General features: G+C 69.6%; 52 protein-coding genes and 1 pseudogene (1 of these 53 running past the window's edge). 24 read left to right on the top strand and 29 right to left on the bottom strand.

What is annotated here, in order from left to right; translation table 11 throughout:
* Positions 1-2,289: the 5' portion of a DUF499 domain-containing protein gene (locus M2302_RS26135; RefSeq protein ID WP_280840496.1), read on the bottom strand. It extends 1,479 nt beyond the left edge of the window; the window shows 2,289 of its 3,768 coding nt (coding positions 1-2,289); the start codon lies at positions 2,287-2,289; the stop codon falls past the left edge of the window.
* 96 nt (positions 2,290-2,385) lie between these two features.
* The gene (locus M2302_RS26130) at positions 2,386-3,003 is read right to left on the bottom strand and encodes a hypothetical protein (protein ID WP_280840495.1); all 618 of its coding nucleotides are present in this window, start codon (positions 3,001-3,003) and stop codon (positions 2,386-2,388) included.
* A gap of 388 nt (positions 3,004-3,391) precedes the next feature.
* Between M2302_RS26130 and M2302_RS26125 the strand changes: the two genes are divergently transcribed.
* Positions 3,392-4,273, top strand: coding sequence for a hypothetical protein (locus M2302_RS26125; protein ID WP_280840494.1), 882 nt, complete (start codon positions 3,392-3,394; stop codon positions 4,271-4,273).
* Between the two features lie 82 nt (positions 4,274-4,355).
* Here the strand turns inward: M2302_RS26125 and M2302_RS26120 are convergent, their stop codons facing one another.
* The 13 genes from M2302_RS26120 to M2302_RS26060 all read right to left on the bottom strand — a co-directional run bounded on the left by M2302_RS26120 (position 4,356) and on the right by M2302_RS26060 (position 19,576).
* On the bottom strand, positions 4,356-4,685 hold the full coding sequence (locus tag M2302_RS26120; RefSeq protein WP_280840493.1) for a hypothetical protein: 330 nt from the start codon (positions 4,683-4,685) through the stop codon (positions 4,356-4,358).
* Positions 4,686-4,729: 44 nt separating this feature from the next.
* Complete coding sequence (locus M2302_RS26115) at positions 4,730-5,968, bottom strand: WXG100 family type VII secretion target (RefSeq protein ID WP_280840492.1); 1,239 nt, start codon at positions 5,966-5,968, stop codon at positions 4,730-4,732.
* Positions 5,965-6,282 (bottom strand): type VII secretion target, encoded by a 318-nt coding sequence (locus M2302_RS26110; protein WP_280840491.1) that lies wholly within the window; start codon positions 6,280-6,282, stop codon positions 5,965-5,967. Before M2302_RS26110 ends, M2302_RS26115 begins: the two co-directional genes overlap by 4 nt.
* Positions 6,283-6,285: 3 nt before the next feature.
* Positions 6,286-6,708: a YbaB/EbfC family nucleoid-associated protein gene (locus M2302_RS26105; protein ID WP_280840490.1), complete on the bottom strand. Its 423-nt coding sequence runs from the start codon at positions 6,706-6,708 to the stop codon at positions 6,286-6,288.
* 216 nt (positions 6,709-6,924) lie between these two features.
* Positions 6,925-7,740, bottom strand: coding sequence for a hypothetical protein (locus M2302_RS26100; RefSeq protein WP_280840489.1), 816 nt, complete (start codon positions 7,738-7,740; stop codon positions 6,925-6,927).
* A 112-nt stretch (positions 7,741-7,852) separates the two neighbouring features.
* Positions 7,853-9,625 (bottom strand): DUF262 domain-containing protein, encoded by a 1,773-nt coding sequence (locus M2302_RS26095; RefSeq protein WP_280840488.1) that lies wholly within the window; start codon positions 9,623-9,625, stop codon positions 7,853-7,855.
* 75 nt (positions 9,626-9,700) lie between these two features.
* Entirely contained in the window at positions 9,701-10,240 is a 540-nt protein-coding gene (locus tag M2302_RS26090) for a restriction endonuclease (RefSeq protein ID WP_280840487.1), read from the bottom strand.
* A gap of 256 nt (positions 10,241-10,496) precedes the next feature.
* Positions 10,497-10,718, bottom strand: a complete 222-nt coding sequence (locus M2302_RS26085; protein WP_280840486.1) for a hypothetical protein — start codon at positions 10,716-10,718, stop codon at positions 10,497-10,499.
* A gap of 33 nt (positions 10,719-10,751) precedes the next feature.
* A complete protein-coding gene (locus M2302_RS26080; RefSeq protein WP_280840485.1) occupies positions 10,752-13,706 on the bottom strand; it encodes a hypothetical protein in 2,955 nt (984 codons plus the stop codon).
* Between the two features lie 132 nt (positions 13,707-13,838).
* Positions 13,839-14,186 (bottom strand): hypothetical protein, encoded by a 348-nt coding sequence (locus M2302_RS26075; RefSeq protein ID WP_280840484.1) that lies wholly within the window; start codon positions 14,184-14,186, stop codon positions 13,839-13,841.
* A gap of 210 nt (positions 14,187-14,396) precedes the next feature.
* On the bottom strand, positions 14,397-15,635 hold the full coding sequence (locus tag M2302_RS26070) for a hypothetical protein (RefSeq protein WP_280840483.1): 1,239 nt from the start codon (positions 15,633-15,635) through the stop codon (positions 14,397-14,399).
* A 50-nt stretch (positions 15,636-15,685) separates the two neighbouring features.
* On the bottom strand, positions 15,686-19,264 hold the full coding sequence (gene pglX, locus M2302_RS26065) for a BREX-2 system adenine-specific DNA-methyltransferase PglX (RefSeq protein WP_280840482.1): 3,579 nt from the start codon (positions 19,262-19,264) through the stop codon (positions 15,686-15,688).
* Positions 19,265-19,336: 72 nt separating this feature from the next.
* Positions 19,337-19,576, bottom strand: coding sequence for a winged helix-turn-helix domain-containing protein (locus M2302_RS26060; protein WP_280840481.1), 240 nt, complete (start codon positions 19,574-19,576; stop codon positions 19,337-19,339).
* A 312-nt stretch (positions 19,577-19,888) separates the two neighbouring features.
* Between M2302_RS26060 and M2302_RS26055 the strand changes: the two genes are divergently transcribed.
* The 3 genes and pseudogenes from M2302_RS26055 to M2302_RS26045 all read left to right on the top strand — a co-directional run bounded on the left by M2302_RS26055 (position 19,889) and on the right by M2302_RS26045 (position 21,472).
* Positions 19,889-20,182, top strand: coding sequence for a DivIVA domain-containing protein (locus tag M2302_RS26055; RefSeq protein WP_280840480.1), 294 nt, complete (start codon positions 19,889-19,891; stop codon positions 20,180-20,182).
* A pseudogene (locus tag M2302_RS26050) lies at positions 20,176-20,391 on the top strand (hypothetical protein); the annotation flags it as partial. The gene M2302_RS26055 and the pseudogene M2302_RS26050, both read left to right, overlap by 7 nt.
* Positions 20,392-20,452: 61 nt before the next feature.
* Entirely contained in the window at positions 20,453-21,472 is a 1,020-nt protein-coding gene (locus M2302_RS26045) for an ADP-ribosylglycohydrolase family protein (protein ID WP_280840479.1), read from the top strand.
* On the opposite strand, the gene M2302_RS26040 is transcribed toward M2302_RS26045, so the two are convergent.
* The gene (locus M2302_RS26040) at positions 21,457-22,368 is read right to left on the bottom strand and encodes a hypothetical protein (RefSeq protein ID WP_280840478.1); all 912 of its coding nucleotides are present in this window, start codon (positions 22,366-22,368) and stop codon (positions 21,457-21,459) included. The genes M2302_RS26045 and M2302_RS26040 overlap by 16 nt on opposite strands.
* Positions 22,365-23,249 (bottom strand): hypothetical protein, encoded by an 885-nt coding sequence (locus tag M2302_RS26035; RefSeq protein ID WP_280840477.1) that lies wholly within the window; start codon positions 23,247-23,249, stop codon positions 22,365-22,367. The genes M2302_RS26040 and M2302_RS26035 overlap by 4 nt, the downstream gene beginning before the upstream one ends.
* Before the next feature lie 60 nt (positions 23,250-23,309).
* On the opposite strand from M2302_RS26035, the gene M2302_RS26030 reads away from it, so the two are divergent.
* The 3 genes from M2302_RS26030 to M2302_RS26020 all read left to right on the top strand — a co-directional run bounded on the left by M2302_RS26030 (position 23,310) and on the right by M2302_RS26020 (position 24,588).
* Positions 23,310-23,849, top strand: coding sequence for a hypothetical protein (locus M2302_RS26030; RefSeq protein ID WP_280840476.1), 540 nt, complete (start codon positions 23,310-23,312; stop codon positions 23,847-23,849).
* Positions 23,850-23,962: 113 nt separating this feature from the next.
* A complete protein-coding gene (locus M2302_RS26025) occupies positions 23,963-24,172 on the top strand; it encodes a type II toxin-antitoxin system VapB family antitoxin (protein ID WP_280840475.1) in 210 nt (69 codons plus the stop codon).
* A complete protein-coding gene (locus tag M2302_RS26020) occupies positions 24,169-24,588 on the top strand; it encodes a PIN domain nuclease (RefSeq protein WP_280840474.1) in 420 nt (139 codons plus the stop codon). The genes M2302_RS26025 and M2302_RS26020 overlap by 4 nt, the downstream gene beginning before the upstream one ends.
* 23 nt (positions 24,589-24,611) lie before the next feature.
* Here M2302_RS26020 and M2302_RS26015 read toward each other — a convergent pair whose 3' ends face one another.
* From M2302_RS26015 to M2302_RS25995, 5 genes are all read right to left on the bottom strand, one after another.
* A complete protein-coding gene (locus tag M2302_RS26015) occupies positions 24,612-26,159 on the bottom strand; it encodes a hypothetical protein (protein ID WP_280840473.1) in 1,548 nt (515 codons plus the stop codon).
* Positions 26,160-26,314: 155 nt separating this feature from the next.
* A complete protein-coding gene (locus M2302_RS26010; protein WP_280840472.1) occupies positions 26,315-26,884 on the bottom strand; it encodes a peroxidase in 570 nt (189 codons plus the stop codon).
* A gap of 509 nt (positions 26,885-27,393) precedes the next feature.
* Positions 27,394-31,818, bottom strand: a complete 4,425-nt coding sequence (pglW, locus tag M2302_RS26005) for a BREX system serine/threonine kinase PglW (protein ID WP_280840471.1) — start codon at positions 31,816-31,818, stop codon at positions 27,394-27,396.
* Between the two features lie 400 nt (positions 31,819-32,218).
* Positions 32,219-32,917: a hypothetical protein gene (locus M2302_RS26000; RefSeq protein ID WP_280840470.1), complete on the bottom strand. Its 699-nt coding sequence runs from the start codon at positions 32,915-32,917 to the stop codon at positions 32,219-32,221.
* The gene (locus M2302_RS25995; protein ID WP_280840469.1) at positions 32,914-33,159 is read right to left on the bottom strand and encodes a hypothetical protein; all 246 of its coding nucleotides are present in this window, start codon (positions 33,157-33,159) and stop codon (positions 32,914-32,916) included. The genes M2302_RS26000 and M2302_RS25995 overlap by 4 nt, the downstream gene beginning before the upstream one ends.
* Positions 33,160-33,292: 133 nt before the next feature.
* Here M2302_RS25995 and M2302_RS25990 point away from each other — a divergent pair, with 133 nt between their 5' ends.
* Together M2302_RS25990 and M2302_RS25985 are read left to right on the top strand one after the other, a co-directional pair.
* Positions 33,293-33,454, top strand: coding sequence for a hypothetical protein (locus M2302_RS25990; RefSeq protein ID WP_280840468.1), 162 nt, complete (start codon positions 33,293-33,295; stop codon positions 33,452-33,454).
* A 402-nt stretch (positions 33,455-33,856) separates the two neighbouring features.
* Positions 33,857-34,369, top strand: a complete 513-nt coding sequence (locus M2302_RS25985) for a DinB family protein (RefSeq protein WP_280840467.1) — start codon at positions 33,857-33,859, stop codon at positions 34,367-34,369.
* On the opposite strand, the gene M2302_RS25980 is transcribed toward M2302_RS25985, so the two are convergent.
* The gene (locus tag M2302_RS25980; RefSeq protein ID WP_280840466.1) at positions 34,366-36,030 is read right to left on the bottom strand and encodes a hypothetical protein; all 1,665 of its coding nucleotides are present in this window, start codon (positions 36,028-36,030) and stop codon (positions 34,366-34,368) included. The two genes, M2302_RS25985 and M2302_RS25980, sit on opposite strands and share 4 nt — an antisense overlap.
* A 137-nt stretch (positions 36,031-36,167) precedes the next feature.
* On the opposite strand from M2302_RS25980, the gene M2302_RS25975 reads away from it, so the two are divergent.
* From M2302_RS25975 to M2302_RS25960, 4 genes are all read left to right on the top strand, one after another.
* Entirely contained in the window at positions 36,168-38,345 is a 2,178-nt protein-coding gene (locus M2302_RS25975) for a glycoside hydrolase domain-containing protein (protein WP_280840465.1), read from the top strand.
* Positions 38,346-38,354: 9 nt separating this feature from the next.
* Positions 38,355-39,017, top strand: a complete 663-nt coding sequence (locus tag M2302_RS25970; RefSeq protein ID WP_280840464.1) for a hypothetical protein — start codon at positions 38,355-38,357, stop codon at positions 39,015-39,017.
* A gap of 204 nt (positions 39,018-39,221) precedes the next feature.
* Complete coding sequence (locus M2302_RS25965) at positions 39,222-39,569, top strand: hypothetical protein (RefSeq protein WP_280840463.1); 348 nt, start codon at positions 39,222-39,224, stop codon at positions 39,567-39,569.
* 95 nt (positions 39,570-39,664) lie between these two features.
* On the top strand, positions 39,665-41,119 hold the full coding sequence (locus tag M2302_RS25960; protein WP_348529456.1) for a polysaccharide biosynthesis protein: 1,455 nt from the start codon (positions 39,665-39,667) through the stop codon (positions 41,117-41,119).
* 77 nt (positions 41,120-41,196) lie between these two features.
* Here M2302_RS25960 and M2302_RS25955 read toward each other — a convergent pair whose 3' ends face one another.
* Entirely contained in the window at positions 41,197-42,999 is a 1,803-nt protein-coding gene (locus M2302_RS25955; RefSeq protein ID WP_280840461.1) for an ABC transporter ATP-binding protein, read from the bottom strand.
* A gap of 82 nt (positions 43,000-43,081) precedes the next feature.
* On the opposite strand from M2302_RS25955, the gene M2302_RS25950 reads away from it, so the two are divergent.
* A complete protein-coding gene (locus M2302_RS25950) occupies positions 43,082-43,510 on the top strand; it encodes a MarR family transcriptional regulator (protein ID WP_238448743.1) in 429 nt (142 codons plus the stop codon).
* Between the two features lie 144 nt (positions 43,511-43,654).
* Here M2302_RS25950 and M2302_RS25945 read toward each other — a convergent pair whose 3' ends face one another.
* From M2302_RS25945 to M2302_RS25930, 4 genes are all read right to left on the bottom strand, one after another.
* On the bottom strand, positions 43,655-44,680 hold the full coding sequence (locus M2302_RS25945; protein ID WP_280840460.1) for a DUF559 domain-containing protein: 1,026 nt from the start codon (positions 44,678-44,680) through the stop codon (positions 43,655-43,657).
* 186 nt (positions 44,681-44,866) lie between these two features.
* Positions 44,867-46,060: a sigma-70 family RNA polymerase sigma factor gene (locus tag M2302_RS25940; RefSeq protein WP_280840459.1), complete on the bottom strand. Its 1,194-nt coding sequence runs from the start codon at positions 46,058-46,060 to the stop codon at positions 44,867-44,869.
* Positions 46,057-46,404 carry a YciI family protein gene (locus M2302_RS25935; RefSeq protein ID WP_280840507.1) on the bottom strand — a complete coding sequence of 116 codons (348 nt, stop codon included), beginning with the start codon at positions 46,402-46,404 and terminating at the stop codon, positions 46,057-46,059. Before M2302_RS25935 ends, M2302_RS25940 begins: the two co-directional genes overlap by 4 nt.
* Before the next feature lie 81 nt (positions 46,405-46,485).
* Positions 46,486-47,028, bottom strand: coding sequence for a peroxidase-related enzyme (locus M2302_RS25930; protein ID WP_280840458.1), 543 nt, complete (start codon positions 47,026-47,028; stop codon positions 46,486-46,488).
* A 223-nt stretch (positions 47,029-47,251) separates the two neighbouring features.
* Here M2302_RS25930 and M2302_RS25925 point away from each other — a divergent pair, with 223 nt between their 5' ends.
* From M2302_RS25925 to M2302_RS25900, 6 genes are all read left to right on the top strand, one after another.
* Positions 47,252-47,983 carry a lysozyme gene (locus M2302_RS25925; RefSeq protein WP_280840457.1) on the top strand — a complete coding sequence of 244 codons (732 nt, stop codon included), beginning with the start codon at positions 47,252-47,254 and terminating at the stop codon, positions 47,981-47,983.
* A gap of 60 nt (positions 47,984-48,043) precedes the next feature.
* Positions 48,044-48,715 carry a peptidoglycan recognition family protein gene (locus tag M2302_RS25920; protein ID WP_280840456.1) on the top strand — a complete coding sequence of 224 codons (672 nt, stop codon included), beginning with the start codon at positions 48,044-48,046 and terminating at the stop codon, positions 48,713-48,715.
* Positions 48,716-48,750: 35 nt separating this feature from the next.
* The gene (locus M2302_RS25915) at positions 48,751-49,113 is read left to right on the top strand and encodes a metalloregulator ArsR/SmtB family transcription factor (RefSeq protein WP_280840455.1); all 363 of its coding nucleotides are present in this window, start codon (positions 48,751-48,753) and stop codon (positions 49,111-49,113) included.
* Positions 49,113-49,754: an SRPBCC family protein gene (locus tag M2302_RS25910; protein ID WP_280840454.1), complete on the top strand. Its 642-nt coding sequence runs from the start codon at positions 49,113-49,115 to the stop codon at positions 49,752-49,754. The genes M2302_RS25915 and M2302_RS25910 overlap by 1 nt, the downstream gene beginning before the upstream one ends.
* Positions 49,755-49,925: 171 nt before the next feature.
* Positions 49,926-50,516: an NADAR family protein gene (locus tag M2302_RS25905; RefSeq protein ID WP_280840506.1), complete on the top strand. Its 591-nt coding sequence runs from the start codon at positions 49,926-49,928 to the stop codon at positions 50,514-50,516.
* 11 nt (positions 50,517-50,527) lie between these two features.
* Positions 50,528-51,037 (top strand): NUDIX domain-containing protein, encoded by a 510-nt coding sequence (locus M2302_RS25900; protein ID WP_280840453.1) that lies wholly within the window; start codon positions 50,528-50,530, stop codon positions 51,035-51,037.
* A 407-nt stretch (positions 51,038-51,444) separates the two neighbouring features.
* Here M2302_RS25900 and M2302_RS25895 read toward each other — a convergent pair whose 3' ends face one another.
* Positions 51,445-53,406: an ABC transporter ATP-binding protein gene (locus M2302_RS25895; protein ID WP_280840452.1), complete on the bottom strand. Its 1,962-nt coding sequence runs from the start codon at positions 53,404-53,406 to the stop codon at positions 51,445-51,447.
* Positions 53,407-53,644: 238 nt separating this feature from the next.
* On the opposite strand from M2302_RS25895, the gene pgi reads away from it, so the two are divergent.
* The 4 genes from pgi to M2302_RS25875 all read left to right on the top strand — a co-directional run bounded on the left by pgi (position 53,645) and on the right by M2302_RS25875 (position 57,602).
* On the top strand, positions 53,645-55,282 hold the full coding sequence (pgi, locus tag M2302_RS25890; RefSeq protein WP_280840451.1) for a glucose-6-phosphate isomerase: 1,638 nt from the start codon (positions 53,645-53,647) through the stop codon (positions 55,280-55,282).
* 108 nt (positions 55,283-55,390) lie between these two features.
* Positions 55,391-56,116: a GntR family transcriptional regulator gene (locus tag M2302_RS25885; RefSeq protein ID WP_280840450.1), complete on the top strand. Its 726-nt coding sequence runs from the start codon at positions 55,391-55,393 to the stop codon at positions 56,114-56,116.
* Positions 56,104-56,943, top strand: a complete 840-nt coding sequence (locus tag M2302_RS25880) for a sterol desaturase family protein (RefSeq protein WP_280840449.1) — start codon at positions 56,104-56,106, stop codon at positions 56,941-56,943. Before M2302_RS25885 ends, M2302_RS25880 begins: the two co-directional genes overlap by 13 nt.
* Positions 56,940-57,602, top strand: a complete 663-nt coding sequence (locus M2302_RS25875) for a lysoplasmalogenase (protein ID WP_280840448.1) — start codon at positions 56,940-56,942, stop codon at positions 57,600-57,602. Before M2302_RS25880 ends, M2302_RS25875 begins: the two co-directional genes overlap by 4 nt.
* Positions 57,603-57,671 lie beyond the last annotated feature (69 nt).

The following is a 57,671-nucleotide window of genomic DNA, read 5'->3' as shown; positions in this document are numbered from 1 at the left end:
CCGGTCGTCCGGGTTGAGGTGCTCGGCGTGGCTGTCAAAGCGCTGCCCCTCGAGCAGCTTGTCGATGATGACCAGCTTGCCCAGCTCGGTGAGGCGTTCCACGGTGAGGGCCGCGGGGATCCAGCACACGGTGCGGGAGGTGGTCCGGCTGATCAGGTCCTGCACGCGCTGCCGGTCGTCGGCCGGTCCGTGACTGCCGTCGTCGAACGGGTAGTCGATGATCATCCGCCAGCCCGCGGGGTCATTAGGGTGGAACGCCTCGTCCCGGATGTCGTTCGCGTCGCGCACGTTGCCGTAGACCAGCTCGATGACGCGACGGCTGCCCCGCCAGCTCAGCCCCGCCTCGGCGAAGAACGAGTCGCTCCACGGCACGCCGAGCTGCTGCCAGAGCAGCCGCTGGACGATGTGCTTGCGGGCGCCCTCGTTGTCGTAGTGCTTGGCGGTAGCGAGCACGCTGTCGACGTCGACGCCGACCAACTCCAGCGACACCACCGGGTCATCGCCTTCGCCGATGCGGATCTCCGCGAACTGGCCGGCCCAGTCAGCGAGCTTCCGGTTGACCTGCGCAACTTCACCGCCGGGGATCGGGCTGGTGATGCTGCCGTGGTTGAGTGCGGAGAGACGGCGGGCGGTGAGATTTCGCAGCGCCGGGACACTCGGTGCCAGGGCGGCCAGCAGCAGCGTCTTGACCAGGCGGTCGTCACCCGTGAAGGCGCGGATACGCCCAGCCGCCTCGGCGGGCAGCGCGTCCCCGCGGCGGGCGGCGTCGAGGTCGTCCTCGGTAAGGCCGTACTGGCCGAGGAGATAGGGGCGCAGCTTCAGGTCGTACAGCTTCTGGGCCATCTCGAACTCGGCCTTGAGCTTCTCGGTGAACGGCTGGTCACCGCCGCTGCTGATCACGTCGTAGAGGTCGCCGAGCGGAACGAGCTGGCCGAGGCGCAGCGTGTCGCGGCGGTCGACCAGGAGCTGGCGCATCAGCTTCAGCGCGGTCCGGGAGCGCTGCAGCGCGCTGGAGACGTGCACCAGGGTGGAGAGGAACGCGGGGCTGAACGGGTACGTCGACCGGAAGGCGTCGATGTCGGCACCGCTGCCGGAGTCGGTGCCGAGCAGGGTGTCGAACACCTCCCGCCGTACCTTGGTGGTCGCGTCGAATGCCTTGCGGATCGCCTCGGCGGCCCTGGTGTCGAGGGGTTTGAGCAGCCGGCGGCGGGCGATCTCCGGAAGGTTGCGGTCCTCCAGCTTGATCACGTCGAACCGGCCGCTGGCCAGGTTGAGGGTGTCCTGGTAGCTCAGCTCGTTGGCGCCGGTGACCTCCTCGCCGACGAGTTCGCGCAGGTCACGCTGGCGGGCGATGAAGCTGACCACCGGGATGGGCCGGCGGGTGTCGCCACCCTCGACGAAGTTGGTGATCTTCTGGATCTCCCGGGAGACGAACTGCTGGTCGCCGATCGAGTTGGCCAGCCAGAGAATCAGCTCGTCGAGGAAGAGGATCAGGCCGTGGTAGCCGAGTTCCTTGGCGTGCCGGCTGATCTCGGTCAGGCCGCGGTCGAGCGAGACGAAGGCCTCGGCGTCCTCCCGGGCGTTGCTGAAGAAGCCGACGTTCCAACTCGTCAGCAGGTCGTTGACGAGCTTGCGGCGCAGCTCGTCGGAGTACGCGCCGGCGAACGCCTCGTCCAGCCGCTCGGTCGTCCAGAAGGCCTCGGTCTCGCCCCACTCGTCCTCGACGTCCCCACCGGGCAACTCGGCGATGAACTTCGCGTCCCCGACCTTCTCCCGCGTTGATGCGGCCTGGTCCAGCAGCGAGTCGGTCCGGTGCACCGCGGGGATCGGCGCGTCGGGGTGCAGCGCGCGGACCCGGTCGACGTAGCCGCCGAGGACGCGCTGCTCCAGCGAGCGGGCGTCGAGCAGGTGGTACGGGATGAGCAGGAACTTTCGACCGTCCAGCCAGACGCTGTGCTTGGCGACCAGCGGGGCCAGCTCGTCGCGGCCCCGGGCGGCCGATTCGCCGCGCAGCAGCGCGTGCAGCACCGCCATGAAGTGCGACTTACCGGAGCCGAAGGAGCCGTGCAGGTAGGCAGCCTTGGAGGCGTGCCCCTCGACCGCAGACCGGATCAGCCCGAGCGCCTCGTCGAAGTTAGCCAGCAACCGGTCCGTGACGACGTAGTCGCGGAGGGTGGCGTCGGCGTCGGCGACACTGTCGGCGAGCTTGAGCACGAAGTCGCTCGTGCTCGTGCGCTCCGGGATGTCGATGTAGTCCCGGAGCAGCGGTGCAGGGCTGGGCGAAGACATGCTGCATACCGTACCGATCGCCTGGTCTCCCGCGGTGTCCCCGGCCCTTGCGTCACGGTGACCGATGTGGCGAGGGCCGCCGAGACCGAAGCGCTGTCAGGCTGGCGGTGCCGGTTGGCCGCGGTCTCGATGGGATCTACGCCGCTGTGCCAGCACTCCCGGCTCAGCCGTGATCGGCTCCGACAATGGGCGCCGGACCTGCTCCACTGATCCGCCACGGACGGAGAGGCTGCCGCGAGCGGCGCGGTAGAAGCTGTCTCGCCTCTCGTCGGCGCGGCGAATCAACTCAGGAAGGTCGGTCGGCGGATTCGGCAGCGCTCGTGCTGCCCGTTCGATGTCCCGGACGGCGTCCCGCCATGCGGAGCCAGCGCGAACGGTGACCTGGTCGCCGAGCAGGAGAACGGCCTCCCAGGCCAGGGTATGACGGACATCCGCCTCAGCGAGCCGGGCCAACCCGTCGTCCCTGTCCAGGGACGGCCGGCGCGACTCGGGACGGTGGTTGCGGAGCATTTGAGTCGCCACGGTGTGGATTTCCTTGACCGCCCGGGTGAAATCGACGTATGCATCGAGGCGGCGCTCGTCCCACCGCACGGTCTGGCTGCGCCGCCAGCGGGCACGCTCGTTCACGGTCGTGGCGAACATGGTGCCGGCCACGCCGACTAGGACACCGAGCAGCGCCGGCCCCTGGGTCACCAAACCATCCACAACGCTCATCACCACCTCCACACCTTTGCGTGATCACACCACGCTCGTCATTGATCCTGCTCGGCCGCTCTCCATCATGGATATTTTCGGTGCTCCGGTCCAAGCGAGGCGCTTACCCCGCCGCCCGCATAGAAACGGGGGAACGAAGACCAACCTTTCGGATAGTTGCTTCAGGCGCTGATGGTCGAATCCTTCGGCGACCGCATCGATGCGCCATGAAAGTGGCGTACGACTTGCCCTCGATGGGCGTGTTGTGTGGATAAGAGACGGTCATCGCGTCGATCCTTCAAGAGGGACTTCTCCCATCAGCCACCCCCTGCGCGAACCGCCGCACTGGTGCGCTGACCTACGCCCCACGGACCGGGGTGGAGGGATCTTGCAATGAGGGAGGTGTGACGTGACCGAGGCTTCAGGCCGGAAGCCGACGTCGGCGAAACCCGATCGGCGGTGGGTCGACCGCGGCCGGGATCTCGGCGCTCAGGCCTCCGAGGGGTTCAAAACCCTCTGGAAGTACCTGGCTCCCGCGGTGGGAAAACTAGAAGCCGCTGCAGCGGCGGAACCGCCCTCTCCCCCGCCCGACGAGCTCGTCGAGCGGCAGGAGGTGTCGGGGCCAATCGTGGTCCCTGCCCAAGGGTACGTGTTCGGCTTCACCGTCCTCGCCACCCTCACCTGGTCGTCCAGGGGCGTGGGACCGGAGGCTCTGCGCTGGTACGCGCACCACTTCATGTCAAAGGCGATCCAACGCGTGAGGGATGTCGCCGCCGAGCAGGCCCGCAAGTTGCCCGCACACCGGGCCGGCGAACTGGAAGTGGCACTGCAGCGGGCGCTGGACGAGCAGGACCCGGCCCTGTGGAGGTACAAGCGCGGGACGGTGCACGTCGAGTGCCGCCCGCAGGTGTCGGTACGGCTCGAGGGCCGGGTCAGGCAGCTCCTCCAGCCGCACTGGGAACGCCTGATCGAACTGGAGTGCCAGAACGACCTCTACACGAGACGGGCGGAATACGCCGAGCAGCTCAACCGGCGTTGGGTGGCAATCATGGACGAGTTCGTCGACCATCCCGGTCCCGACGAGGCGGCGCGGGCGATCAAGGAAGAGTTGGACCGCGCCCGCCAACACATGATGGCGGAACAGAAGGCCGCCGCCCAGTGGAGCGAGGACCTGCTACGCGAGCGGCGACGCCACGAAGGCATCTTCGAGCCCTTCACCGCGATCGAGATCATCCAGCAGAGACCGCAGGGCCAGGACCACGAGACATCCGGGCAGTCGGGCGAGGCCTAGCGGCCGGCCGGTCAGACTGGCGCTTGAGCCCTGACGGTCACCCGCGCAGAGCGCCGGTGTCGGGACGCTGTTCCGGCGTCAATCAGACCCGAGGGTGCGCATCCTCGATCCGCTCGGCCTTGACGTAGGCGAGGAAATCCGCCTGGTCCGCGGCGGGCAGAGCCTGGAAAGCGGCGTAGGCGACCCTCCGTGAGTGCGCGGTCTCCGCGGCGAGGAGTCCGATGATCGCGGCCCAGGAGAGCGAGACCAGGTGGAACACGCGGTCGTCGCGCAGCGCCGGAAGTCGGCTCAGGTCGCCCAGCCGCGTTGCCGCGTCGTCGTCGGTGGCGGCGCGGTCGACTAGTTCGAAAACGGCCTTGCCCCGGTACGGCCCGCCCCGCTGGACCAGCTCTGTCAGATCCCCGTTGGACATCTGCCGCACCGGCGGCGCCGGCCTGTGTGGTGGGGGCGGCGCGGTCATGGTTCCTCTCCAAAGATCTTCGAATACTCTTCGCGAATCAACTGGTTCAGGCGGTCCACCGACTCCTGGTCGCCGAGGGACTCCGCGTGCCTGATCTCCTGCTGGTACGCGCGAACCTCGTTCTCGTAACGAACGACCGGATCTTCGAACCAGCCTCTCATCCCGGCCCAGCCCACCGCCTGATCATCCCGCAGGTGTTGCATCTCGTGCAGCAGGGCTCCGTACGAGGCGTCGGGGTCGAGGATCAGGTGGCCGGGATTCCCCGGTGACGGACTTGGTCCGTACGCCAGCGCGCCTTCACGGAAGGTGACCTCTACCCCCAGTTCCTGGGCCTCCCGGATGGCGGCGTCCCATTGTTCGGGGTGGGTCCGTTGGGCCGGGCCCCACTTGCGGAGCGGGTCGGCCTCGGAGTGGAGCAGATGCGTTCCCCGGTGGGGGGCGGGTGCCGTGGTGCCGCCCGGGGTCGCGAGACGGCGTAGCAGGGCCTTGAGATCCTCGATGTGCGCCCCGAGCCGGCGAAGGATGGGTGCCAGTCGACGCAGGCTGTTGATGAGGCCCTGCAGCAGCCGGGTGATCCGGGCGGCCCACTTGCCGGCGAGGGCGGTGACCTGGGTGATGACCCACGGGGTGGCCAGGCCGAGGGTGACGCCGGCTTCCGCGAGCCACTCCCACAGGCGGACGGCGAGCACCGAGACGAACTCGGCGATGAGGTCACGGACGAGGGTACGAACCGTGGCGACGAGCAGGCCGGCACCGGTGGTGATCTCGGCCATCGTGCCGGTGGCCTTCGCGAGGGCCTCCAGCGCGGACCGGTGCTCCGCGCTGTGGCGTCGGTAGGCGTCCGAGGCGCTGCCCGTCCAGTCGGCGATCTGGGTCCTAACCGCATCGTCGAGGGTCGTGCCGACGTCCGTGAGTTTGTTACTGAGGTTGCGCCAGGTCTGGCTGTAGGCGGTGATCTGGTCGGGGTCGCCGGCCAGTTCGTCGAGGGCGTCGGACAACGGCCTCACATGTTCGATCAGCCAACCCACACCCCAGGCGACGAGTTGACCCAGCGGGTCGGTGACGAAGGCAAGGGCGTCCATGGAGACGGCCAGCCCACCGATCGCGGTGTCGATCCAACCACCGCCGGCGTAGCTCGCCGCCAGGCTGTCGATGTCCTCGGCGATGAACACCCCGCTGAACGCGGTGGTGCTGTCCTCGCGGGTGGCGATGAGCGGGTTCGCCGCCTGACTCACTGTTCGGCTCCGCGAGTGAAACGCGCCGCCACCGCCTGGTCACCGCTCTCGTACTCGCGGGCGGTGAATCGTAGGTCGTCGGCGGCACGTTGCAGGGCGTCGGTAGCGCCGTTCAAGGTGTCGATGGTGGCCTGCTGGATCGGGTCGATCAGGCTCGGAATGAGCTGGCACAGCCGGCCGTAGGCGTCGCGCCCCAGCTGCACGGACGCTGCGGCGCGACGGCACTGGTCGACCTCGTCGGCAACGCCGTCAACCGTGCCGGAATGCGCACGCAGCGTCTGGCTGTCGACCTCGAAGCCCTGGTGACCAGCCACGTATCACCGACCGTGGGAATTGCGTCGATCATCGTCGCCGTCGTCGGGCGGTGCGGGGAACCGGGTGGCGTAGCTACCTACCACTGCACGCGCGGTCTCGGAGTCAGCGCCGACCGTCTGGGCGGCAACGTCAGCCACCGCCTCGGCGAGGCGGGCCTGCGCCCGGCGCATGGTACCCATGATCTCCGCGGCGATCCGCTCCCCTGACCACCCGCACACCCGATCGTCGAGCCGCAACTCCGTGACGGTGCCACTGCCGGCCACGGTGACCTCCACGGCACCGTGGCCGCCGGTAGCCGACACTGTCAGGTCAGCGATGCGCTGCGACATGGCCTGCGCCTGGGCGGCCCGCTCCGACACGGATGCCGACCAGGACCGCACCCAATCTTCGGCCGCGTCCGCTCCCGCGCCGAAGGGCGGATCCATCACAGTCGCTCCCCCATGCCGTCACTTTAGCGACCGGGGCGGCTCGATCGCAGTCCCGCGAAGCGGCGACCGGCCGGCGCGCGAACCAGCGGGCCTGAAGAATGCTGCATACCGCACCGATCAAGGGTCGCAATTCGCGACGACCCCCGGGTCCTCGTCAGGCACGACTTTGGTGTAGGCCCGCTTGTCAGCGCGCCACCGCGCCGAACTCCGCACCTAACCCTCGGAGTGACCGCGTCCTTCCAGCGCCCACCTGGCATGTCCCTCCGCGGCTTCGTACGCGGCGTCCTTGGCGATCTCCTTGATGGCATACAACCGTGCCGTCTGCGCCAGCGCTCTCGCCGCCAATTGAAGCCGATTACCGGACGCTTGCCGCACCTGCAGCCAGTCTGGGTCCGCCGCAAACTGCTGCGCCAGCATCAGCATCTTCGGCTGGAAGCCACTATCGCGCTCAAGCGTGTAGCCCGGAGGCATCTCCTCACTGCCCGCTCGCCACTTGTCGATGAGATCAACGACCTCCTGCGAGCTGGTCAGTACCGTCAGCGAGTTCTCGGCCGGAAGGTGTTCCAGCGCCCAGAACACGGCGCGAAGGTCGGCGCCGAGGGCTCGGTCCCCAACGACGCCCTTCGGCTGAGTTGCGGTGCCGAGCGCCCACTCACCGTTGTCTGCCACATACCCCCAACTGATCGGGTGAAAGATTGGCCCCTTGGTGTTGACCTTGTAGAAGCCGCTGCAGCCCACGGTGATGGCTGCGCCAGGTGCCGTCGCCGCGTCCGCCAACGGGCTGCGCAGCGAGTACTTGTCCTTCTTTACCTGGTTTCCCCTGCCGAACGTGAGTTCACGTGGCTTTGGGGGCCGGCCGGAACAAGGCTGGGCGCAGACGTCGCGGCTGAACCTTTCCCGAAGGGCGGCGGGATGTTCCCAAACCTGCGAATCCCTCCGCACGGCGATCACGCCGCACTCGCCGCACACCGTCGCGTCCGTTGCATCGTCACTTGCCCAAGTCACCGTGAGAGCGTAGCCATCGTTCATGATCGCCGGCTGCCCTTGGTCGCTGCCGCGCCCAGAGTGCCGCAAGTCGTCCTAACCCTGGGCGAACCAAGTAACAACCCATGTGATCTACGTGGCGACGCGGCGACGCGGCTCAGGGCGCCTGTCCCAAGGGTGCCTCCCAAGTCGTGCCGAGCAGCTTCGCAAGACGCTGTCCGAGCAGGTGGTAGCGGCGCTCACACCAGCCCAGATACTCGTCAATCGATCCCGGCAAGTCGGGAAGTGCGTTCAGCTCCAGGTAGTTCTTGTAGCCAGCGGGAGTGAACGTCTCTTGGGCCCACTCTCGGGGGACACGGTCCTTCTTCGCAATGTTTTCCGGGCCTTCGAGGAGCTGAAGGTTAGCGAGGCTGTCGCGGTACCAGATGGCCTCGCTGAGTTCGTCTTCTGTGTACTTCCTGTGCTTCTTCAACTTCGCGTTGGTAAGCAGCGACCGCGGGAAGACGTGATCAACGTGGTGGACATTGCGAGTGTTGACGTGCGGGAAGAGCAGGGCAAGGATCGGGAAGATGCCCGCGGTCCCGTACGCCCAGGACTCCATTAGATCCTCAACCTCCCCAGGCGTGAAGGTCAGTGTCTTACCGCGGGCGGTCATCCTCTCCTCAAGCTGCACCACCGGGAAGTGGTTGGCCCCGTGCTTGTCGATGACCTCACGCAACTCTCGGAGCAGCGTGTCGAGGCCGGAACCCCACACGCCATGCTTCAGCAAGCTCCGAATGACCCAGGAGCGGACAGCAGCCCGGTCGTCCCGTTCTGCCGGTCGGTCACGGTAATGCTCGTCGAGCCCCCGTCGGTGGATGTAGTAGGCAATAGGGATGAGAACACTGTTGGCGGTGAGGTTCGCGGCCGAAAGTCCGAAGTCCCCCAGAAGGCCAGCGGCCACGGTCAACGCGTCGCTTACCTCGTCCCACCGCTCTTCCAGGCGCAGCATGTTGCCACGGTTGAAGTTGCGGACTTTGAAGCCGACATCGGTCACGCCGGTAAGCATGAGTCCACTCTTGAGGACCACGTCCTTGCTGAACCAGAAGCGCTGGTCTGTGCCGTTGAGCGTGTCGACGAGAGACTGGATCTCCTTGCGGGCATCCCGCTTGTTCCACTGGGCGGTCGCAATGCTGAGCAGCAGGTCGCTTTGCGAAAGCACCGTGCCCGCCGAGTTGACCCGGATGAAGATGTCCAGCACCTTGTCAATGTCCTGGTCGGATTCCTCGTAGAAATGCAACATGGGCTTACTGTGGATTGCGCTGAAGAGGGTACCGACCAGCTTCGAGGCGTAGCCGTTGTTGCCCAGACCGTGCGAGGCGAGCATGCCCATCAACTCGCCGAGGTCGGTCGCGTCAAAGAGTTGGTAGACCGGGAACCAGTAAGCGGAGCCGTCAGCCGGTTGGGCGACGGGCTCGGCCATCATCCGGAAGTCGTGCTTCACACCCCTCTCGTTCTCGGCAGCCTCTCGGAGCACGTTCAGGTGCAGCCGTCGAGCCGGGTACGACTTGGCCTGGTTTTTCTTTCCATAGCGGACCCTGCTGGCGTAGTAGCCGCGTAGCGCCAAGTTGAGCGAGGTCAGCCGCTGCTGGCCATCGAGCACCGCGACGACGGCCTGTCCCTTGGGGACGTCCAACTCCTTGCTGTAGCGGTTGTCCTTCTCGTGGTACTCCCGCATGAACTCGTAGAACTTGAACTGTGCCGAGGTCTCGGACCGGACATGCCACGAAAGGAAGGATCCGATCGGATAGCCCCGCAGGATGCTGTCGAAGAGCCGGGTGATCTGGTCGTCGTTCCACACGAAGGCACGCTGGATCGCCGGCAGCACCAGTTCCCGTCGCTGGATCTTCTTGACTGCGTCGACGATGGTGATCGCTGTCTGAAAACCCACGGGTGGTCCTCCATGTCACGGAAGGCTGAGGCAGGACCAAGCCTTGTATGACAACGCCCCCAGGTCAACCCGGGATCAGCCCACTACGATCCCCGTCGTGGGCTTCCCCGTCCATGCCCACATCTCCAGGGCGTGCCGGTCGACCAGCGTGATCTTGAGCCGCCGGGCCAACTGGGTGCCGTCGCCCGCGGTGAAGAAACTGTTCGTCACGAGCATGCAGATCTCGCCACCGTGGATGTCCCGGCAGGTGCCGGCGAACCGCTGGATCGCGGCACTGCCCACCCGGTTGCTGATGCTCTGCCGCTTGCACTGCACCACCACGCGGCGACCGTCGGGGGCGACCGCCATGACGTCCGCGCCACGATCACCGGAACCGCCGCACACCTTCACCTGCCGAAACCCGGACGCGACCAGGATCCGCGCGAACCACTGCTCGAACTCGGCCCCGCTCATCGCATCGGTCACCGCGATCAGCCTGTCCCGCTGGGCCTGGTCAGCCCGCTCGCGGGCACGCTGCTTCGACACGGCAAAGCCCACCGCGACCGCCCCCGCGACGACGAGGCTCGCCAGGAAGATCGACCAGTACGGATGCCGCTCCACGAAATCTACGACCATCCCGAGCACCACGAGGACGGCGACGGCACATAGCACCAGACCCCAGCCGTTAGCCGACCTACCGCCCCCGGACACGCGGCGGACCGTCGATCGCCGCCGAACCCTGCCGGGGCGCCGCCTACGGTAGTGCGCCCGAACCCGGGCTCCATTCTTCCTGGTGTGTGACCTGACGTACGGCACGAGGCACCTCCCGAGTCGAGGGAGCCTCAGTCTCGGCGCCGGGTCCGACAATCGGCGTGCACGAGCGTCGATATTGTCAGGTACCCGCCACTTCAGTGCCGCTACGCTCGTCGGCGCCAGCCGGCGACGGGTGCAACGGCGCCGGCTCGGGGTCGGCGAACACCCAGGCCGCCAAGTCGTCGGGAGCGGTGCTCTGCCACAGCCGCGACTTGCGGGACGCCAGCATCTCGGCGACCTCGGCCACATCGTCGGAGTTCCACCAGCTCGCGCCGGTCCGCTCCTCCGTCAGGTCGGACACTCCAACCCTCCGTACTGATCGATCTGCCATTTGTCAGCGCTTGCGGTAGTGGGACTTCACGTACGTGACGCCCTTGGGGAGGCCTCGGCCCACGATCCGCGCGTCTCGGACTTCTTCGAGGTATTCCTCTTCCGATTCCGGCGATGCCTCTGCGCCGGGCGGCAGACGACGAAGGTGCCCGGCCACCTGGTGTCCCCGCCGGTGCGGATGCCACTCGCCGGATGTCTCCCTTGGCGCCGTCACCTTTTCCACCCGGGGCACGTATCGCAGCAGGGGAACTCGCCTGTCTTCCGGACGGGGCGGGTGCCAGGGACGATCGTCAGGGTCGACGCTGCCCTCGACCCGCTGCAGCGCCCGATCGGCGACGAGCCGTTGAACAGCCTGGTGGATGCCCTTTGCCCGCTTGGGTGGCAATCCCAGCCGCAGGCAGTTCTGCACCAGGGCGTCCTCGGCGAGGATCGCGCCGCCGTCCTCGGTGAGGTAACCGAGTTTCCGCAGCGTGTGCAGGACCCAGCTCATGTCGGTGAGGTCCGGCACGCGACCGCGGGCGTCCGCCCCGGGCCCGTTCTGCCGCGTCACCACGCGCGGATCGTACTGGTGGGCGAACTGGACACCGTCGATGCGCTCCGGCCTCGGCAACAGCGTAGTCCGGACGGTGGCGACGTCCGGGTCGGATTTCACGGTGACGGTGACCAGGGTTCCCGGACTCAGTTCCGCCGGCCACTGGATGCCGGCGATCTCCCACCGGCCGTCGCGGCGCCGCAGTGCCACCCGCTGCACCCGCGCGAAGGACGACCCGCTGCGTGCTTCGTGGTCGAGGTGCAGGCGGAGCTGTCGTCCGGGCAAGTCGTCGCTCAACCCGTCGGGCAACGGGCACCACTTAGCGTCGAGGTGCGCCCGGTGCAGGGCGACCATCCAAGACATCTTTGCCCGCTTCCGCCCGTTGACGTCCAGCCAGCGGGCGGGGCCGTCCTCGTCGTCGGGACCGGTGAGCCGGTCCTCGACCACGGCTGTCTGCGACGGAAGGACGAGGGCGGGTACTGGTTTCTGCTCCCCGGTGGCGTATCCCGGCTGCCCGGCGCGCTGCGCCAGGTCTTCCGCCCGCACCGAACCGCCGTGGCGCCCCGAGCACGGTTCTACCGAGACGGTGACAGACCGTCGGCCCGCGACAAGTTCATGGAGCCGGCGCCGCGTGCCAGCCGACAGGGTGGTGTCGAGCGGAGTGACCGCTCGACCAGCGCTGAGGCTGAGCTGGATGACGTTGGCCGCCCTCGCGTGCCGGGTGACGAGATGTACGTTGGACCCGGTGCCGAGGTCGAGAGCTACCCGGCACAGCGCCTGCACCACCTCGTCCAACTTGTTGACGGCCCGGCCGTTTCCCTGGCCGGTCCGGCCGCTCCGGTCGACCCAGCCGTAACCGAACCAGCCGTCGCCCCGTGAGAACGTCTCGGCGACCACGACCAGCTTCTTCGGGGGCTGCTTGAGGACAGTCGGACAGACAAGGTTGTCGTCGGGTAAATGCTTGACCGGTGGCTTCGGCGGGGGCAACTCTTTCTCGACGGTGGCCGGCTGAGGGTCGCGAACGCGGGGGGCCGGCTCCGGCTCCGTCAGCGCGCGCGTCCTCCGCTGCCGTACCACCTCCGCCACCGTCGGCGCACAGGACGGGCACGGGTCGGGTGCATCCGCATCGGCGCAGCCCGCGCGATGTTCCCGGCACGCCTCCAGCGCGACGCGGGTGAGCCGGGGGTGGGTTTCGGCCAGCGACATCAACGCCTCGGCGAGGCAGTCGGTGCGGAGCTGCCGCACAGAGTCACCGCACACCAGGCGCGCGATCCGGAGGTGGAAGCTATCGACGACAAGTCTGGCTTCCAGGCACAGGGCGCTTCCCCGGGCGTACGCCTCCCCCGCCTGCCGCAGCCGGGTCGCCAGGTCAGTCTTGACGCGCGCTTCCGCCCGCCGGAGTTCGGTCTCTGCCGAGTCACGTGCCTCGCCCAGAGCGGACATGATCTCGTCGGCGCAGGTCATCCACTGCTCCGCCACCGCCAAATGGGCCAGGCCCGCATGTGCCTGCCGGCCATTGACGTCGTCCAGGGCAGTGCGAACGAACTTGGCAGCGTTCATCTGCCGAACCCGCTCCACGGGGGCGGTCAACGGCTCCTGAACGGTTGTCTCGTGAGCGTCGAGCCAACCCCACAGGTCTTCGGTCGGTCGTTCGAGGGCGTGCGGGGGGAGGCCGCGCCGCCTCAGCACCCGGGCCAGCGCCTCGTTGAACGGGTCCGCAGCGACCGTCCGCATGACCGTGATCTCCAGCCCTTCCGGTGCGGCGGGCGGCCGTTCCAGCGCCGTCAGTTCCGCCTGGTAGGAGTACCTGAAGGCCAGGGCCGCTGTGTGACAGGCGTTGCTGAGCTGGTCGCGCGTTCGGTGCAACCGCCCTGCGGTCTCGCTGTCGCCAGCCAGCCGGGCGAGACGCGCCTCCGTGTCGACGAGATGCTCGGCGTAGCGCGCGGCGGCGATCGCTGCCGGTTGACCGGCCCTGCGCCGCAGCAGATCCTCCTCGGCCGGTGACAGCTCCGTACCCTCGGCTTTCGTCCGGTGCAGCGAGGCGAGCCACATCATGTCCCGAGGCAGCGGACTGGCGACCGGCGGCGGTTCGGAGTAGGTCGGCGGGGCCGGCGCGGGCTTGTTCTTGGCGGTTGGCGGCTTCTTCGCGGTGGACGGCTTCTTCTTGGTGGTCGACGGAGCCTTCGTCTTCGCAGATTGCGCCGTGCCGGCCGCCGCTCGGCGCACCGCGTCCGGCTGGCCGTAGCACCGGCTGCACAGCAGCCGGGACCAGTTGCCGGCCACCGTCACGACTGAATCGGACATGCTGGTCTGCTGGCACAGGATGCAGCGCAGTGTCATCGGTCGGTCGAGGGTGAACCGCTGCAGTGCTCCCTGCGGAGGAAACGCCCGCACGATCCGGTGTGCGGAGGATTTCCGTGACGCCATCCTGCCTCCCCGTAGTACCAACCTGTCCGGTCACGAGCTGCGCCACCCTGGCAGTCACCCCGCCTGCGGCGCGGCTCCCAGTGTTCAGGATCTGGCCGGTCGGTCAGTCGACCGGCACGTCGTCTTCAGTGCTTACTGGCGGGCCTTACGGCCGCGGGTGGCCTTCGGCGGGCGCCACGACGTCAACGCCTCGTCGGTGAGGTGGAGGCGGTTGGTGGTCTCGGCGAGGAAGCCGGCGTAGATGTCCGCCGGCGAGGCGCCCCACTCCGGGTCGAACTCGCCGTGCCACTGGCGTACCCAGGGCAGGATCTCGCGCAACCCCGCGACCAGCGGCAACAGCCGGTCGGCGGCCCAGCCGTCCTCCTGCTCGCAGGCAACGATCAGGGTGGCCAGGGCCTGGGCCTGCTCGCGGTGGTCCCAGCCCGCCCAACCGACCAGCAGCGACGGGTCACCATCGCGGCTGGCACCCGGGTACGACACGAACCGCTCCTTGGGCACGTCGAGCTGAAGTCCGCCGAGGTGTACTTCGGCGGCACAGGGATCTGCTTGCGGAACTACCGCTTCGCAGCCTCGTCGGGCAGCGCGTCCTCCTGCCGTTGCAGGTCCCACGTCGCCCTTACCGCAATCGAGGGTGCGGGCGGAGCCTGCAGTCCCATCGGAGAGCCCGCGTGGCTGACGGTCGGCGCCCACTCACTCTTCCTTGTCGTCCCCGCGCTGGCGGAGCGCTCGCTCGGCGATCCGGCTGGAGAGCTTGCCCGTCGCCCATCTGGCCCGGCCGAGGGTCTCGTTGCCGAGACGCTTCGCGACACCAACGCCGTCTGCTCCTGTCTCGAGCGCCTTGTCCCTCGCCTCGATGGCCGCGTCCGTCCATCGTCTCGCCTCCGATGACTGTCGATCGCCCTCGATCCCCAGCCGCTCGTGGAACTCGACGATGGCGATCGAGACATGATTGCTCGACTTCACCACAGCCGGGGAGTCCATCGGATTCAGCAGTACCTTGGCGTTGGCTCTGCCCGCGGCCGCGTCCATGCGGGCCACCAGGCGCTCGGTGCACCGGGAGATGAGTTCCAGCCGGTTCTGCCGGGCAGTCCTCAGCCCGAGACGATGCCCGTCCAACTCCTCCGGCGACGCGTCCAGCACCCGGTCGAGTTCGAGCACGGCGATCGCGTCCTGCAGTTGGAAGCAGCGAGCCAGGACGACGAGCCACTCCTGTCCCTTCGACTCTGCTTCCTTGGCCGCCTTGGCGAGATCACCGATCGTGGTCTTGCGCTCCAACTTTTCCGCGAGCGCGTCGAGTTGACGCAACGCGTACGCCTGGGTTTCCGCGATCGTCGCCGGCGCGCCCTGCACCTTCGACCACGTGACTTCGTCGACCCGGCCCCTCTTCTCTCGGATGGTCATGGACTCCTCGATGACGAAGCCGACTCCGATCATGCGGGCCAACACTGCGTCCTTTTGGGCGCGGAGCACATCGTCGACCTTCTCGTCGATCGTGGCGAGATAGTCGGTGATCTCCTTCATGCTCTGTTGCATCGCAAGCTGCGCCATGATCCCCGCAGCACCGGCCAGCAGCGCCGGGTTGCCCGCGATCGCCCCGGGCCCCTTCGAGATCTGGAGCCATTTCTGGATCGAGCCCGGATCCCCCACCATCGCGTGGCTGACGCCTGGAGTCTTGGTCGGCATCAGACCGAACTTGTGGACAGTCTGCGCGGACTCCTTGGTCAGCTGCACCCACCGACCCGAGTGGGCGGCGATCTCGGAACCCGTCTGTGCCGCTGCCGCCCCGGCACTGAGGACAGACCCGAGCCGAGGCAGTCCGAGGTCCGTCGACGGCAGTCCCTCGGAGACGAGGAAACGTTCGACCGCCGTCGGATCTCCGATGACCGCCAGTCCATCGCCGTCACTGATCAGCTGAATCTCGTTACCCATTGTCGGCTCCTGAGGTGCGGAAGGGGTGGACAGCGACGACCTGTGCTCTGTCACTGCTTAGCTCTGCGGCCACGGACGGCCTTCAGCGGGCGCCAGGAGGTGAGGGCGTCGTCGGTGAGGTGGAGGCGGTTGGTGGTCTCGGCGAGGAAGCCGGCGTAGATGTCCGCCGGCGACGCGCCCCACTCCGGGTCGAACTCGCCGTGCCACTGGCGTACCCAGGGCAGGATCTCGCGCAACCCCGCGACCAGCGGCAACAGCCGGTCGGTGGCCCAGCCATCCTCCTGCTCGCGGGCGACGATCAGGGTGGCCAGGGCCTGGGCCTGCTCGCGGTGGTCCCAGCCCGCCCAGCCGACCAGCAGCGACGGGTCACCGTCGCGGCTGGCACCCGGGTACGACACGAACCGCTCCTTGGGTACGTCGAGCTTGCCCCGGTGCTTCCAGTAGCTGGTCTTGAGGAAGTCCGCCGAGGTGTACTTCGGCGGCACCGGGATCTGCTTGCGGAACTCCCGCTTCGCCGCCTCGTCGGGCAACGCGTCCTCCTGCCGCTGCAGATCCCACACCTGCTCCCAGTCGGCGCGCTTGGACAGGCCGGAGTCCTTGTAGCGCAGCGCGGCCAGGTGCGGCACGTGCTCGTCGGCGACCAGGCCGGCGATCACCTTGCCGAGATCCTGACCGGGCGCGTACAGGTTGGCGACGGTGAGCACGTCGTCGTCGCGGCGCAGCTCGTCGGCGAGCTGGGCGGTGGTCAGCGGTCGCGGCTGCTCCAGCCCGTCGACGTGCTGGTACCACAGCTCCCGCGCCTCGCACCGGTCGAGCAGCCAGTCCCGCAGCGCCTTGGCCTGCATCGCGTCCCAGCCCTCGCTGGCCCAGCGCCGCTTGCACTCCGGCCGCTCGATCAGCCCGATGTTGCGGTTGCCCTCGATGACCGCGATCCGCCGCTCCACCACCGCCCGGTACTCGTCCGACCAGTGCGCCGGCAGCTCCGTGATCGGCGTCGACCTGTGCCGGACGAACCACTGCGTCTCCGCCTCACCGGCGGCCATCTTGCGGGCGAGCACGATCTCGAACGCCCGCTCCCCCAGCTTCAGCTCCGGCACCGAGTCGGCCGGGGCGGTCAACTCCTCGTCGAGCAGCCCGTACAGCGAGTAGACCTGCCAGTCCAACTCCTCCTGCAGGGCGATCATCCGCGCCCGGACCGAGTGCCAGTCGTCCCGAGCGGCAGCCAGCCGCTCGCGCGTGGGAACCCCAGAAGCCGCGACCGCCGCCGGGCTCACCGTGGCGAGCCGCTGCGCCAGCCCGTCGATCTCCCGACTCAGTTCGAGGGGGTACGCCGACGGCAGCGGAAACTCCTGCAGCTTAGTCCCGGTGAACTCGTAAAACCGTTCCCACTCCTGGCTCTTGAAGCCTTCGTTGACGCCCTGGCTGCCCTTATCGTGGCTTACCTGCTTGAGCCAGAAGCAGGCAGTCGAACTGTTGAGCAATCCGAGTAGCCGCAGATGATCGTTTTCTGATGCACCCTCTGCCAGTTTGATCACTGGCGCCGACCTGTTGAAGACTTTCCTGCCACGATCCAGCACGAAATGGCTGTGCGTCGCGACAAAGGACATCGCAATGCCGAGGGGCACAGCGAACCGTTCGGGATGCCAGCGACTCCACTCGAACCACGTCAATCCTATCTGTTCGTGCGTGCCGCCGGGCTCACGCCTCAAAACCAAAAGTCCCCGCGTCAACCAAAGCAGGCGGCGAACGGCTTGGTCATGCAGAGATGGCTTCAAGGAAGAGTTGTAAGGAAAAGCAGATTCCGTGACTGGCGATATGCGCCAATCACGAACCGTGTCGCCCTCAACCAGACTAACGACAGATTGGGGATCGACTCCGAATCGAGTCCACGTTCCGACCGGAGCGAAGTAGCTCTCGTCCGAGCCGGTGTGGGTCACCCGACCAACGGCTCGGATCAGGTCACCGACTCGGGTCACCTCAGCCGCCGCCAAGGCCTCCATCACTTGAGCGGCGCCGCCCCCAGAAAGGCTGACGGGAAACTTCTGGAGCATGGATCGGGGCAGGTCGACGCAGCTGACCCAGGAAGATTCCGATCCGGGCTGCGACAACTGTCGAACGATCGCCGTCCAGACGAGACCCTTGCTGGGGTCGGCAGGGGCGCCGGGCTCACCGCGGATCCCCAGGACGGCACGTACCGACTCGGACCGGTTCCGCTTGCGGTCCCGGCCGACCAGGATGACAGTTGGCGTGCCGTGGCCTGGAATGTAGGCGCCAGAAGTATCGATAACGTGGGTGAGGTCGACCTCGCGCGCAAAGTAATCTTCGATGAGCTTCTTGCCGAACTCCCGCTTCATGAACGAGTTCGCCGTGATCTGGCCGACGTACCCAGCTCCTCGGCCATCGGTGCCTGCCGGTTTTGCCAACTCGAAGAAGCGCCGCGCAAACGGCACCGACAACGCGTACTGACGGTGGCAGACATCGCGATAGGCGCGCCGATAGCGACGGTTGGCCGCCTCATCGCTGGGCGTGATGTACGGCGGGTTTCCCACAACGACATGCCACCGCCCCACTTCAAGGAGGCGGGGATGTTCCTGCACATCTTCAGTCGCGTAGTGCTGGTCGATGACCTCACCCGTCTCACTCACCATCGCCAGTTGCTCCTCCCGGTCGAGGGAGTCACCCACTGCGAGGTGCAGTGATAACGCGTAGCCCTTCGTGTCAGTGAGGGTCTTGATACCGCAAGCGCGGACGGCCGCGACCAAGAGGCGGAAGCGGGCGATCGCGACCGCGAACGGGTTGATGTCGACGCCGTGGACGGCGTCGAGGGCGAGGCGTACCCGCTCGTGGGGGTCGCGGTTGGGGGCATGCTGCTCCCACTCCTTGAGGAGTCGGTGGAAGGCGCCGAGGACGAAGTGGCCTGAGCCGCACGTCGGGTCGATCATCTTGACCACGTCGTGGCCGAACTCAGCGATCGCCGGGGTCAGCGTGAGGTCGAGGATGAACTCCTCGACGAACTCGGGCGTCTGGAGCAGGGCGTAGGTCTTGCGGGCCGCCTCCGACAGATCCTGATAGAGGTCGCCGAGGAAGCGGGTGTCCCACTCCGGGTCGGTGAAGTCGTGGACCAGGCCGCCGGTCTCACCGCGCCGGCGCCAGAAGCCGATCAGATCCTTGGCCGCGTCGTGCGACAGCGGGATCTGGTAGAGCGGGTTGTGCCGCTGGTCGAAGAGCGACTTGCCGGCCTGGGTGCTGGCGATGGCGTCGAAGCCCTGCTCCAGCCAGCCACGCAGCGTTTCCTCGGGCCGGTCGCGGAAGAACTGCGCCTCGGCTTCCTCAGCCAGCACCAGCCGGTCCCCCGACCCGGCGAGATACGGCTCGGCCAGCAGCCCGTTGTCCTCGCAGAAGCGCACGAACACGGTGCCCAGCACCCACGCGACCGCGACCTGGGTGACCCGCTCGTCCCGCCAGGCCGCCCAGGTGGCGGCGGTACGCCCGACCTTGAAGGCGTGGTCGTACTCGCCACGCAGTCGGAGGCGCACCTCCTCGACCGATTCGGCCTGCTCCCGCAGGTCCTTTTCCAGATTCTTGACCTGCTTCTGCAGGTCGGACAAGAGCAGCTTCCGGTCGATCACGCGACGACTCTAGTCGTCCCGCCCACGGGACGGAGGTACCCGTAGGGCCTGTTCTGGCCGACGGGTCGCTACCTACGGCTCCCGCATCCAGGTCTTCGGGTCGGTGACGAAGACGCCCTTGCCCTGCTGCCGCCGGATCACCCGCAGCGCCTCCAGCCGGGCATATGACATCTGCACGGTTCCGTGGCTGACCCCGTACTTTTCGCGCAGCTCGCTGATCGAGGGCAGCCTGTCCCCCGGCTTGAGCTTCTTGGACCTGACGTCGGCGATCACATCGTCGGCGATTCGCCAGTAATCCGGCACTTCTCGCATGGCACTCCTCGCGTGGCAATCCGATTCGATCACACCGCGACGCGCCCAACAAGCAGCGTTGACTCTTCTGACTGTTCTAGATATGTTGCCTCTGAGCCGCTCCTCGCGTGGCAACGAGATCGGCTCATCCCCCTGGTCGGGGCGGGTGCGCGTGCCCGTCCCGACCCACCGGACTGCTCCGCTGTCGTACCGCTGATCAGAGCTGCGGCAGCGGAGCGGGCGGGCCGCCCGCGGCCGGCGTGCGGACGGCCCGCCCTTCCAGACCCACCGCAAGGACCTTCCCCGCTCCCGCCTGTACAGGAGAGGACCGACGTGGCCCAGGTGTATCGAGGTGGCCAGCTCTACGGGACCGGCCGCCCGGCCCGGTTGACCCCACACGAGGTGCGGACCCGCACCTTCGACCCGCGCCGCCGTGGCGTCGACCCCGATCAGGTACGCGAGTTCCAGGCCCTGGTCGCCGACGAGCTGACCGACCTGCACCAGCAGGTACGCCTGCTCGGCCAGGAGAACGACCGGATCAAGCGGGCGCTGCGCGACTGGCAGACAATGCACGCCCGGGAGTGCCGGCCGCCGCAGGAGTACCACACCAACGAGGGCCGCTGGTAGCCGTGCGCCCCTCCCCCGGCGACCTACTGATCATCGACGGCCGGGCCTCGGTGCAGTTCGCCGGTGACCGTGCCCTGACGATCCGCGTCGTGTCAGTCTGCGACCGGCCGACGTATGCCGGCTGGGTCTGGCTAACCGGCTACGTCATCAACCGGCGCGGCCAGGCGACCGCCAAGCGAGAGGTCTACGTCCAGCTCGCCGGCCTCCGCCCCGCCACCAGCACCTCGGCCCCGAAACGCTCCAGTGCTACCCGCCCCTATGATTCGCGAAATGACCAAGGTGACGGCAGCGCAGCTCGCAACCGCTCGGGGCTGCGTGCTCGGGCTGATGCTCGGTGACGCGATCGGCGCGACCGGCGGCAACGTGCCGGCCAGCGGGACGCTGCGGGCCACCAGCGCCGGCCAGCTCGCCTGCTTCACCATCGAGGGCATCATCCGCGCTGATGTGCGCGGCTCCCACAAAGGGATCTGCTATCCACCCAGCGTCGTCTGGCGCTCGTACCATCGCTGGGCCACGATCCAGGGCATCTCCGGGCTGGAGGCGATGCCGGACAAGAATTGGCCGACCGGTTGGTTGTCCACGGTGCCGGCGCTGGCGGAGCGACGCGGTTCAGCGCCGGCGGCGGTGGCGGCGTTGCAGCGGAAGACGATGGGCACCATCGCCAAGCCCGGCGGCACGAGCACCGGGGCGCACGCCCTCACGCGGACTCTGCCGGTCGGCCTGTACCCCTCCTGCAACCCGGTGGAGGTCGCCGCGCTCACGCACTCGGGTGAGGCGCTGGGCGCGGCTTGGCTGGGTGCCACGGTGGTTCGCCTCCTCGCGGCAGGAGATCGCCTCCACGACGCCCTGGAGAGCGCGCGGCTGCACGCTGCCAACTGGCGCGAGGTGGCGGAGCGGTCACTGGCGCCGGCCGTGGCCGCGGCCAGGTCTCGCCCGGGCACGCTCCCGGAACTCACCCGCCTCGCACCCGACGCGAGGGCGGTTTCCGCGCTGGCCGGTGGGGTCTACACGGCCACATCGTTTCCTGGGCGGGAGACGGTCCGCGAGGCACTTTTGTTCGCCGCCTCGGCCGGCGACGGCGGCCACACCGCAACGGTTGCCGGCGCTTTACTGGGAACGGCACACGGAGCCGACGCGCTACCAGTCGACTGGCTTTCCCGGCTGGAACTGGCGTGGCCGACCGACACCCTGGCCCGGGACCTCGTGACCCAGATGGCGGACAGCCCGTCCGGTGGCGAGTACGTCGAAGCGACCGACCCGCACTGGTGGAGCCGCTACCCCGGCGGCTGACGATTCGGGACCGCCGGCCTCCGTTGCTGCTGCACATTGGCGTTGCCGGCTGGGGCGGGTCGGCCCGCCATCAGCCGGTGTGCGGCCCAGAGCGCCGGGACGACCGTCTCGTAGAGGTACGGAACGCCGGTCAACCGTCCCCAGCGGTGAATCCCTCGGGCGGAGGGGTGGGTGAACGCCGCGACGAGCGTGTCGACGCCCGCCAGTCGCGCGTGTTCCAGGTGCGGGGCAAGCTGGCGGCGATTGGTCATCAGCGCGGTAAGTGTCTTGTAGACCTCGACCCCCTGCACGATGCACAGGGTCGGTTGGAGAATCTTGATCGTCGCGGCCATGTGCGGGAGACAGTTGCGGCTCATCGTCGGATTGCTCAGCGACTTCATCGTCTCCCCGACTGTGGCGGAGCAGAGTCGCATGTTCGCCATGGCGTAGGCGTCAAAGAGGTGCACCGGCGCTACGCCGTCCAGGTGAAGCAGTTCGCCCGCTCGATCGGACCCCGGCTCACGGCCCACCGCCAGCCTGAGGGCGCTGGCGACACCCTGCATATGCGGATTGCGGCTGTTGAACGGCAGCCTGGCGGATTCCATCACCTCGGCATGCCGCTGTTCGAGGGTCACGCTCTCCCGCAGTCGCGCCGTGTCCATGGCGATGACCAGAATCCGGATCGGTACCCCGTCGAGCGTCAAGTCATAGTGGCGGCCGACGTGCGAAAGCTGCCCGGCAGCGAACTCCACCTCCGGGCGGCGCGCCCCACGTCCGTCGAACAGTACGGCCCGTTGACAACTGCCCAACCTTTGGCAGACGCAGTCGCCGGATGGTCCGAGAACCTGCTCGGCCATGTACCGGCGCAGCTTGTCGACCCGCCCGGCTGTGGCGAACGCGTCGCTGGCGACGCTCATGCCGACGGCTCCTCGGCCGAGCTGACGAGGAGTCCGGGTTCGACAGAATCGCCGGCCCTGGGTCGAGGCGCCGGTGACTCGCTGCCATCAGCTCCCACTCCGGTGAGCGCTTCTCGTAGGAGCGCAGTCTCCTTCGCGCTCGGCGGTCCGGCCGCGCCGGCGTGCCACTCGACGACGAGCCGCTGGCCCGAGGGCAGCGAGTACGCCCGCACCGCCCGGCTTGGCACCGCTGATCCATAGTCCGTACCGCCAGATCCCAGGCTGCCCTTCTGCGGCAGCCCGAGCGCTTGGGCAAGGTCGTTCCAGGGCCGGCCGAAGGCGAACACGTCCTGCACCGGCAGCTCGGCGATCGGCTGCCAGATGAACTCGTCGATGACCTCGGGTGGCGGCCTCAGCGGAGCGGTGATGGCCTTCGAGTGCCATGGGTAGCACTCGAAGATCAGCAGGTCAGGGTGATCGGCGCTTGGGTCCTGCAGCCACCGACGGGTGAACTGGAGGCGCGCCTGGTAGTACCGGTTGCGCCCCATCTGGTGGGGCAGGGTCCACGGCGGCCGGTTGTACGGGCAGGTGGTGCTCCACCTGCTGTACGACCCAGCCTCCCGAATCTCGTCGGCAAAGATGCCCTCCCGCGATTGGAAGCGCTGCCGGTACTCGCCCGGGTTCAGCCCGAGCACCACCATCCGGGGCGTCTGTTCCAGCCCGAGCAGGTCGCCATGGTAGGGCTCGGGGAATCCGTCCCGGGTGACCTGTCCGGGGCCGACGCCTGCAAGCGAGCCGAACCACTCCGGCAGTGGTGGCGGTAGTGGATCTTCGCCCTTGAGCCAGGACTCGATGTGGGCGTCCCAGAAGGCCGCAACCCGATGCCGTGCAGAGGTCGTCATGACGAAAAGTTATCGATGCCTCACTGGTCAAGCCAGTGCGCAACGCAGAGAATCAACCCCGTGACCGAGAAGTTGCACCGGTTGGCGGCATTGCTGCAGGCTCGCGACGACCTGGACGCCAGGATCGCGGCGCTCACCGGGCGATCAGCCCGGCCGGGCGACATCGGCGAGTTCATCGCCGCGCAGGTGTTCGACATCGAGCTGGCGAGTACGGCGATCCAGGCCGGCTACGACGGCACCTTCCGATCCGATCCGCTCGCCGGCCGGACTGTCAACGTCAAGACCTACGGCGACGCGTTCACCGGCATCGACATCAGCCCGCATCCCTGCGACTTCTACCTGGTGTTCAGCGGTCCGCCCCGCCCACTCGGCACCGTACGGCACCACCAGTGGCAGATATCCGCGGCGTATCTCTTCGACTCTCGCCGCCTACTTGAAACGTTGACCACTCGGGGCGTCAAGATCGGCATCGCGACGAGCATCCGCCGAGCGGACCTTGATGCAGCTCGGATCTTTCCCGGCACCAACGGAACACCTCCGCTGCGTCTGACGCCCGAGCAGACGGCCCTGCTGTCTCTGTTCGGCGCACCCGTCATGTGATCCCTGGCGGTCGGGCCACTCACAGCTCGGCACGCCCACGAGAGGTGATATCAAGTGAGGCTGTTCTTGAGATCATCGGAGCCGACTCGCTGCCGCCAGAGAGGTCCCTGACCATGTCACGAACGATCCTGGACGTCGACGACGACCTGCTCGCGGCAGCGTCGAAGATTCTCGGTACCACGACGAAGAAGGCGACGGTCAACGCTGCCCTTGAGGCCGTGGTCAACCGAGAGAAGCGCCGCGAGTTCGCCGACTGGCTCAAGACCGGCGGGCTTCCCGACCTGACCGGCGGAACGGGCGCGGCCAAGCCGGACGCGGCGTGAGCCGGGCGCTTTACCTTCTCGACAAGTCGGCGCTCGCCCGGTGGCCCAAGCCCACGGTGGCCCCTGTGCTCGACGAGTTGTCCGAGAGAGGGCTGCTGGCGGTGTGCGGAGCGGTGGAGATCGAAGTGATCCACAGTGCCCGCACCGCGAAGGACGCGCAGCGCGCGCGTTGGCTGCTCGGCGGCTTCCACTGGCTGGCCATGCCCGACGAGATCTGGGACCGGGCGATCGACATCCAGGTCCAGGCGCTCCACAAGGGCAACCACCACACCCTGTCGATGGCGGACCTGCTGATCGCCGCCACTGCCGAACGCCACGGCGCCACCGTGCTGCACTACGACGGTGACTTCGACATGATCACGGCGATCACCGGGCAGCCGACGGCTTGGTTGGTGCCTTCCGGCACGGCTGGCTGATCGCACGCAGGTGGGTCCCCGGACTACCGGACCTGCTGCAGGGCCGCGGTCACCGCCTTCGCGTCGAAACGGGCCGGGTCGAAGCCGGTCGGATCGTCCAGGTCCAGCCAGTCCAGCCGGTCCTGGTGCTCGGGATGGGTGGGGTCGCCGAGGATCTCCACCAGGTCGGCGTACCCCCATACGCCGCCGCAGTCCTCCGGCGGCGCCGCACGCCGTCCGCCGACACAGCGCGGGTACGCCCCGGACTCCTCCCGGTCGAGGGCCTTCTCCACGAGGATGTCGTGCTCCCAGTTGTCGCCGAAGTCGTACGTGTAACGCAGCTTGTCCCCGACGGCGGGGGCGACCTGCTCCAGGGTCACCCGCGATGCGGCGCGGTGGCCGAGTTCTGGGTCGGGTCGGCCGAAGCTGCCGAACCGGGTCTCGAAGACGTGCAGGTGGCTGTCGTTCCAGTCGAAGGCGACCTGGATCAGCTCGTGCAGCCGGGTGAGGCTGACGTCGCCGGGCACCTCGAGACGCCGCCAGATCGGCGGGCGGGCGGCCCGCAGGCTCACCTTGATCTGGTAGATCGGCGCCGGGCCGTCGGACTTCTTGCGCTTCGCCGGCAGGCTGGCGGGGCGACGCTGGGCCGGTACGGCACCACCGCGCCCCGTCGGGTTCAAGAGGTCGAGCAGCGTGGAGATCGAAGCGACATCCAGTTCGCCATCGTGGCCGTGATTCCGGGAGCGGCGGCGGGTCGCGGGGAGCGTCCGTATCCAACTACGAAGCACCAGGGCCAGAGCGGCATAGTCGGGGCCGTCCTCCTCGAGGACTTCGTCCAGCAGCTCAGGGTCGAACCGGTCGTGCTCGGCACGGGCGTCCAGCGCGTCCTCCACGGCTCGGCGCAAGTCCGCCGGCCGCAGCTTCTCCTCGGTGACGTCGACGCCCCCGGCGTGCAGGTCGGCCAGGAGCGCATCGCGGGCCTCATCCCACCGGTCCGCCTCGATCAACAGGATCTGACCGGCGGCACCACAGTCGCAGTCGTCCAGGCTGACGACGACGACGTTCGACCGGCCGGCCCGCTGGAACCTCCCAGCCAGCAGGAACGCCGACCCCGACGGATCGACGAAGCGGAAGCAGTCCTCGACCGTGATCGGGGCGTCCAGTTCGGCGAGCCAGGGTGGTGCGGTGACGCCGGCACTGGTGAGCCGGCGGGCGGCCTCCGTGGCAGCCCGACTGACCTCACCGTCGGTGACCGAAGCGATCCCCGCCAACATCGCCCGCGCCGCCGGGGTGGACTGCGCCTCGAACGTCGGCACGAACAGGCCCAGCAACGCCCGGTCGAAGTCGTCGCCGATAACCGCCCCGACCGCCAGCAACATCGAGGCGGCGATCTCCACCTCCAGCGGGTCCTGCATGGCGTCGATGTCGACCGACTGCGAAAGCAGGTCATCGATCTGCCCCGGCGCTGGCTGCGCCCCGGCACAGTACGGGCAGTCGCACTCCTCCGGTGCGCCCACCACGACGAGCGGCGCACCGCCGCGTACTGATCGCTTCTTCGCGTTGCGGCGTCGGCCACGGCTCACTGGACTCACGGGCACAGTCTGCCGCACCCGACCGGGCTGATCGCAAACCGCGACACGCCGGAAACGAGAACGCACCGCGTCGAAGCCACTCGGGCGGCGACGAGGGCAAGGGTGCCAGGCGTCCTTTGCGCTGGGACAGCAGCGTCGCTGAGCTTCTCCTGGGTCTAGCCGCCGAAGCTCAGCGCCTGCCGCAGGTTCACGTCGAGGCTTTCGTTGTACTGCGGATCGGGCTCAGCCCCGGCAGCACTGAGGACGGTGCTGAAAAAGCATCTGGCACCAACGGCGAGGATCACGCGGAAGATTTCGGTGTCATCGAGACCGTGACTGCGCAGGCCCGCGATGTCGGCCTCGATGACCGAGTTCGCATCGACCGCGACCTTTCCGGCGAAGTTGACGACTGCGACCTCCTGCGCGGAGAGGCCGGCGCTGCCGTGGTCTGACGCGATGGCGGCGACGGTCGGCGCGTCGAAGAACTTGTCTCGCAGGACCTTCCCGTGTGCCAGTCCGCAGTAGGAGGACTTCAGGGCCCGGGCTGCGGCGAGGGTCGCCAACTCGTAGCGGCGCAGCTCCATCTCGGCCTTCACCGCACCGTTGAGTTGCTGCCAGGCCAGGTACACGGCCGGGCTGTGGGCGAACAACCTGGTGTAGTTGGGCAGGTAGCCCATCGCCTTCGTGTCCGCATCGAACATCCGCTCAGTGTCCGGCGACTGCTCGGCCTGCTGCAGATGACTCATCCGGCTCCTCCCTACGCTGGACCGCGAACGGTACGCCGCTGGGACCGCGGACGCTGTCGGGAAAGTGGCGCGCACCCGGGGCCCGACGAGATCTGGGGACCGGGTGGCGGTGATCGGAACGGTCAACCCCAGAAGATCGCCGTGGGGTCCCGATCGAGCTCGGCGAGAAGGTTCGCCATGTTGCTTGTTGGCGGGGTCAGGTCGTACCGATGGAACCGGAGGTTGCGGTCCCGGTAGTACAGCGTCCAGGTCCCGGTGTTCTTGGTGTACCGGAGGCGCGCGACGGGAAGCCGCGTCCACTCGGACCCCATATCGGCTCGCCACGGGGCCCGACACTCGACGATCGTCAGGTGGCGGGCCGCCTCCTCACACTCAATCCGCACCTGGTCACGAACCCGCTCCGGGACACGCTGGTGGCACCACCGACGCGCCTGAGCCACATCCGCTTCCGGTAGCCCTTGAGCTGCCGCCATTTCGACCTCCCGCCACATCCAGTCGAGCAGCGCGCGTCAGGAGGCGGCCACTGCGCCGCGGTGGGCGTTGACGACCCAGGCGTCCGGCAGACCGATCCACTCGTTGTCACCGACTCGCACCACCGCACCGTCCAGCTTCGGCAGCAGCGCCGGATCCTCCATCGGGCAGAGCAGCCACACGCCGCCCGCCCCGCTCCGCGCCGCATCCGCCAGCTCGTAGAGCCGCTCCATCGCCCGGTACCGGGCCAGCACCGCCGCGTCGTGCAGCAGCACCGGCCCCGCCTCGGCCGACAGCTCGGCGCGCAGCTCCGGCGCGGCCAACTGCCACGCCCGCTCGACGTACTCCCCCAGCTTGATCGCGCCCCGGGAGCCGGGCGGCGCGATGTCCGCCCCGACCACCGTCTCCCAGGTCGGCTTGGGGTGGGCGTCGACCAGGGCGTGCAGGTGGTCGAGGAAGCGGGCCGCGACGTTGACCGGCCGGGCGTCGAAGCGCCGGGCCAGCTCCTCCCGCGCCAGGCCGTACCGGGACAGCCGTACCGTCAGCGCCCGGAAACCGCCCGCGGATCTCGCGCCGGTCAGCCGCTCCTCGGCCCGCATCGCCGCCGCCAGCTCCGGCGACTCGGCCGTCCACCGGCTGGGCGCGACGGTCACCGAGGGGCGCCGCTGCATGATCGACATGGAGGACGAGGCGTTGCGCGGCGGCAACGGGACGTACCGGTCGCGGTCCCAGCGCAGCTCGAAGCCGGCCTCGGCGAGCAGCCGGTCCAGCTTCGGGTGCGGAGGCAGCGGGTCCAGCTCCGGGAAGCGCGTCCGGACCCGCTGGGTCACCTGCTCCGGCGTCAGCCCGCGGCCCCCCTCCGAGTTGGCCGGAGGCACCACGCCGGCCTGGGCCAGCCGCAGTGCGCGCACCGGATCGAGGTCGCGCGGGTAGAGCTCCAGCCGCGCGGTCGCGGCGGCGCGCTCCGAGGCCGCCGCGGCGAGCAGCACGCGTCGCCGCTCGTCGATGACGTCGGCCGCGCCGCCGGGCGCGGTGACCGCCGCGAGGGTACGCAGCACCGTCGCCGGACTGGGCAGCACTTCGCTGGCGGCGAGCTTGTCGGCGGCCTTGCCCAGCGCGTCGGCGTAGTCGAGCAGCGCCGGCGCGGCCGGGGTGTCCGGCGCGTCGTCCTCGCCCGCTTCCAGGGCCACCAGCAGCCGGTCACCGCGCGGGTGTGGCTTGCCGTTGATGTCGGCGCGGGCATGCCGGCGCAGCAGCAGGCGCGGCTCGTCGGCGAGCGCGTCGACCTCCACGGCGGCCCGCACCGCGGCGACCGCCACCGCGAGCCGCAGCGCATCCCCGGTACGCACCGAGCCGCGGCTGCTCAGCAGGGCCGCGGCCAGCTCGGCGACGCCCATCACCCGGCCGCCGTCGCGCAGCAGCTCGATGATCTGGGTACGCACGCTGCCAACCACCGGGATGTCGTTCCAGCGTTTGCGCTGCTTGCCGAGGATCTGCGCGATCCGGGCGGGAGTGACACCGAGCGGCTTGGCCACCTGCGGGTGCTGCGGCCACAGTGGCAGGTCCGGCAGGACTCCGGTGGCGTCGGGCAGGTGCAGCGCCAGCCGGGTGGCCTCGACGTCGTTGGGGTTACGGCTGGCCGGGACGAGCAGCGTGGCGATCGCGTCCAGTCCGACGCGTACCAGATCGGGGTCGCCGTCCCCGGCGGCGGCCTCGGATGCCACCTCCTCCGTCGCGGCCTTGCGGGCGGCGGGCGTGGTGGGGATGGTCTCCCGCTCCCCCAGCCGGCCGCGCCACTCCTTCACCCGACGCTGCAGCTCCTGGCGGGTCTTGGCGCCCAGGCCGGGCAGGTGGGCGAGCTTGTTGGCGACGGTGAGCAGCTCGCCGACGGTGGTGGCGTCGAGGCGGTGGGCGGCGGAGACCGCGCGCGGGGTGAGCCCGGCCGCCTCCAGGGCCGTGGCCCGGGTCACCTTGCTGGCGGCCTCGTCGCGGGCCGCCTCGGCGGCCTTCTCGTCCGGCTCGTCGGCCTCGATCTCGGGGTGGTCGGTGCCGACCGGGGCGCTCGCATCGGAGCGGCGGAACACCTGCTGCCAGGCGTCACGCATGTCCTTGAGTGAGGCGAACCGCTGGCGGTGGTCGCGGTGCAGCGCGCGCTGGAGGAAATCCACCAGGCCGTCGCGGATCGCCGGGTCGAACGCCTCGACGGCCAGCACCGGCGGTCCCTCGGTCAGCTGCGGCTCGGTGCCACCGTCACCCCAGACGGGTAGCTCCCCGGAGGCCATCTCGTGCAGGGTGACCCCGAGGGCGTACCACTCGGCGTGCTTGTCGTAGCCGGGCCGGTTGGCGGTACCGAGGAACGGGTCGAGGTAGCGGGGGGTGCCGGCGGTGATCTCCTTGACCGAGACGCCGGCCAGAGAGAAGTCGAAGAGCACCAGTTGCTTGGTGCGGTTGGGGCGCACCCGGATGGCGATGTTGTCCGGCTTGATGTCCCGGTGGTAGACGCCCTCGCCCTCCAGGTAGTCGAGGGCGCCGAACAGGTAGTCGCTGTAGGTCTCCAGCTCGTCGACGGTGAGCCGGCCGTCGTCGCGCAGCTTGCGGGCCAGGGTGCGGTCCCCGGCATGCTCGAGCACGACGACCGTGCGGGTGCCGATCTGCAGCGGCTCCGGCCGGGCCAGCCGGATCACCCGCGAGTCGGTGAGCGGCCCGAGCACCCTCGCCTCGTGCGCCAGGCGGGCGCCCTTCTCGTCGGAGAGCCCGACCTTGAGCACCTCCTCCCGCCGGGTGCGCTCGTTGAAGCCGAGGAACGCCCGGCAGGTCGAGCCGGTGCCGAGGCTCCGAACGATCTTCCACTCGCCGACCCGGTCGCCGCCGCGCGCCTCGAGGGGGTCGACCTGCTCGGGCTCCGGCTCCTCCGGGTGCACCGACTGCACCGGCGGCGCGGTCAGCTCCTCCTCGACCACCTGGAGCATCTCGACGAACTCGGCCACGGTGGTGAGGCGCTGGGTCGGCACCGGCGCGGTGGCCGCCTGGATCAGCTCGTCGGCGAACTCGGTGATGCCATCGGCGATCGCGGAGGCCCGCAGCCCGTTGTCCCGAGCCAGCCGGGTGAGCAGTTCCGCACGCTTCGCCGCCGGCGGCTGGCCGGTCAGGATCAGGTAGCTCAACGCGCCGAGGCCGAAGACGTCCATCGCGACCGCGTCCGGCTTCGGCGCGGTCAGCTCCGGCGCGAGGTACGCCTCGGCCGAACGTTCGATGTGCGAGGCCGCGTGCGTGGACAGCGTGACCGGGTCGCCGCTGCTGCCCCCGCCGCTCCCGTCGACACCGCGGGTCGCCGCCTGCCAGTCGCTGATCTGCAGCTGCGGAGTCAGCCACGCCTCGTCCTCGCTGCCACCCCGCCGCTGGCGTCCCGGGTTGACCAAAACGCTGCGCGCCGACAGGGCGCGATGGTGCAACCGCCGGCGGTGCGCGTACGCGACCGTCTCAGCGAGCTGGCGGATCATCGCCAGTCGGCTCAACGCGTCGAGGCGGTCGCCGTACTGGGCCATGTAGTGGTCGAGGCGGATCGAGCGGGGGTCGTACCGGAAGATCAGCGCCGGCCCGGCCTCGTGCGACTCCATCGAGTCGACCTGGACGATGCCGGGGTGGTTGATGCCGTGCAGCACCTGCATCTCGCGCTTGGCGGCGCGTTCGATGCTGGCCCGCTCGGCCTGCACCGCGTTGCGCTCGACCAGGTAGATCCGGACCCGGCGGCGCTCCCGCTCGAGGTCGCGGTGCCGGGCCTGGTGGTCCTGCCAGGTCGGGCCGACATCGAACGGACGGGGCTCCAGCTCCCACGCGCCGATCTGGTAGTGCCGCCGGCTGCGGGCGATGCCGACCTCTTCCAGCAGGTCCGGCAGCGCCGCCGACATCTCCTTGGTGACCCGCTGCTGCTCGTCCTGCGGCGGGCGCTGCAGGAACGAGCTGATGGTCGGCAACTGGCCCGGCTGGTGGCCGGGCGCCGGCTCGGGTCCGTAGATGCCGTGCAGGTGGTGATCGGAGAGCCCGATGTGCAGCCCCGGCTTCGACAGGAAGACCGCCGCCTGCACGAACGGGATCTTGACCTTCGCCCCCTTCCGGCGTCCGGCGGCGACCTGGAGCAGCGACTTGAGCTTCTTCGCCTTCGCGTCGGCCAGGTGCAGGGGGTTTTCGAAGACCCGGGTCTTGTTCGGCCCGTTCAGGATCCAGTTGGAGCCGCTGGAGATCAGCCGGCCGGTCAAGCTCTTGATCTCGATCAGGTAGAGCCCGCCCGGGCCGGCGACCAGCAGGTCAACCTCGTAGGGATGACCGGTCTGCGCGGTGAAGGTGAAGTTCGACCAGGCTCGGTAGGGCTCGGTGTCCGGCAGCAGCGCCTGGACGTGCGCCAGCGCCTCCCGCTCGTGCGCAAACTGCGACGGCGTGATCGTGGTCCACCGGCCCTCCTGCATGGCAGAGATCCTAGAGCCAGCTCACGACGTCACTGGACCCCGTGTCAGGTGATCTAGAGTCTCGCCTGCCAGTACGGAGATGCGGTGGGGGTGGTTCGGTGGGAGCTCAGGTCGCTCGTTTCCACGTACAGACCGGACCCGAGCCGCTCTTCGTCCGCGTCCGTCAGGTGTTCACCGACCCGCGTCAGCTGCGGCTGCACGGATCGCACCTGCGGGAGCGGACCGCCGGCCGGGACGCCCCAATCGACGACCTGAAGAGATTCGAATCCGATGCGTGGGAGCTCATGCTCGTCGAGGCCCGCACCGACACGGGCAGGTTCGTGTCGACCACGTGGCGACGGAGTTATCCCGACGCGGACTGGTGGGTGGTAGTCGGCTTCGGGGACACCGTACGGACCCTCTACCGGGCCTCTCCCGGCAAGAGCGGTCGAGGTGACGGCATCGTCATCGGCGGTCCGCTCTGGGATCTCGCGAACGAAGTGAACGCGAAGTTGATCACCGACGGCTGAGACGCTGTCGGGGACAGCGTTGTGCGGCGGCTGGTTTGATTGCGAACCATGTCGCTCCTCGTGAAGTCCGGATGCGGGCGGAATGGCAGCCCCGATTCATCGACGAAACGGAGGAATCTCGGGTTGTGGTCGTAGCACTGAGGGGTGCAGCGACCGGGCAAGGAGTTCTGCGTGTTGTAGTGCGGAAGTTTCTGCTCGCAGGGCAGGTCGCCGTAACTCGCGACCTCAGCCCTGGGCGGCCCGGTCCGGCTGCGCCTGCCGAGCCGCAGGAACGGCCCCAACCCCAACCCCCTCAGTGGCCAGGAAAGCCCCCCCGCGTTGAGCAGCGCCTCCTCGGCGTGCGCCATGCAGCCCCACACCGCGTCGCCCCAGGAGTCGGCCAGCTTGACCTCGGCCGGCTCACCGCACGTCTCGCCCTGCGCCCCGCCGACCTGGCACCGCGCCGGCGCCCCGCCCCGACGGCCGACCGCCTCGGCCGCCTCCCGGACCAGCGAGAACCGGGCCTCGGCGCCCGGCTGCGCGACCCGGGCCTGCGCCGGCACCGCCCGCCGCTGCCCGAACAGCACCGCGTTGCCGTCCGGGTCGATCACCCGGCACTCACCGCCGGGGGCGTGCTCGGGGTAGCCGGCGCGCTGCACGCGTACCCGGCGGCGGTCAGGCGGTCGACCACCGGCTCCAGCTCGTCGATGTACAGGTAGATCAGCAGCGGCAGCTCGACGGTGACCAGGCGCGGCGTCACCGCGGCCAGCAGCAGGGTCAGCTCGCCGCACTGCAGGTACGACCAGCGTGATTCCCCGTCGCCGCCGGTGCGGACCTGGGTGTAGCCGAACACCTCGTAGAAGCGTCGCGTCGGCGTCCGCGACGTACAGCACCGGCACCTGCGGCTGCACTCCACTCTGCACCGCGCCACCCTAACCACAGCGAGCCGGGAATCACGTGTTCGAGATCGGCTTTCTCGTACCCCCATGGCGGCGCCCGCCTACATGCGCCATGCCCCCTCACCCGCGCGTAGCTTTCGGACCACCGACTGGACGCCGCCGCGCGGGCTGGACTGCTCCTGCCCTGAGCACCACGAGAACCTGGCCGAGCTGGTGCTGCCACCACCGAACCCGGCGATCCGGCGATGACCGTGCCGGGACCTCGTCGCCGCGAACGCCCTGGGCGTCCTGCCCGGCGAGCCGCAGGACCGCTGGCTGGAGGTCCACGACGAGTCCGGACAGCGGCCCGTCGCGGCTCGGCCCCTTCCACTGATGGCTCTGGCTCGGTAACGAGATCCGGTCGTGCTACGACGACGACTCCGAGCGGTCGCTGGATCAGGCGCTGCTCGACCGTCCGCGCGTCGAGCGGTCGAGTGGATGGAACGCGAGGAGTTCCTGGTCGGGACTCCCACGCTCTGTGCGAGCGGGCTGCTGGCTGCCATGGCCCTGCCCTGGCCGACCTCACGGTCAGGGCCGCCGGCCGGCCGCCTAGGAGGCGTCCTGCCGATCTTGGTGGGGCGACACGAGACCTCAGAGGTCTAGCGTCTGGATGTGACGACTGCCCGGCCGCTCGACAGCGAGGAGCTCGCAAGCACGGCTTCGGAGCGCGAGGTTCTGGAAGCCTTCATCGACGCGTACCAGGATGTGATCATCGCTAGGCTCCGAGGACTGTCGGCGGATGACGCTCGTCGGCGCCTGGTGCCATCGCTCACCACGCTTATCGGCCTCATCAAACACGCCGCCGCTGTTGAGCGGAACTGGTTCCAGCAATGTCTGGCCCAGCAGCTGCGTGAACAGGTCGCGGGCAACTCGTTCGGTGACGACGCCAGTTGGCAGGCCGGCTCGGACGAGACGGTCGCGAACGTCATCGCGGAGTACGTCACGGCCTGTGATCGGTCGAGGCAGAGCGCAGCCGGCTTCGCCCTCGACGACACTGTGCCTCATTCCCGCCTGGGAAGGGTGTGGCTGCGCTACATCTACGTTCACATAATCCGCGAGTTGGCACGGCACTGCCGCCACGCCGACATCCTCCGGGAGCAGGTCGACGGCGTGACCGGGCACTAGTGGTTGGCGCTTGCGTACACCGTCTCCGGCAGGTTGAGCCACCAGGCGGCCGCGGCTCGTACCGGCTCGGGCATCTGGTCGTCGGCGCGTAACCGTTGCAGCATGGTGAGATTGCGGGTCATACCAAGACCGTAGGTCAGGCCGTTGAGCGCTGCCGCGTTTGTCGATTGGCGCGTTCGCCTCCACAGCCCGGCGTGATAGGCGATCGCGCGCCCCCAGAACTGGTCGTCGCTACGCCCTCCTACGTGCCCGATCGCCTGTGCTGCCGCGACGGTGATCGAGGCTGGCACCCCGCTCGCGGTGACCAGCCGCTCGATCACCGCCCGTTGCTCTCCTCCCCCAAGCAGCCGCAGGGCTTCGATCATGGCGGGCGCCACCGGGCTGGCGAGTACCGCCGAACCGGCCAGTTCCGCGGACAGCGCGGCGGCCAGGCGTTGGCGGTACGGCGTACCGCTCACCGTGATAGCTGCGTACATTCGGACGTCGAACACCGGGCTGAAGAGCAGTTCGTCTACCAGGGTCGGCAGCACGTCGTCGTGGAACGGGGGCGCATCGCCGGGCATCAGGGCCACGACGGTGTTGATGATGCGGTCGACTAACTGCCGGCTCGCCTCCCTTTCCGTTAGCCGGCCGGCGCGAAGGACGTGGCGCAGCGTCGGATCGGTGGCCAGCCGGCGTAGCCGGTTCCGGCTGGCCGTCGAGGCGGTGTCCGGCAGGCGACGGAGCAACTCGACCGCGAGTGGCTGGACATCGTCGCGCCTGGTCGAGTCCGAAGCCAACTCGTTGATGATCGCCATCAGGAGCGGCATCTCCGCGTCGGTGAAGTGTCCGAAGCGGAGCTTCCGCACGCTCGCCAACAGGGCACCGAACTGGGCTCGGTCGTTTGTCGGGTGGACCAGCTGATGTAGCACGTGCCGGTTGGCATCGGGGTGGCGGCTCGCATCAAGAACGCTCACCGTCTCGACGAAGACCTGGTTGGTTCGGTCGGCCGCGAGGCTGGCACAGGCAGCGACGGCTGCCTGTTGGCCGACGGGGTGAGCCAGTAGGCGGCTGAGCGCTTCGTACCGCTGCATCCAGGCAATCCCGTCGGCGACGATGGTTTCGCTGAGCAGTCGCTCGGCGATGTCCGTCCAGGCCCGCTGCGGACTGATCACCACCTGCGGCGCGGCCGCCAACCGCCGGGTGAGCTCGTCCCACTCCACTCCGGTGAGCAGCGCGGTCGAGGAACTGGCCATGTCGACGAGTTCACTGAGTCGGTGCGGATCCGCCGGTCGTTCCGGACCTCGGGTCAGCATCGGCGAGGCGTCGCCGGTGGATGCCGCGTACCGGTAGATGGTGTCGATCAACGCCACGAGCCGGTGGGAGGGCAGGTCGAGTAGCTCCTCGTACCGGCAGATCGTCGGGTACGACACGCGTACCACTGCGGTTTCCCAGCGCGAGATCTGGTAGATGCTGGTGCGCTTGGGCCAGGACCCGCCCTGGAACGCCTGGGCGAAGTCGGCCGATCGCAGCCACCGTTCGCTCGGCCCGTACAGCCGGTTGACCCGAAGCAGCCATCCGACGCGCTGCTGCTGCGCTGGCAGACGCGGAAGCGCCGCCGGTCCGGTGCCCGACCGGTACGGACGCCCGCGACGGCCGGAGGCGCTCCGCCCGGCTCCCACGGGCCATTTATTGCACAGGTGATGACGCTGTGCAACGCCTCCGCCACGAGCCGACACCCGGGCTGATCCTGGAGGCACCCGCACACGGACCGATGCACTCCCCGCCCACCCGAGAAGCGCCGCCGGAACGAGGAGCCATGCCGCTCACCATCCATAAACGGGCAACCTGGGCCCCGTACGTGAACCCAGCCCAGCGACCACACGCCGCCGCACCTCCCGAGCGCAGCAGCAACCCCGACTGGAACGCCGTCGGGGGTGTGTTCATCCACCACCGCGGCCCGGCGGATCCGTTCGGCAACGACTACGAGTCGGAGGCCGCGTGCCAGAAGGACGTCGCCGAAATCTACGAGGCCCACACACGGGACCCCAAGAAGTACAACGGGGACATCGCCTACAACTTCCTCATATGCCGCCACGGCAACATCTACGAGGGCCGTGGGTACCAGCGCGGCGAGGCCAACTCTCCAGGCCACATTTGTGACGATGACGAGAGGATCGGCAGAAACGCGGGCTTCTACTCCATCTGCGCGCTCATGAGGTCGAACCATACGGCCGCCGAGGCCATGCTGGGCGCCTACCGACAGCTCATCGAGCACCTGCGGACTGAGGCTCCCAGGAAGGCCGGGCTCAGAATCATTCCGCATTCCTTCGAGTCCGACATCCCCACCGAGTGCCCCGGAAACCTGACGATGTACGCCCAGCGCGGCTCGACGATCGACCCGAGCGCGCCTTGGACCGGCCTCGCCGACATCCACGTCTTCGGGGCCCAGCGGTGGGTGAACGCCGCCTACCGCAGCGCCCCGGGATACCTGGCTTGTCCGGAGGACGGGCGTACCGGCTGGCCGACCGTTCTGTCGCTCACCCAAGGCCTGCAACACGAACTCGGCATAACTCCGACCGTGCAGAATTTCGGTCCCGGCACCTTCGAGGCGGTCCGCAGGCGGGACACCCTGCCCGAGGAGGAGTTCAACCTGAACCTGGTCCGGATCTACAACGCCGCCCTGTGGTGCAAGGGCTATTGGACCTCAGACGAGTTGATCGACTGGAACAGCGACTCCCAGGACGCCCTCGAGAGGCTCTACGGTGACGCGGGGCTGTCGTACGCGGACGAGTCGATGCGGCGCAGGATGTGGCCGCACGTCGTCAAGGCACTGATGCGCATGGACCAGTTCAAGCTCGTGCCCGGCGGCGATGCCGACATCCAGCACATTCAGCAGCGGCTCAACGCCCGCTACGTCGCCGGCGTGGGGATCCCCGCGATGCGGCTGGTGCCCTGCGACGGCTTCTACTCGCGTGAGGTCCAGCAGGGGCTGATGATGGCCATCCAATACGAGATCGGCATCGACTTGTACTCCATCAACGGCTACTTCGGACCCGGCACGCAGGCTGGTCTGAAGGGGCGGGGTTCCGGCCAGCTCACCGGCGACTTGCGCTACCTGTTCCGTTCGGCATGCTACTTCAACTCTCCGACAATACTGCCGGGCACGCCCCCGACGCCGCTAAGCTACCGCGCGGAGGACATCGGTACCGATGGCGCGACCAGCACCCACGTGGAATGGGTACGTGCCTTCCAGCGCTTTTCGCAGATTCCGGTCACCGGCATCAACGACTACACCACGTGGGCGCAACTGCTGGTGTCCTGCGGTGACAGCGCCCGACCTGCCACCGGATGTGACTGCATCACCCAGATCACCGCCACCCGAGCTTCACAACTGAGGGCTTACGGCTACCAGATTGTCGGCCGCTACCTCGACGAACACCTGCCGCCGACCGACGAGCACTTCCTCGACAAGGCCCTCAAGCCCGGCGAGCCGCAGACCATCCTGGACGCCGGACTGAGGCTCTTTCCGATCTTTCAATGGAACGGCACGCAGTTGTTCAACTTCACCTATCAGAAGGGATATGAACAGGGTCAAGTCGCCCACCACAGGGCCGTCGAACATCGTATCCCCGGGGGCGCCTGCATCTATTTCGCCGTCGACTACGACGCGTTGGACACTGACATCGACACCCACATCAAGCCCTACTTTCGGGGCGTGCGGGACGGCCTCGACGAGCTGGGCAACCGCTACGCCTTCGGCGTCTACGGCTCGCGCCACGTGTGCAGTCGCGTCTCCCGCGAGGTCGGCGCCCGCTGGTCACTGGTTTCCGGGATGTCCTGGGGCTACTCCGGCAACCTCGGATTCCCCCTGCCGGACAACTGGTCGTTCAACCAGATCAGCGAGTACGAGTTCCAGCCGGGCTGGGGGCTGGACCACGACGTCTGGCGCCAAGGGGCCGACCCCGGTGTCTCCGCCCTCGACAGCGCCGAGTGAGGAACAAAAATGATCACGAGACGTAGCCTGCTCGGCGTCGCCGCCGCCGCCGGCGTCCTGACCGTCGCCCCCGGGGTAGCCGCCCGCGCAAGCGACACGAACGCGGGTCGGTGGACGGAGCCCCGGTCCGCCAACGGCTGGCGCATCGGCCCGGCCGCCATCACTACATACCGGGTCGAGGGGTCGAGCGCCACAGTTGCCCTGCGGCAGGGTCCCGCCGCCACGGTCCTGCTGCACGTCGCCCGCCGCTGGCACTACGAGATCGCCGCCTTGGACAACGGCGAAGGCGGCGGGATCGCCGGCCACACGGGTCACCGAGAGATCCGGGCGCGCTACGAGTCCAACCACCTGTCCGGCACCGCCATCGCGCTGCATCCCACCGCGTACCCCGCAGGTGGCAGCGAGCGGTTGTGGCCACATCACGAAGCGATCGTGCGGGACATCCTGATCGACTGCGAAGGCACGGTCGTCTGGGGCGGTGATCTCACGCCGGCGAAAGCGTCGCACTTCCACATTGTCGGCGCACCCGGCGACACCGCCCTGGCACGCACCGCCGCCCGGCTGGACACAAGCGTGCAGACGGAGTATCGGACCCAGACCGCCGGCAGGGTCGCCGACCCGGCGACACCGGCGCGCCGCGCCGAGACCCGGCGCCTTCCCCGCCCGCGCTGACTGTCAGCCCACACGAGGCCGGCGCTTGTCGCCCACCTCACTGCCCCACCAACCGGTACCAACACGGTCACTGGCATCGACCGTTGTCCGCTCACGTGAGGAGAAGTAATGAAAAGGTCGGCAACACGAGTCGTCGCAGCCGTGGCTCTCGGCGTCCTTCTGGCTGGCGCAGGCGCCACGCCCGCATCGGCTGGGCCCACCGGCGTGAATCCCGCCAACTGCGGCACCGGCAACACTTGGAAGTACAAGGACTTCGACGTGGACGGCGCCGTCATGCGCGAGGAACTGCGGCACTCATACGGCTGCAGCGGAGTCGGCTGGGGCCGCCTGTCGCGCGTCAGGGGTTCGAGCGCCCGGCCACTTGCCTTGGTCCAGTCGGCCTGGAATCCCGGCGGGCCCAGTCAGGGCGGAGTGCCCGGGACAAACTGGACGTACACCGTCGATGCCAGCCCGGGCAAGGAGGTGTGCGCCGGCTTCCAGGCCTACTGGGTGGACGCCCTCGGCGCCTGGCACCACATCGACTGGTTTTTCGCCGGCTGCTACACCGCATAGCGCTCGCCAATCAATGCTGACCCTTCCCGCGAACTGGTCCGGATAACCCTCGGGCCCCAGATCCCGGCACCGCCGATCGGTTGACCCTGGGACAAATGCAGGGGTGGCACACCCGAACGGCGGTGCCGGGCGAACGTAGCCCTGCTTCGAATCTGAGAGCGAATATGATGCACCAGGCGGCAACGGACGAAGTCTTGCAACGCATGCTAACGGCTGTTCCACCCCACCGGAAAGAAGTCTCCGCCGCCGACCGACGGCGACTTTCGGAGCTGACCTCCGAGCTGCTGCGAACCCGATCCGGATGCGTCGATGAACTACGTCGCTACTCGGCCATCAGGCAGAGGGCAATACCTTTGCCGCTAGATGCGGTCATGGCGGCGGTCCGTGGCCGACGCATTCTGGTGACCGGAGGTAGTGGTTGTCTCGGTACTGCTCTGCTGAGCCAGCTCAGCCTCCTTGGGCCGGGCGTCTTGATGAGTGCGGCCATAACACACCCGAGGCGGCCCGTTTCCGGCGTACGGTACCTGCGGCTGGATATCCGCGACTACGGATCCGTTCGCGCATTTATGCAGAAGCACCGCCCTGACATAGTCTTTCACCTTGCCGCCCAGCGGAACCCTGGCTTGGCCGAATACCAAGTTGCCCGAACTGTTCACACCAACGTACTAGGCACCCTCAACGTCGCCAAAGCGGCCGAACGGGCCGGCGCTGAAAGCCTCGTGTATGCGTCGACCGGAAAAGCTTTGCGTCCGTACACCAGTGATGTTTATGCCGAGTCGAAACGGATGGGTGAATGGCTGGTGAGCCAGGTGGCTGCACGCGGCAATATCGCCTGCGCCGGCGTCCGATTTACTCACGTGGTAGACAACTCGATCGTCCTGCAACGGTTCCGCAACTGGTGTCGCACCGGCAAGGTAATACGTCTTCACTCGCCGGATACGCTATTCTACGCCCAGTCTGCGGCAGAATCGGCACAGCTAATGCTAACGGCTATGTTGCTGTCGGATAAGCCGCTTATGCGACTATGCATGATCCGGGACCTGGGCTGGCCGGTAAACCTGCTCGACCTGGCGCTCGGCGTCGTCGCCGAGTCCGGCGGCGACGTGCCACTCTACATTGCCGGCTACGAACCCGGTTACGAGGAGATGCCGTACCCCGGTCTGTACGACCCGATGCTAGCTGGGGACGTCAGCCCACTGATGAATGCAATGGAGGCGCACAACTTGCAGGAGTCGGCTAGCCGAGCCGTTGACATGGTATCGGTGCATCCCGTTTCGGCGCCGGCCCTTACTCGACGAATGCCAAAGCTCCAGGATCTCTGCACTGCTGGCGACGATGCCGCTGTCCGTATCATCTTCGATGACATGGCGTGGAAGCTGCTCGAGCAGATTGCCATGGCGGCCTCACCCACGGCCGTGAGACGCATGGTGCAAGTCAGCAGGCCTTACCGCGATCAGCTAAGCCCTGAACATCGGAAGTTGGACGAAGTCCTTCGCCGTGCTGCGTGTGTGTCCTCCGTTGCAGCTCTCGACGAAGCCAACAGCCGGTGACCGCAATGGTCAGCGGCCGTTCGACAGGACGGCCCGAGGCCCGCTGACCCGGCCGTACTCCCGTCGGCGCGGCCGGGTCAGCGGGCGAGCGCCGCGTAGCGCCCGTCGCGGTCGATCAGCATGTCGTGGGTGCCAGACTCGACGATGCGCCCGTGGTCGACCACGGCGATCTGGTCGGCGTCGCGCACGGTGGAGAGCCGGTGCGCGATGGTGATCACGGTACGACCCCGGGCGAGCTGGTCGAAGGCCCGTTGCACCGCCCGTTCGGTCTCGGTGTCCAGGGCGCTGGTGGCCTCGTCCAGCACCAGGACGCGCGGGTCGCGCAGCAGGGTGCGGGCGATCGCCAGGCGCTGCTTTTCCCCGCCGGAGAAGCGGTGCCCTCGGGAGCCGACCACGGTGTCGTACCCGTCGGGAAGGCCGGCGATGAGGTCGTGGATCTGCGCGGCGCGGGCCGCGTCCTCGATCTCGGCGTCGGTGGCGTCGGGCCGGGCGTACCGGAGGTTCTCCCGCACCGTGGTGTGCAGCAGGTAGGTCTCCTGGCTGACCACGCCCACCACGGCCGCGAGGTCGGTCAGCCGCAGGTCGCGCAGGTCGACGCCGTCGATGGTGATCCGGCCGCTGCCGGGGTCGTGCAGGCGGCTGACCAGGGCCGCGAGGGTGCTCTTGCCGGAGCCGGTCTCACCGACGAGCGCCAGGCTGGTGCCGGCCGGCACGTCCAGGGTGATCCCGGCGACGGCGGCGGTGTCGTTGCCCGGGTAGCTGAAGGTGACGTCCTCGAGGCGCAGGTGGCCGCGGACCCGCGCCGGGTCGATCTCGATCGGGTGCGCCGGGTCGTCCACCTCCACCGGGAGGTCCAGGTACTCGAAGATCCGGGCGAAGAGCGCCAGCGACGCGGTCAGCGAGACGCCGACGTTGAGCAGCCCCATCAGGGGGCGGAACAGGCCGCCCTGCAGGGCGGTGAAGGCGACCAGGGTGCCGATGCTGAGGGTGCCGGCGGTGCCGGGCAGGCCGGCGCTGAGGTAGATGACCGCCGGGATGGCGGCGAAGATGACCGTCATCGTGGCCATCCGCCAGCGCCCGGCCAGCTCGGAGCGGAGTTCGAGGTCGACCAGGCGGGCCGACGAGGTGGCGAACCGGTCGATCAGCGCGGCGCCGGCGCCGAGGGTCTTGCTGAGCTGCACGCCGCTGATCGACAGCCCCTCCTCGATGGTGACGTTGAGGTCGGCCAGTTCGCGCTGACGCTGGGCGGTGATCTCGCGGCGCATCCGGGCCACCTTGCGGGTCAGCCAGATGGCCGGGGGCAGCACCAGGAGCGAGACCAGGGAGAGCCGCCAGGAGAGCGCCACCATGGCGACCGCGGTGGCCACCACCGTGGTCAGGTTGGCCGCGATCGAGGTAGCGGTGGAGGTGACGACGGTCTGCATGCCGCCGATGTCGTTGGTGATGCGGGACTGCACCTCGCCGGTGCGGGTCCGGGTGAAGAACGCGATCGACTGGCGGTGCAGGTGGGTGAAGACGTCGGTGCGCAGCCGGTGCATCACCAGCTGGCCGACGCGGGTGGAGATCCAGGTCTGCACGACGCCGAGCACGGCGGTCACGGCCGCGACCGCGACCATGCCGACGACCAGCCAGACCAGCAGGGTCAGGTCGCGCTCGGGCAGCGCGCGGTCGATCACGGCACGCAGCAGGAACGGTGTGGCCATCGCCAGCACCGACGAGACCACGATGATCATGGTGATGGTGGCCAACTGCCAGCGGTACGCGGTGAAGAGCCGGCCGATGCGGCGCAGCGACACGTCGCGGGCCTGGTCCTTCTCGGCGGCGGAGACGGTACGGGGGGCGCCGCCGCGGCCCTCCCGATGGGTGGGGGTCGGATCCAAGGAGTGCCTCTTCCTGTCGGGGTCTATTGCTGAGGTTGCCTCATCATGAGGGAACAACAGGAGTTTCTGCTACCGTATTCCCGTGGACGCCGACGAGCGCGAGGCGCACGAGGAGAGCCTGGCCGAGCTGTTCTGGGCGGTGGCCCGCCGGCTGCGCCACCAGTCCCGGCAGACCCTCGAACCGTGGGAGATCAACCCCGGCCACGCCCGCGCCCTCGCCGTACTCGGTCGGCACGGGCCCATGCGGCTCAGTGCGCTCGCCGACCACCTGCACATCGCGCCCCGCTCCACCACCGAGGTCGTCGACGGTCTGGAGGAACGCGGGCTCGTCGCGCGCCACCCCGACCCGGCCGACCGGCGCGCGACCCTGGTCACGCTGACCGACGAGGGTACGCGGATCGGCGCGGCCATCCGCGCGGCCCGTACCGCCGAGGCGGACCGCTTCTTCGGTCACCTCTCCCCCGCCGACCACGCGCACCTGGCCCGCATCCTCCGCACCCTCCGCGACTGACCTCATCCCCGTCTTGCCTGGGGCGGGCGCGGTGGGGCTGCCGGCTTGCAAGGCCCTCGGCGCGCACCCCGCTGTTTGCTTCGCCTCGTGCGGCCTGATCGTGTTCGACGGCGAGGCGTGCCCGCCTCGCGCCCGCCGACACCGTCACGCGCTCAGGCGGCGGCTGGCCAGGATCGCCAGCACCTCGCGGCGTACCGCGTCGGTCTCGTGCACCAGGCGGCGGTGGGCGAAGCGCACCACGAGGATGCCGACGGTGGCGAGCAGTGCGTCCCGCCGCAGGTCGACCTCGCGTTGTCGCGGGTCGGCGTGCGTGCTCGCGCCGTCGAGTTCGAAGTCGACCCGCTCCCGCTCGGCCCAGACGTCCAGGTACATCGTCCGGTGACCAATGACGATCCGGGTCTGCCGTTGGAACGCCGGCATCCCCGCGCCAGTGAAGACGTGGTCGTGACCCCAGATCTCCAAGGGGCTGCGGCAGCCGGCCTGGAGCCGATCCACCAGCGTCCGCAGTTCGGCGCGACCGGCGAGGCGCGGGACGCGGTCGAGGGCGGCGGCGATGCGCTGCGGTGTCGTGAGCCGGTCGTTGACGGCGCGGATCACCGGCGCGGGGCGGTCCACGGCGGGCAGCAGCGGCCAGGCGTCGACCAACGCCTGCTCCAACCGCATCACGGGAACGCCCGAGCGGCTCACCACCTGCGGCGGCCCCATCACCAGCCCATGGCGGTGATGCACCGCGAGATGGGGTCGAGGGCGGACGCCTGACCCGCGCGGCGCGTCCAGGTGCACGGGCTCGTCCGCGGGCTGGCGGCGCAGGCCCCAGACGTCGAGGGCGGTGAGGCAGCTCAGGACCGCCCGCCCGTCGGCGTAGGCGAGGGCCGCGCGCCTCCTCGCTCCCGGTCCGAGGCGCAGGAAGGCCGGAGCGTCGAGCGGACGACCGACGGGGACGGCTTCGTGGTTCGGGCCGGCCTGGGCCGGTGGGAGCCTCGGGCCCTCTTCTTCCCCCAAGGCGCTGGGCTCGCCACGAGCCAGGTCTGCGTCGACGTAGACGCCGGGTAGCACGCGCAGCAGTCGACCGACGTGGCAGGCGTGCCACAGCACCCACTCGGGGACCACCTCGGTCACCACCCGCCGGGTCACCACTCCCTCGCCCCGCTCCAACAGAGCCAGCAACATCGGATGCACCCCGGCAGGCTGCCGCCCGCCCCACCCCGCCCGCTCGCCCACTTCGCCTTCCTGTGGACGCCACCCCCGCTTGTGGAGAACCCCCACCCCGACGGCTCATCTGCTACGGCGCGCCCATGATCGGGTCGCAGAATTCGAGAGGTTCGTCGGCGTGTCGTCTCGGAACGACGTACTGGATCAAGGGAGTCCGGCGAGTTGGGCGCGGAGGTACGCGCGCTCGGGGGCGTTGGCGGTGTGGGCGATGGCGGCCTCGTAGGCCGCGGCCGCCTCCGCAGTCCGGTCGAGGCGGCGGAGGAGGTTGGCTCGGACGGCGTGGAAGACGTGGTACGTGTCGAGGTGCAGGTCGTCAACGAGGGCGAGCGCTACGGCGGGGCCGTGCACCTCGGCGACGGCCACGGCCCGGTTCAGCGCCACCACCGGGCCGGGGGCGAGCGCCTGGAGCTGGTCGTACAGCTGGAGGACCTGGCTCCAGTCGGTGGGGGCGTCGCTGTGCACGGCGTTGATCGCGGCCTGGAGCTGGTACGGGCCGGGCCGGTTGCGGCGCAGGCAGCGGCGGACCAGGGCCTGCCCCTCGGCGATCAGCGCCTGGTCCCAGCGGGTGCGGTCCTGCTCGGCGAGCGGGACCAGCGCGCCCTGGGCGGTGACCCGGGCGGGGCGGCGGGCCTCGGTCAGCAGCATCAGCGCGAGCAGGCCCAGCGCCTCCGGCTCGTCGGGCATCAGATCGACCAGCAGCCGGCCCAGCCGCAGCGCCTCGGCGCACAGCTCCGTGCGGACCAGCCGATCCCCGGCACTCGCCGTGTAGCCCTCGTTGAAGATCAGGTAGACCACGGCGAGCACCGCCCGCAGCCGGTCGGGCAGGTCGGCGTCGCGCGGGACGCGGTACGGGATCCCGGCGTCGCGGATCTTGGCCTTGGCGCGGACCAGCCGCTGGGCCATGGTGGCCTCGGGGACCAGAAAGGCCCGGGCGATCTCGGCGGTGCTCAACCCGCCGAGCAGGCGCAGCGTGAGCGCGACCCGGGCGGCCGGGCCGAGCGCCGGGTGGCAGCAGGTGAAGATCAGCCGGAGCCGGTCGTCGCGCACGGGTCCCTCCTCGGCCGGTGGCTCCTGGGCGTACAGCAGCGCGGCCTGGGCGTGCCGGTCCGCCCGGGAGGCCTCCCGTCGCAGCCGGTCGATGGCGCGGCGGCGGGCGGTGGTGATGATCCAGCCAGCCGGGCTGGGCGGCGCTCCGGTCTCCGGCCAGCGCCGCACCGCCTCGGTGAAGGCGTCCTGGACCGCCTCCTCGGCGAGGTCGATGTCGCCGAGGACGCGGACCAGCACGGCGACCGCCCGGCCGTACTCGGCGCGGAAGGCCGCCTCGACGTCGAGGGTCACCCCTCGCCCTGGAAGGGGCGCACCTCGATCGGCAGCGTGGTGGCGAGGGCGTACCGGCGGCCCCACTCGAGGGCGGCGTCGAGGTCGGCGGCGCGGATGATGGTGAACCCGCCCAGGTACTCCTTGCCCTCGACGAAGGGGCCGTCGGTGACCAGCACCTCGCCGTCCTTCGGGCGCAGCACGGTGGCGGTCTCCGGGGCGTGCAGCCCCTGCCCGAAGACCCACGAGCCGGTCGCCTCGAGCTCCTCGCGGATGGCGCCCAGCTCCCGCATCACCCCGGCCAGGAACTCCGGGTCCGGCGTCCCGCCCTCGGGCTGGTACATGCTCAACAGGTACTGCTTCATGTCGTCCTCCTGGTGTGGATCGGCTTCCACCCTCCATACGATCGACGGGCGGGCGGATCGACACTGCGGCGAGGGGAATTTTCAGGCGCGGTAGCCCGCGGTCAGGATCCGCTGCGCGGACATCGCGTACGCCCGGGGGTCGTCCGGGGTGGCGGCGCCGAGCCCGTCGACGTACCGGTTGTACATGCTGAAGGCGGCGGCGATCAGGACCACGTCGTGGATCTCCCGATCGGTGGCGCCGTGGGCGCGGGCGGCGTCGACCAGCTCGCCGGTGACGGCGCGCCCGTCCTCGCGGACGGTGTCGGCGAGCCGCAGCAGGGCGCGCAGCTTCTCCGGCACCGGGGCGGTCGACAGGTCGGCGAGGACCCGGTCGACCAGGTCGGGGCCGTCGTCGAGCTGGGCCCCGGCGGTGGCGGAGTGCGACGCGCGGCAGAAGTCGCACCCGGTGCGGCCCGAGACGTACGCGGCGATGAGTTCGCGTTCACCGCGGGTCAGGCTGCTCGGCCCGCGTAGCAGCACCTCGGCCAGGTCCATCAGCGGTCCCGCGGTCTCCGGCCGGTACCGCAGCAGGCCGACGATGCCGGGCTCGCGCCGTTCGTCCACGCCGAGGTCGATGTGCGCCATCCGGTCGCCCTTCCGTTGGCCGCGCCCACCGGGCTCGGCAGCTGGCCCCGCCATTCTGGCGGGTACGTCGACGCGGATCCATGGCCGGACGGTCAGGCATGTCGAGGGACTCCATAGATAATCTTGACTTTGTCTATTGAAATTTATCTACGCCTCATGACCTAATACTGACAGTTCCTTTCGTCACTCCCGCCGCCCCCGCGGCGCCCCCCAGGGAGGAAAGATGAACCGTCTCCGCGCGTGCGCGGCCGCACTGCTGGCGACCGTCACGGCGGTCGCCGCCGTCAGCCTCGTCGCCGGCTCCGCCGGCGCCGCCCCCGCCGGCCTGCCCGGCATGGACGTCTCCAGCCACCAGGGCAACGTGAACTGGTCGGCCGCCTGGAACAACGGCGCCCGGTTCGCGTACGTCAAGGCCACCGAGGGCACCTACTACACCAACCCGTACTTCGCCCAGCAGTACAACGGCTCCTACAACGTCGGGATGATCCGGGGCTCGTACCACTTCGCCCGCCCGGACACCACCAGCGGCGCCACCCAGGCCAACTACTTCGTCGACCACGGCGGGGGCTGGTCCAAGGACGGCCGAACGCTGCCCGGCGCGCTCGACATCGAGTACAACCCGTACGGCGCGACCTGCTACGGCCTGAGCCAGAGCGCGATGCGCAGCTGGATCGCGTCCTTCGTCAACCAGTACCACGCGCGCACCGGCCGGTGGGCCACCATCTACACCACCACCGACTGGTGGACCACCTGCACCGGCAACACCTCGCAGTTCGCCGCCAACAATCCGCTGTGGATCGCCCGCTACGCCAGCACCGTGGGCACCCTGCCGGCGGGCTGGCCGACGTACTCCTTCTGGCAGTGGTCGTCCTCGGGCGTCTTCCCCGGTGACCAGAACGTCTGGAACGGCACCCTCGACCGGCTCCGGGTGCTGGCCTGCAACGGACCCTGCTGACCCCCACCGGCGGCGGTCCGCCGGCCCGCCGTCGGCACCACCGACGAAGGAGGCACCCCAATGTCCGTACCCGTGTCCCGCCGGGCCGCGCTGCGCGGCGCGGTCCTGCTCGGCGCCGCCGCCGGCGCCTCCGCCCTGACCCAGCTCGGCGGGGGCCGCGACGCGCGCGCCGTCGCCACCCGCGTCGACCAGCCCGTCATCGCCAACTGCGCGACCTGGGGCGCCCGACCCCCGTCGTCACCGGTCAGCGTGGTGCAGAGCCGACCCAACAAGATCATCGTGCACCACACCGCGTTCCCGAACACCACCGACTACAGCCTGGCCAAGGCGTACGCGAACTCCCGGGACATCCAGAACCTGCACATGGACAGCAACGGCTGGCTCGACTCCGGGCAGCACTTCACCAACAGCCGGGGCGGGTACCTCACCGAGGGCCGGCACGGCAGCCTCTACGGGCTGCTGCACGGGCAGACCATGGTGCAGGGCGCGCACTGCGTCGGGCAGAACAGCCAGGCGATCGGCATCGAGAACGACGGCATCTACCTGAACGTGCAGCCGCCGGTGGCGCTCTGGAACAGCCTGATCGTCTTCTGCGCCTTCACCTGCCAGCAGTACGGCATCGCGCCCAGTGAGATCTACGGGCACAAGGACTTCAACAACACCCAGTGCCCTGGCCTGCTGCACGGCCGGCTTCCCGAGCTGCGCGCCGCCGTCGCCGCACGACTGGGGTGATTGCTTATATAAGCCGGGGCTGATAGAAAGGGTCCGTGCACGCCTTCGACGTCCTCGGCGACCCGGTGCGCCGCCGCATCCTGGAGCTGCTCGCCGATGGCGAACTCAGCGCCGGGGAGGTCTGCACGGTGATCCAGCGGGAGTACGGCATCTCGCAGCCCGCCGTCTCGCAGCACCTCCGGGTGCTGCGGGACAACGGCTTCGCCACCGTCCGACCGCAGGGCGCCCGCCGTCTCTACGCCGTCGACCCGCGACCGCTGCGCGAGGTCGACGAGTGGCTGGCCGGCTTCCGCCGGTTCTGGGCCCCGGCCCTGGACGCCCTCGCCACCGAGCTGGCGCGCGGCCGACGCGAACGGCGCCTGCACCCACCGCAGGACCCGACCGAGGAGAAACCCTGATGACCGACGTCACGCACCAGATCAGCGCCGTGCGGCGCACCGTGGGCAGCCGGAGCCTGGAAGCCGGCGAGGCCCGGGTGATGACGATCAGCCAGACGTACGACGCGCCCCTGGAGGACCTCTGGGACGCCTGCACCAACGCCGAACGCATCCCCCGCTGGTTCCTGCCGGTCTCCGGCGAGCTGCGGCTGCACGGCCGCTACCAGCTCGAGGGCAACGCCGGCGGCACCATCCAGCGCTGCGACCCGCCGAAGAGCTTCGCCGCCACCTGGGAGTACGGCGACGAGGTCAGCTGGATCGAGGTGCGGCTGACGCCGGAGGGCGACGGGCGTACCCGGTTCGAGCTGGAGCACGTCGCGCACGTCGACGACGAGCGCTGGACCGAGTTCGGCCCGGGCGCGGTCGGCGTCGGCTGGGACCTGGGTCTGCTCGGCCTCGCCTCGCACCTGGCCGCCGACGGCAGCGGGATCTCGCCCGAGCAGGCCGAAGCCTGGATGGGCTCCGAGGAGGGTCGGCGGTTCGTCACCCTGAGCAGCGAGAGCTGGGGCAAGGCCAGCGTCGCCGCCGGCACCGACCCGGAGGCCGCGCGGGCCGCGACGGCACGCACCACCGCCTTCTACACCGGCGCACCCGCCGCCTGACCACCAGACCTTCCGGGTACGCGGGCCAACTCGGGAAGCGCGCCGGCCCGTGTGGGTACGCACGGCCCGGCGCGCTCCCAGGTCCCCGCCGACGCGCCGGACGAGCCGGTTTCGGCGGGCCGGGGGAAACCGGGAGGCGGAGTGTCGGTGCCCGGGGCGACACTGTGGAGCATGCCGCCGCCCCGCAGTCCCGCCGACCTCGCCGCCCTCGTCCAGAGCGGACAGCCGGTGAAGTACCTCTGTTTCTGGGGGCACCGACCCCGGCGCGACGGCACCGTCGGCGCGGGCTGCCTGAGCCAGTGGTGGCCGGCGGCGTTCACGGTGGACGGCCGCCGCTTCACCACCGCCGAGCACTGGATGATGTGGCAGAAGGCGGCGCTCTTCGGCGACGAGGAGGCCGGCGAGCGGATCCTCGCCGCCGGCCACCCGCACCGCGCCAAGGCGCTCGGCCGCCAGGTGCGCGGCTTCGACCAAGCGGTGTGGGAGGCCCGGCGGTACGACATCGTGGTCGCCGGCAGCGTCGCCAAGTTCGGCCAGCACGACGACCTGCGGGCGTACCTGCTGGGCACCGGCGACCGGGTGCTGGTCGAGGCGAGCCCGGTGGACCGGGTGTGGGGCATCGGGCTGGCCGCCGACGACCCGCGCGCCGAGGACCCGGCCCGGTGGCGGGGGCTGAACCTGCTCGGCTTCGCGCTGATGCAGGCCCGGGAGACGCTCCGGGAGCAGGTTGATCGGTCGCCGGAGCCGCCACCGGGCCGGTAACGTGCGGCGACATGACCGGCTCTCCCTACGCGCACTGCTCCTTCTGCGGCGCCGCCTACCCGGCGGACGCCGACTGGCCGCGAATCTGCGCGGCCTGCGGCGAGACGGTCTGGCGCAACCCGCTGCCGGTCGCGGTGGCGCTGCTGCCGGTCCGCACCGACGCCGGCCTGGGCCTGGTGGTGGTCCGCCGGGACATCGAGCCGGCGCGCGGCCTGCTCGCGCTGCCGGGTGGCTTCATCGAGTACGGCGAGGAGTGGGCCGACGCGCTGGTCCGGGAGCTGCGCGAGGAGACCGGCCTGATCGGCGAGGCCGACCAGGCCCGGCTGTTCGCGGTGCACGGGGCACCGGCCGGCGGCACCATCATGATCTTCGGGGAGCTGCCCGAGCGGCCGGCCGACGGGCTGCCGCCGTCGGCGCCGACCGAGGAGGCGACCGAGTGGCTGGTGCTCACCGAGCCCGTCGAGCTGGCCTTCTCCACGCACACGCAGGCGATGGCGGAGTTCTTCGCCCGGCAGGGTTGAGCGCCCGCCGGGCGACCGGGACACCGGCCGGACGGGCGGCCCGACGCCGAGTGGTGCCGCCGGCGGAGGATTCTTCTCGCCAACCGGGACGCGTCCTCGGCGCCGCCCGACCGGGCGATCCGGCGCGGAGGGTCGACCCTCCGCGCCGGATCACCGCTCAGCTCGCCGAACAGGTGGGCGTGGCGGACGGTCCCACGCCGGTGCCCTGGAAGCCGAAGGTGGTGCTGGCGCCGGCGCCCAGCTGACCGTTCTTCAACGAAAATCAATGTCTCGCATGGCGGGTGGTCGTACCCGGCGTGTCAGCGAAGCTGCCGACGAACCGGAGGCTTCGGGACGCCGAAACTTTCGGGGTGGACGGGCGATGCCGACGGAAGCAGCGCGAGGAGGTGGCCATCCCACCCGACCGGTCACCCGGTCGACAAGCCCCCGGACTCCGTGCCGGCCGCCGCGAGGTAGCCGCTCGCCTGGAGTTCGAACAGCTCCCGGTAGAGCCCGTCGGCGGCCATCAGCTCCTGGTGGGTGCCGTGCTGCACCAGCCGGCCGTGGTCCAGCACGAAGATCCGGTCGGCGTGCCGGACGTTGGCCAGCCGGTGGGTGATCAGGACGACCGCCCGGTCGGGGCGGCGGCGCAGGTGCTGGAAGAGGGCGTGCTCGGCCCGGGCGTCGAGGGCGGCGGAGGGCTCGTCGCAGATCAGCAGCCGGGCCTCCCGGTAGAGGCCCCGGGCGGCGACGAGGCGCTGCCACTGGCCGCCGGAGAGGTCCTGGCCGTTCTTGAACTCCCGGTCGAGCAGGGTGTCGTACCCGAACGGGAGGTCGGCGATCATGTCGTGCGCGGTGGCGGCGCGGGCGGAGTCCTCCACGGTCGGGCCGGCCTGGTCGGCGCGGCGGTCGTGCCGGCCGATGCGGATGTTCTGCCCGGCGGTGAAGGGGAACTTCCAGTACTCCTGGGTCATCACCGCCACCTGGGCCGCGGTCTGCGCCGGGTCCAGCTCGGCAACGTCGACGCCGTCCCAGCGGATCGTCCCACCGGTGGGGCGGTAGAGCCCGGCGATGAGCTTGGCCAGGGTGGTCTTGCCGGAACCGTTCTCGCCGACCAGGGCGACCACCTCGCCCCGGCGGACGGTCAGGCTGACCTCGTCCACCGCCGGGGTGTCCGTGTCCGGGTAGCGGAGGCTGACCCCGTCGAGTGCGATGGTGTCGAACCCGGGTGCCGGGCGGCCCTCCCCCACCCCGATCCGCCCCCGCGCCCGCTCGAGGAAGTCCCGGTAGTCCTGGTAGTACAGGGCGTCCTCGTAGAGGTTGTTGGTGGCGAAGACGGCGATGCCGAGGCTGGACCGGGCGGACTGCAGCGCCAGCAGGGCGGTCGCCGCGGCGGCCAGCGCGACCACGCCGGTGAGCAGCAGCCCGCCGAGCACTGCGTACATCCCGAAGGCGGCCACCCCGGCTGCGGACATGCCGACCGCCCGGGTGGCGCTCTGCGCCCGGACCAGGCGCAGCTCGGCCCGGGTCTCCACGGCCATCACGCGGCGGAACTCGCCCAGTAGGAAGTCGCGCATCTGGTATGCCCGGACCTCGACGGCGGTGCGCCGGTTGGCCATCAGGTGCGCCAGCATCCACATCCGACGGCGGCGGGTGATCCGGGCCAGCATGGCCAGGTACTTTCGGCGGGCCATCCGGACCGCGGTGACCGCCTCGGGCACCGCGGCGAGCAGCAGGCACGGCAGGAGCACGGGCTGGATCACGGTCACCGCCGCGGCGGTGGCCAGCACGCCGACCACGCCGGTGATCAGGTTGACCGTGTGGTCTACGATGGACGCCGCCTCGGCCATCCCCCGGTCCCGGACCCGGTCCATCTCCTCGGCGAAGCCCGCGTCGTCGAAGGCGGCCAGCTCCACCGCCGTGGTGGCCTCGAAGAGCCGCAGCTCCACCTCGTAGTTGATCTGGGGCATCAACCGGGCCTGGGCCCAGCCGGCGGTCACGGTCAGGGCGCCCCGGGCCGTCACCGCCAGCGCGGCCAGGACCAGCGACGGCAGCGCGGCGCGGACCCGGTCGGGTGTCGGGCCGCCGGCGAACAGCTCACGCAGCACGCCGGTGGTGGCGAGCAGCCCGAGGGTGGTCATCACCCCGGCCGCGAGGTTCAGGCCGATCGCCGCGAGGGTGTCCCGCCGGTTGGTGGCCCAGGCGAGCGTGACCGCCTCCCGGACCAGGTGAGGCAGCCGCCGGGCGACCGACCGGAAGCTGGTGTGGGCGAACTCGGTAGCCCGGTGCATCCAGTGGCCGTCCTCCAGCTCCGGCAGCTCCAGTTCATCGGCGTTGTTGGACGGGCCGTCCTGTCGGGACGAGCGGCGTGGGCCGATCACCGTCGCCATGGGTCCTCCCGGGCCGAGGGACAGGGCAGGGGGAGAGCCTACTGTCGGCGACCGCGCGGTGTCCCGACGTGACCGGCGTGTCGTACACGTGTCGCAACGGCGTGTCGCCGACCACGGTGCGGGACGGGTCTGCCGCGTCGCGCCGCGCCGACCCCGCCGGGGTGGCAGGCTGGAGCCGAGCCGGCGGCGGCGCGAGGAGCGCCACCGGCGTCCCGTCGTGAAGGAGAAGATCGACCCGATGGCTGCGAGTGTGACCACCACCGACGAATGGCAGGCGCTGCGCAAGCACGCCGAGACGATGCGCGGCACCCACCTGCGGGAGCTGTTCGCCGCCGACCAGCGCCGGGGTGAGCGGCTCACCGGCGAGGTCGCCGACCTGCACGTCGACTACAGCAAGAACCTGGTCACCGACGAGACGCTGGAGCTGCTCACCGCGCTGGCCGAGCGGGCCCGGCTCAGCGACCGGATCTGCGCCATGTTCGCCGGGCGGCACATCAACTCCACCGAGGACCGCGCGGTGCTGCACACCGCGCTGCGGCTGCCCCGCGACGCCACCCTGATCGCCGACGGCCAGGACGTGGTCGCCGACGTGCACCGGGTACTGGACCGGATGGCGGCGTTCGCCGAGCGGGTCCGCTCCGGGCAGTGGCGGGGGCACACCGGCGAGCGGATCAGCACGGTGGTCAACATCGGCATCGGCGGGTCCGACCTCGGGCCTGTGATGGCGTACGAGGCGCTGAAGGCGTACCGGGACGGCGGGATCAGCTGCCGGTTCGTGTCCAACATCGACCCGACCGACATCCACGACAAGACCCACGACCTGGATCCGGCGACCACCCTCTTCGTGATCGTCTCGAAGACCTTCTCCACCCAGGAAACCCTGGCCAACGCCAACCAGGCGAAGATGTGGCTGCTGTCCGGGCTGGACGCCGACGACGACGCCGCGATCGCGAAGCACTTCGTCGCGGTGAGCACCAACGAGCAGCGGGTCCGCGACTTCGGCATCGACCCGCAGAACATGTTCGGCTTCTGGGACTGGGTGGGCGGCCGGTACTCGCTGCCCTCGGCCGTCGGGTTGTCGGTGATGCTGGCGGTCGGGCCCGACCGGTTCCGCGAACTGCTGGCCGGCTACCACGCCGTGGACGAGCACTTCCGGACCACGCCGGTGCAGCGCAACATCCCGGCACTGCTGGGCCTGCTGAACGTCTGGTACACCAACTTCCTCGGCGCGCAGACCCACGCCGTGCTGCCGTACTCGCAGTACCTGCACCGGTTCCCGGCGTACCTGCAGCAGTTGACGATGGAGAGCAACGGCAAGTCGGTGACGCTGGACGGCACCCCCGTCGACCACCAGACCGGCGAGATCTTCTGGGGCGAGCCGGGCACGAACGGCCAGCACGCGTTCTACCAGCTGATCCACCAGGGCACGCTGCTGATCCCGGCGGACTTCATCGGGTTCAGCCAGCCCAACCACGACCTCGGCGACATGCACGACCTGTTCATGTCGAACTTCTTCGCGCAGACCGCCGCGCTGGCGTTCGGGCGGACGAAGGAGCAGGTCGAGGCGGAGGGCACGAAGGCGGGCGTGGTGCCGCACCGGGTGATGCCGGGCAACCACCCGACCACCTCGATCATCGCGCCGAAGCTGACCGCGGGCACCCTCGGTCAGCTGATCGCGCTCTACGAGCACATCGTCTTCACCGAGGGCGCGATCTGGGACATCAACCCGTTCGACCAGTGGGGCGTGGAGCTGGGCAAGGTGATGGCCAACCAGCTCGCGCCGAAGCTGACCGGCGGTGACCCAGACCTGTCCGACGTGGACTCCTCCACCGCCGCGCTGATCCGCCGCTACCGGCGGGAGCGCGGCCGGGACTGAACCCCGCGAAACGGCGGCCGGGTCGTGGACCCGGCCGCCGTCTTTTTCGGGTACGCGAACTGGTCCAACCAGTTGACGGGTTGATGTGCGCGGGGTCACACTGCTGCCGTGGCCTTCGTTCCCGTCCCCCGCAGCTCCGTCGCCGACCACGTCTTCGGCCAGCTCCGCGACGCCATCGTCAGCGGCCGCTATCGCCCCGACGAACCGCTGCCGGGCGAGCGCGAGCTGGCCGCCGCGTTCGCGGTCAACCGGCACGCCGTGCGCGAGGCGCTGCGGCGGCTGCAACAGCTCGGCCTGCTCCGGGTCAGCCAGGGCGGCGCCACCCGGGTGCTCGACTGGCGGGTGCACGCCGGTCTCGACCTGGCGCTGTCCCTCGTGCAGTCCGGCGACGTGCTCCCCGTCGACACGCTGGTGCGGGACATGCTGGAGATGCGCGCCTGCGTCGGCGTGGACGCCGCCCGGCTCTGCGCCGAGCGGGCCGATGCCGAGCTGCGGGGCAGCGTCACCCGCGACGTCGAGGCGTACGCGGCGCTCGCCCCGGACCTGCACGCGATGGACAAGGCCAACATCGTGCTCTGGCGGGACATCGTCGACGGCTCCGGCAACACGGCGTACCTGCTGTCCTTCAACAGCCTGGTCGCCGGGGCGGTGGCCGTCGGCGAGGTGCCGCCCGAGCGCCGCGCCGCCGAGCTGCTGGACGTCACCGGCCACCGCCGGCTGGCCGAGGCGATCGCCGACGGGCGCGGCAACGACGCCGCCGCGCAGGCCCACGCGCTGCTCACCGCCTCGCTCACCACCCCCGCCACCCCACCAGGAAGGGAATGTCGAGCATGATCCCCGCCGTGCTCTACGCCGTACCCGCGTTCCTGCTGCTCGTCGTCGTGGAAGCGCTGTCGTACCGGTTCGCCCCCGACGACGACGAACGCGGCTACGAGCTGCGCGACACCACCACCAGCCTCACCATGGGCGTCGGGAGCGTGCTCATCGGCACTCCCTGGCGGCTCCTCACCGTCGGTCTCTACGTGGGGCTGTGGACCCTCGCCCCGGTGCAGCTCTCCCCCACCAGCGTCTGGACCTGGGTGCTGCTCTTCTTCGCCGAAGACCTGGCCTACTACTGGTTCCACCGAACCCACCACGAGGTACGCCTGTTCTGGGCCGCCCACGTGGTGCACCACTCCAGCACGTTCTACAACCTCTCCACCGCACTGCGGCAGGGCTGGACGACGCCGATGACCTCGCTGCCGTTCTGGCTGCCGCTGGCGTTGCTCGGCGTCCCGCCGTGGATGATCTTCCTTCAGCAGTCGATCAGCCTGCTGTACCAGTTCTTCCTGCACACCGAGCGGATCGACGTGCTGCCCCGGCCGATCGAATGGATCTTCAACACCCCGTCGCACCACCGGGTCCACCACGGCGCCAACACCGAGTACCTCGACCGCAACTACGGCGGCATCCTGATCGTCTGGGACCGGCTCTTCGGCAGCTTCGAGCCCGAACGCGCCGCCGTCCGCTACGGCCTGACCAAGAACATCAACACCTACAACCCGTTGCGGGTGGCCACCCACGAGTACGCCGCGATCTGGGCCGACGTCCGGCGGGACACGTCCTGGCGGCACCGGCTGGGGCACGTCTTCGGCCGGCCCGGCTGGCAGCCCGCCCGATGAGGCGGCTCTGGCCCGGGCTGTACGCGGCGGTCGTCGCCGTCGAGCTGGCCGGCGTCGCGCTCGACGTACCCGCGCTGCAGTGGGCGGCGAAGCCGCTGCTCGCGCCGCTGCTGCTGGCCTGGCTGCTGCGCGTACGCCGCAAGTGGGACCTGGTGGCGGCCGGCCTGGTGTTCGCGACGGCGGGTGACGTGGCGCTGCTGCTGCCCGGCACCACCGCGTTCCTGGTCGGGATGGGGTGCTTCCTCGGCACCCAGCTCTGCTTCCTGACCGCCTTCCTGCGGCACCGGCGGGCGCCGCTGGCCGCGTTCGCCGGCTACCTGGCTGTCTGGGCGGGCGCGAACGCGCTGCTCTGGGGGCGGCTGGGCGACCTGCGGCTGCCGGTGCTCGGCTACAGCCTGGCGTTGAGCCTGATGGCCGCCGCCTCGGTGGGGGTGTCCCGCCGGGCGGCGGCCGGCGGGGCGCTCTTCCTCGTCTCCGACGCGCTGATCGGGCTCGGCGCGGCGGGGGTGGAGCCGCCCGGGCGCCGGCTGGCGGTGATGGTCACCTACATCGCGGCCCTGGTCCTGCTCACCACCGCCTGGGCCCGCCGGGACGCCACCGAGCGGCCGACCGTGGCGGACCGCCCCTCGGGGCCGGTGGGGGCGACGACCGAGGGGTGACCGACCCCGATTGCGGCGTTGGGGGCCGGGGGGGAGGGGGCGGGCGGTCGCGCAGACCCCCCAAAACCC

It is taken from the genome of Micromonospora sp. A200, assembly GCF_029893845.1.
Taxonomy (GTDB): domain Bacteria; phylum Actinomycetota; class Actinomycetes; order Mycobacteriales; family Micromonosporaceae; genus Micromonospora; species Micromonospora purpureochromogenes.
The sequence above is the reverse complement of the archived record's forward strand: the minus strand, read 5'-3'. Positions and strand labels throughout refer to the sequence as shown.

Excerpts from the sequence above, each read along its gene's own strand:
- M2302_RS26130 (WP_280840495.1), bottom strand. The coding sequence starts at position 3,003 with ATGAGCGTTGTGGATGGTTTGGTGACCCAGGGGCCGGCGCTGCTCGGT.
- M2302_RS26120 (WP_280840493.1), bottom strand. The coding sequence starts at position 4,685 with ATGTCCAACGGGGATCTGACAGAGCTGGTCCAGCGGGGCGGGCCGTAC.
- M2302_RS26105 (WP_280840490.1), bottom strand. The coding sequence starts at position 6,708 with ATGGATCCGCCCTTCGGCGCGGGAGCGGACGCGGCCGAAGATTGGGTG.
- M2302_RS26100 (WP_280840489.1), bottom strand. The coding sequence starts at position 7,740 with ATGAACGATGGCTACGCTCTCACGGTGACTTGGGCAAGTGACGATGCA.
- M2302_RS26090 (WP_280840487.1), bottom strand. The coding sequence starts at position 10,240 with ATGGTCGTAGATTTCGTGGAGCGGCATCCGTACTGGTCGATCTTCCTG.
- M2302_RS26080 (WP_280840485.1), bottom strand. The coding sequence starts at position 13,706 with ATGGCGTCACGGAAATCCTCCGCACACCGGATCGTGCGGGCGTTTCCT.
- M2302_RS26070 (WP_280840483.1), bottom strand. The coding sequence starts at position 15,635 with ATGGGTAACGAGATTCAGCTGATCAGTGACGGCGATGGACTGGCGGTC.
- M2302_RS26060 (WP_280840481.1), bottom strand. The coding sequence starts at position 19,576 with ATGCGAGAAGTGCCGGATTACTGGCGAATCGCCGACGATGTGATCGCC.
- M2302_RS26045 (WP_280840479.1), top strand. The coding sequence starts at position 20,453 with ATGACCAAGGTGACGGCAGCGCAGCTCGCAACCGCTCGGGGCTGCGTG.
- M2302_RS26040 (WP_280840478.1), bottom strand. The coding sequence starts at position 22,368 with ATGAGCGTCGCCAGCGACGCGTTCGCCACAGCCGGGCGGGTCGACAAG.
- M2302_RS26035 (WP_280840477.1), bottom strand. The coding sequence starts at position 23,249 with ATGACGACCTCTGCACGGCATCGGGTTGCGGCCTTCTGGGACGCCCAC.
- M2302_RS26025 (WP_280840475.1), top strand. The coding sequence starts at position 23,963 with ATGTCACGAACGATCCTGGACGTCGACGACGACCTGCTCGCGGCAGCG.
- M2302_RS26010 (WP_280840472.1), bottom strand. The coding sequence starts at position 26,884 with ATGAGTCATCTGCAGCAGGCCGAGCAGTCGCCGGACACTGAGCGGATG.
- pglW (WP_280840471.1), bottom strand. The coding sequence starts at position 31,818 with ATGCAGGAGGGCCGGTGGACCACGATCACGCCGTCGCAGTTTGCGCAC.
- M2302_RS25990 (WP_280840468.1), top strand. The coding sequence starts at position 33,293 with ATGGCGGCGCCCGCCTACATGCGCCATGCCCCCTCACCCGCGCGTAGC.
- M2302_RS25975 (WP_280840465.1), top strand. The coding sequence starts at position 36,168 with ATGCCGCTCACCATCCATAAACGGGCAACCTGGGCCCCGTACGTGAAC.
- M2302_RS25970 (WP_280840464.1), top strand. The coding sequence starts at position 38,355 with ATGATCACGAGACGTAGCCTGCTCGGCGTCGCCGCCGCCGCCGGCGTC.
- M2302_RS25960 (WP_348529456.1), top strand. The coding sequence starts at position 39,665 with ATGCAGGGGTGGCACACCCGAACGGCGGTGCCGGGCGAACGTAGCCCT.
- M2302_RS25945 (WP_280840460.1), bottom strand. The coding sequence starts at position 44,680 with ATGTTGCTGGCTCTGTTGGAGCGGGGCGAGGGAGTGGTGACCCGGCGG.
- M2302_RS25935 (WP_280840507.1), bottom strand. The coding sequence starts at position 46,404 with ATGAAGCAGTACCTGTTGAGCATGTACCAGCCCGAGGGCGGGACGCCG.
- M2302_RS25930 (WP_280840458.1), bottom strand. The coding sequence starts at position 47,028 with ATGGCGCACATCGACCTCGGCGTGGACGAACGGCGCGAGCCCGGCATC.
- M2302_RS25925 (WP_280840457.1), top strand. The coding sequence starts at position 47,252 with ATGAACCGTCTCCGCGCGTGCGCGGCCGCACTGCTGGCGACCGTCACG.
- M2302_RS25920 (WP_280840456.1), top strand. The coding sequence starts at position 48,044 with ATGTCCGTACCCGTGTCCCGCCGGGCCGCGCTGCGCGGCGCGGTCCTG.
- M2302_RS25910 (WP_280840454.1), top strand. The coding sequence starts at position 49,113 with ATGACCGACGTCACGCACCAGATCAGCGCCGTGCGGCGCACCGTGGGC.
- M2302_RS25905 (WP_280840506.1), top strand. The coding sequence starts at position 49,926 with ATGCCGCCGCCCCGCAGTCCCGCCGACCTCGCCGCCCTCGTCCAGAGC.
- M2302_RS25900 (WP_280840453.1), top strand. The coding sequence starts at position 50,528 with ATGACCGGCTCTCCCTACGCGCACTGCTCCTTCTGCGGCGCCGCCTAC.
- M2302_RS25895 (WP_280840452.1), bottom strand. The coding sequence starts at position 53,406 with ATGGCGACGGTGATCGGCCCACGCCGCTCGTCCCGACAGGACGGCCCG.
- pgi (WP_280840451.1), top strand. The coding sequence starts at position 53,645 with ATGGCTGCGAGTGTGACCACCACCGACGAATGGCAGGCGCTGCGCAAG.
- M2302_RS25880 (WP_280840449.1), top strand. The coding sequence starts at position 56,104 with ATGTCGAGCATGATCCCCGCCGTGCTCTACGCCGTACCCGCGTTCCTG.
- M2302_RS25875 (WP_280840448.1), top strand. The coding sequence starts at position 56,940 with ATGAGGCGGCTCTGGCCCGGGCTGTACGCGGCGGTCGTCGCCGTCGAG.